Below are 55906 nucleotides of genomic sequence, written 5' to 3'. Positions count from 1 at the left end.
TCGGCCATGCCGACCGCCACCGCGTGATTCAGCATCACCATCGGGTTGCCGGACATCCGCAGAAGCACCTCGTACAGTGCCTTGATCTGCGGCCAGTCCGTCTCCGCGGCGGTCGGCGCCTCGTCGTGGACCGCCGCGATCGCCGCCTGGAGCTGGTAGGGCCCCGGCTTCCCGCGCGGCAGCACCACGCTGATCAGCGCCACACCCTCGGCGATGAAGGCGGCGTTCCAGCGTAAACGGTCCTGCTCGGCCATCGGGATCAGCGCGCCGTCCGGCCCGGTCCGTGCGGGCCGGCGCGCGTCGGTGAGCAACATCAGGGCGAGCAGCCCGGCCACCTCGCCGTCATCGGGCAGGAGGCGGTGGACCATGCGGGCCAGCCGGATCGCCTCGGTCGACAGCTCGGTGCGGAACAGCGCTGGACCGGACGTGCTCGCGTACCCCTCGTTGAAGATCAGGTAGAGCACGTGCAGGACCGCGCCGAGCCGCTCGGCGCGGTCGACCGGCATGCCGAACGGGATGCCGCTGCTCTTGATGCTCTGCTTGGCCCGGCTGATGCGCCGGGTCATGGTCGCCTCCGGCACCATGAACGCGCGCGCGATCTCGGTGGTGGTCAGGCCGCCGACGGCCCGCAACGTCAGCGCGATCTGCGACGCCGGCGACAGCGACGGGTGGCAGCACATGAACAGCAGGATGAGCGTGTCGTCGGACGCGGTCACCGGCTGGTCGGCGGGCGCCATCCACTGGCCGGGCAGCTCCCACTGGGCGACCGTGTCCTCGCGGCGCCGCCGGGCCTGCTCGCTGCGCAGCAGATCGGTGAGGCGCCGCGCGGCGACAGTGATCAGCCAGCCTCGCGGATTGTCCGGGACGCCGTCCACCGGCCACTGCGTCGCGGCTGCGAGAAGGGCCTCCTGAACGGCGTCCTCGGCGCTGTCGAAGTTCCCGTACCGCCGGACGAGCGCGCCGAGGACCTGCGGCGCCAGCGTGCGCAGCAGATCCTCGTCCGCCGTCTCAGTCCTGCTCACGCCGGCGGCTACAGGTCGTAGTCACCGGGGCCCCCGGCGACCGGCCGCACGTCCACGTACCAGTCACGGCCCAGGTCGGCGTCCGGAGGATGCGGGGTGTTCGCCAACTGCGCGGCGATCTCGGTCGCCCGGTCGAAGCTCGCGCATTCGACGATCGTGAACCCGGCGAGGACCTCCTGGGTCTCGGCGTACGGCCCGTCGGTCACCACCGGGATCCCGTCGTCCCGCACACCGATCCGGCGGGCGTGCACCGGCGCGGTAAGGCCGTGGCCCTCGACGAACTCCCCGGACTCGACGAGTGCGTTGTTCCAGTCCGCCATGAACTCGTGCATGGCGGCGGCGTCCTTCTCGTCCCAGGCGGGCTTGGCCCCCTCCTTGCCCGTCAGGACGTCATAGTCCTGCTGCGACCCGTACATCATGATCATGTATTTCATGACGACTCCTCTCTGGCGGTGCCTCCCTGGCGCCTTCACCAGAGACGTCGGAGCCGGGGCCCCCGGCCGGACACGGTTGCCGACATTCTTTCCTGCGTTCTCGTCGTGATACCCCTGGAGCCCCTGGAAGGCTGCCTCAGCGCCTTCCGAAGTCCTTCTTGGTCGCGTACCGGCGAAGCTGGTCCCAGTCGTCGCCGTAGTGCACGTGGCCAGGGGCTATGCAGCCCAGAGTGATCGGGCGCGGTGCCTTGTAGCGGGGTGCGCGGAGGTCCGGCTCGCCTTCAAAGTCGAGTGTCTCGGCGATGTTGCGGGCGGCGGCGTCGCGCACGGACAGCGGCTCCAGCCGCCAGCGCCATTCGATCGCCTTGAGGATCGAGGTGTGGTCGTACACCTCGTGTGCGATCGCGCCACGGCGGGCGCGCGGGGAGACCAGCAGGCACGGCACCCGGAAACCGCGCAGCCCGGTGCCGAGGTCGGGCCGCGGGTCGGGTCCCTCCGGTGGCACGACGTGGTCGAAGAAGCCGCCCCACTCGTCGTAGTTGATGACCAGAAGCGTGCGGCCCCAGTTCGGGCTGTTGGTGATCGCCTCGTACACCTTGTTGAGGAAGTGCTGGCCGAAGCGGATGTCGGCGAGGGGATGCTCGTCCTCCGCCAGGCCGGGGACCAGCTCCCCGACGAACCCCGGCTCCACGAACGAGACCGCTGGCAGCCTGCCCCTCGCCGCGTCGCCGTAGAACTCCGTGATGTGCCGGCTGATACCGAGGTGCTTGAGTCCCCACAGTGCCGTGAACGGGACATCGCTGAAGTAGTACCTGTGGGGCACCCTCTTGGCCGCGAGCCGGTCCCAGATCGTGGTCAGCTCGGACAACTCGAACGCGTTGTTGATCCGGTCGGTCTGCCCCGCGTGCTGGAAGATCCGGTTGGGGAACGTGGAGGACATGATCGCCGGGAAGTACCGGTCGCACACCGTCCAGTCCCGGGCGGCGCCGCCGTAGAAGTTGAGGTCCGGACCCTCGAAGTACCCGATGGCGAAGACGTCGCTGTCACCTGACCGCAGCCACCCGTCGCATTTGCCCCCGTTCAGCTGGACGCGGCCACCGGCGTAACCGTGGTCGGGGTCCTGGAACCCGCAGCCGTGCGGGACCTTGAGATGGTGGGTCGAATGCTCCTTGCCCTCCTTGTCGGTGAACGTGAGCCCCGCCTGCTTCCCGTCGGCGCCGGGGAGCCAGCCGAGGTAGTGGTCGAACGACCGGTTCTCCATCATCACCACGACGATGTGGTCGATGCCCGACTCGTCCGGCCGCGGGAGCTCGGACACCGGCGCCCGCCGGGAGACCGCCTCCGCCGAACCGCCCGTCACCGTGACCGCCGCCGTGGCCGCGGAGCCAGCGATGAACCCACGCCTGGTCAGATCGTCCATGCCACCGGTCCTCTCACGCAGGGGATGCGTGGGGAGCATGACGACATCTGGGACCGGGGGATAGAACAAGAACCGACAAATCAGGACGCAGAAGATGAAGTTTCCTCATGAACTCCCGGGACACCCACGAGGCCCCCAAGATCGGCTGTCCATGACCGGCCAGCGCAGCTCAAAGGCGAGATGACTCCATCGCAGTTCCGGACGTCCCAAAAGGTCTCACCGCGGCCCGTGAGGCCTGCCCCTTGAGCATCGGCGACCGCCTCTTCGCGGGCCGGTGTTGCATGACCATGCATAACAGTGCATACTCTTGCTCATGTCCAAGGTGCTCTCCTCCCTCCCTGTCGGCGAACGCGTCGGGATTGCCTTCTCCGGCGGTCTCGACACCTCGGTAGCGGTCGCGTGGATGCGCGAGAAGGGTGCTGTGCCCTGCACCTACACCGCTGACCTCGGCCAGTACGACGAGCCCGACATCGCCTCGGTCCCCGGGCGCGCCACCGCGTACGGCGCGGAGGTCGCCCGGCTGGTCGACTGCCGGGCCGCCCTCGTGGAGGAGGGCCTGGCCGCGCTGGCCTGCGGCGCGTTCCACATCCGTTCAGGCGGCCGCGTCTACTTCAACACCACGCCCCTGGGCCGGGCCGTCACCGGCACCCTGCTCGTCCGCGCGATGCTCGAAGACAGCGTGCAGATCTGGGGGGACGGCTCCACCTTCAAGGGCAACGACATCGAGCGGTTCTACCGCTACGGCCTGCTCGCCAACCCCTCCCTGCGGGTCTACAAGCCGTGGCTGGACGCCGACTTCGTCACCGAGCTCGGCGGGCGCACGGAGATGTCCGAGTGGCTGCTCACCCGCGGCCTCCCGTACCGGGACAGCGCCGAGAAGGCCTACTCCACCGACGCGAACATCTGGGGCGCGACCCACGAGGCCAAGGCGCTGGAGCACCTCGACGCGGGCATCGAGACCGTCGAACCGATCATGGGCGTGCGGTTCTGGGACACCTCCATCGAGATCCCCGCCGAGGACGTCACGATCGCCTTCGAGCAGGGCCGCCCCGTGTCGATCAACGGCAAGGAGTTCCCCTCCCCCGTCGACCTGGTGCTGGAGGCCAACGCGATCGGCGGCCGGCACGGCATGGGCATGTCCGACCAGATCGAGAACCGCGTCATCGAGGCCAAGAGCCGCGGCATCTACGAGGCCCCGGGCATGGCGCTGCTACACGCCGCCTACGAACGGCTCGTCAACGCGATCCACAACGAGGACACCCTCGCCTCGTACCACAACGAGGGTCGCCGCCTCGGCCGCCTCATGTACGAGGGCCGCTGGCTGGACCCCCAGGCCCTCATGCTCCGCGAATCCCTCCAGCGCTGGATCGGTTCGGCCGTCACCGGCGAAGTGACCCTCCGCCTCCGGCGCGGCGAGGACTACTCCCTCCTCAACACCTCCGGGCCGGCGTTCAGCTACCACCCCGACAAGCTGTCCATGGAACGGACCGTGGATTCCGCCTTCGGCCCCGTCGACCGCATCGGCCAGCTCACCATGCGCAACCTCGACATCGCCGACTCCCGCGCCAAGCTGGAGCTGTACGCCCAGCACGGCATCGTCGGCAACCAGCAAATGATCGGCACAGCCCAGACCGCCCTCATCGGCGCAATGCCCGAAGGCGGCGCCGAAGCCATCGCCTCCCGCGGCGAGGTCCCCGCCGACGAACTCCTGGACAACGCCGCCATGGAATCCGGCACCGACTAACCCAAGGCCACCCGCTTACTCGGGACCATCCTCATTCGGAGAGCCGGCCAATTGAGGTCGGTCGCGAGAATTCCTCCGGCGGGGCGGATCCGGTCAGCTCGTCCGCGGTGCCGTGGCGTTCCGCCGGTCACACGCTGAGCGGCACCATGTGGATCTCATCGGCGCGATGACCCGCCCGCTCATGGATGCGCTGTACCGCGTCGGCGGACGGCGCTTCGGACAGGCAGTAGACCAGGCCCGATTCGGGGTCGGCCCACGCTTGCTCGAAGGTCACGCCCTCCTCTGACTGGATCGCCACATCGGCGTCGTGCGCCTGCTGGAGCTGCTCGGCGGTGATGTTCTGGAATCCGTGGTGTACGTCCATGAACTTCGCCATGGCGCATGCCTCCCCTCTGCGGTCACGCAGACCCGATCAGGTCCACGAGCATCCAGTCCACCACCCAACAAACCACCAAAAAGGGATCAGTACGCAATAAGCCGGGAAAACATCGAGGCAGGGCCACCGTCGGGACAGGGCTGCCTTCGCCCGCGGATTCCCGCCGAGCGCCATCTGATCCCCGCAGGACCACGCCTGTCATTTTGCCGCGTTGTTGCCCAAGTGGGCGGCATGAGTGGTGGCGTTGGAAGCGAGGGTGCGCAAGACTTCCTGCAGATCGGCGATCGCGCCGTCGTCGAGGCCTATGGCGTCGCTGATGGCCTTGGGGACGTCGCGGGTCTTCTCGCGCATGGCCCGGCCCTCGTCGGTGAGGAGAACCGTGACGGAACGTTCGTCGTCCGGGCGGCGCCGTCGTTCTACCAGGCCACGTGCTTCCAACCGCTTGAGCAGCGGCGACAGCGTGTTGTAGTCGAGCCGGAGTCCGTCCACCAGATCACGGACCGTGCGTTCACCGTGCCGCCACAGCATCAGCATCACCAGGTACTGCGGATAGGTCAGCCCGAGCGGGTCGAGAAGCACGCGGTACACGGACGTGACGCTGCGGGAGGCCGCGTACAGATCGAAGCAGAGCAGCTCCGACAGCGGTGACTCGGAATCCATGCGACCAGTGTAATCCAAACAACATCGCTAGCGACTAACTCGCACACGATTTAATCGTGTACTATCCATCTCAGAGCGGGAGACACCCGCCACGGAGCAGAGGGGCAGGACGATGCCGTACATCACCGTGGGCACCGAGAACACGACGCCGATCGAGCTCTACTACGAGGACCATGGCTCCGGCCGTCCCGTGGTGCTCATCCACGGCTATCCGCTGGACGGGCATTCCTGGGAGAAGCAGGTCCCGGCGCTCCTGGAGTCCGGACACCGGGTCATCACCTACGACCGGCGTGGTTTCGGCCAGTCCAGCCAGCCGACCAAGGGCTACGACTACGACACCTTCGCCGCGGACCTCGACATCCTGATGCGCACGCTCGACCTGCACGACGCCGTGCTGGTCGGATTCTCGATGGGCACCGGTGAGGTCGCCCGCTACATCTCCACCTACGGGACCAAACGGGTCGGGAAGGCCGCGTTCCTCGGCATGCTCCAGCCGTTCCTGCTCAAGACCGACGACAACCCCGGCGGGGTCGACCAGGGCGTGTTCGACGGCATCCTCACCGCCGTCAAGGCCGATCGGTACGCCTACTTCGACGCCTTCTACGCCGACTTCTACAACACCGACGAGAACCTCGGCACCCGACTCAGCGAGGCCGCGCTCCGTTCCAGCTGGAATGTCGCGGCCGGCGCGTCCGCCTACGCCTCGGTGGCCGCCGTCCCGACGTGGATCACCGATTTCCGTGCCGACAGCGCCGCCGTCGCAGCCTCGGGTGTCCCGACCCTGCTCCTGCACGGCACGGCCGACCGCATCCTGCCGATCGACGTCACCGCCCGCGCGTTCCGCAAGATCCACCCGAGTGCCACCTACGTCGAGATCGACGGAGCACCCCACGGCCTGCTGTGGACGCACGCCGAGGACGTGAACGAGGCGCTCCTGGCGTTCCTCAAGGCCTAAGCGGCCGCAAAGGGAGCCCAAGCCAATCCTGGGTTCCAGTGATCGTCGCAACAGCGGACCAAGCCGCAGGGCCGGAAGAAGACGTCTCTTGCACTCCACGAGGAGCCGTCACCTTCCGGCCCTTCGCGTCATTTGCGTGAAGCCGATGACAGGCCCTCACCGAACAAAAGATCGTTTCGGAGATGCGGCTTCTCGATCAACTTCGACCTAAGGTCAATCCTTAAACTTGTTAACATGCTGACTCTTATGAGGCAATCGCGGTCATTGGTTGTCGCTTCAACTTATGCCCGCACCGCTCTTTGACTGCGACATGCCCGAAGACCAGGGAATTCTGTGCGAGCTGAGATCAAGTAACGCGGGAGTGCGATGCTCAGGACAATGCACGTGCATCTGCATGCACCAAAAAAACTTGCAGCTGCATTGCCCTCCAGGGCATGATGACTGGGCAACAAGTTGATTAGTAATAGTTCTACATCCAGGGCCGTGGAGTCGCTGAGCAATGGAACCAGGACTACTGCTTGCCCGCCGTTATCGGCTGGTCAAGCGCCTTGGATACGGGGGCGCCGGGGAGATCTGGGAAGGCGTCGATCTTCGGCTCAAGCGACCTGTCGCGGTGAAGTTCCTGCACGAACATCACCACGCCAATCCCGTGGCGATGACACGATTCCGCCGCGAAGCGGAGATCACGGCGGCGCTCCAGCATCCCGGAGTCACCTCGGTTTTCGATATCGACGAATACGAGGGGCGCGTATTTCTGATCATGGAGCTCCTGCAAGGCTCCGATTTGAGTCAGTTGCTGGCCGAGCACCCACACGGGCTGCCCATCGAACAAGTGCTCGCACTGGCCGCACAGGTCAGCGATGCCCTGACCGCGGCTCACGCTGCCGGAATCGTGCACCGCGACATCAAGCCCGCGAACCTGTTTCTCCTCAAAGACGGCCGAGTGAAGATCTGTGACTTCGGTATGGCGCACCTTGCCAACGCCACCAGGATCACGCAGACCGACGGTTTCGTCGGAGGCACTCCGCTTTACATGGCCCCAGAACAGATCAACGGCCATCAGACCGATCACCGCACAGACCTCTACGCCTTCGGCTGCGTGCTGTACGCGCTGGTCACCGGCGTTCCGCCCTTTGACACGGACGCGTGTGCGGCTGCGGTCATGTATCAGCACCTCCAACAGAGCCCTCCCGCCCCGCAGACTTTGCGCGCCGATTGCCCCGTCTGGTTGAGCCGCCTGATCACCGAACTCATGGCCAAGGCTCCCGACGACCGCCCTGCCACCGCGTCCGCCGTCGCCTCGCGGCTTCACTCCGCAAACCAAGACCGGTACCAGCCTCGCCACCGCAGGCAATCGCCCTCCCCGTTCGCAACCCTCACGAGTGGCATCATCTGCGTGGCGTTCAGCCGGGACGGACGTACCTTGGCCAGCGGCGGCTTCGACGCGCAGGTCCGCCTATGGGATGTCCCCACCGGCCGCAACATCAGGACGCTCAACGGACACTCCAGCGCGGTCATCTTCCTGGCGTTCAGCCCCGATGGACGAACCCTGGTCAGCGCTGGAGCCGGCGACGACCACACCCTCCGCCTCTGGGACACCCAGACAGGCGAGAACATCAGGACACTCAGCGGCTACAGCAACGAGATCACCTGTGCTGCGATCAGCCGAGACGGCCGGACCATCGCCACAGGTGGATACGACGCCCAGGTCCATATGTCCGACGTCCGCACCGGCCGCAGCACCCTGACGTTCAGCGGACACACCGGCCCGATCACCTGCGTGGCGTTCAGCCGAGACGGACACACCGTGGTCAGTGCCGGAGCCGGCGACGACCACACCCTCCGCCTCTGGGACACCCAGACAGGACGGAACATCACAACGCTCCGCGGCCACACCAGCCCGGTCACCTGCGTGGCGATCAGCCCAGACGGAAACACCGTCGCCGCAAGCGGGAGCGACGATCGCGCCATCCGGCTCTGGTACCTCGACGAACGCCGGCCCACGGCCGTCCTGACGGGCCACACGGGTGAAATCCTCCACCTGGAATTCAGCCCCGACGGACGTCTCCTGGCCAGCAGCAGCCGCGACACCACCGTGCGACTCTGGCCTCTTCACTCCCAGCACCCTGGACAGATCTTCACCGGCCACACCCACACCGCCTACGCAGTAGCCTTCAGCGTCGATGGACGCACCCTCGCCAGCGGCGGACGCGACGGCGCCCTCTGGCTGTGGCAAGTCGACCCCGCGTGATTTCAGCCAACCTTCGGGATAGCTCGGTCGAGCGGAGCCGTCAGAACATCGTGTTGTCATTGGCGGAGGTCTCCGGCACGTCCTGCACGGCGTCCCAGTGCTCGACGATCTTTCCGTCCCTGACCCGGAAGAGGTCGATGACCGCCTGGCCGCGCTCGCCCGGTGTGTTGACGTAGTGGCTGTGGACGGCCACCAGATCGCCCTCGGCGATGATCCGCTTCGGTGCCACGCTCAGCTGCGGGAACTGCTGGAAGTACGCGCTCGCTCCGGCCTTCACGCCTGCCACGCCGTCGGGGAAGTTCGGGTTGTGCTGGTGGTACTCGGGGCCCACGTACGTGTCGATGGCGGCCAGGTCCTTGCGGACCAGGAGCTGGTCGACGAACGCGGTGACCAGCTTCTTGTTGTACGCGGTGAACCACCGCTGCTCGGGCGCCTCGGTCTGCGGCCGGCTGAGGGTGGAGAACATGTCGTTGCCGTTGGCCGTGGTCGCCGGCACCTCCTGGAGGACGTCCCAGTGCTCGGCGATCTTCCCGTCCTGGAAGCGGAAGATGTCGAAGACCGCCATTCCGGGGGTGCCAGGGGTCAGGACGCCACTGGAGTGCAGGAGCACCAGGTCGCCCTCGGACAGGGCCCGCCGGACCTCGAACGTGGAGTCCGGAAACTGCTCTCGCATGGAGGAGCCGAAGGCCTTCATGGCCTCGGGGCCGTCAGGGGCGAGTGGGTTGTGCTGAATGTAGTCCGGCCGTACGTGGCGGTCGATGACGGTCGTGTCGCCCCCATCGAACACGGTCTTGAGGGTTTGGGCGGCGATCTGCGTCTTCACCGTCCCGTCCACGGTCAGCACGATCTTGCCGGTGGTGCGGCCGGTCTCGCCGAGGGCGTGGGCCTTGGCAGCCTCGGCGAGCGGGAAGACGGCCTCGATGTGGGCGCGCAGGGCGCCGGTTTCGACGAGGTCGGCGATGGCTTGCATGCCGGCGCGGTCGGCCTCGACCAAGAGGATCTCGAAGCGGATGCCCCGCTCGGCAATGTCAGCCAGCTCGTCGGGGTCGATGGGTACCGGAAGGATCGAGACGAGGGTGCCGCCCGGGCGCAGCACGGCGAGGGAGCGGGCGCGTGCGGCGGTGTCCAACGAGATCGAGTCCAGGACCACGTCGATGTCCTCGAGGGCCTCGGTGAAGTCGACCGTGCGGTAATCGATGGCCTCGTCCGCTCCCAGGGAACGCAGGAAGTCGTGCTTGGCGGCGCTGGCGGTGCCGATGACGTACGCGCCGCGGGACTTGGCGATCTGGACGGCGAGATGGCCGACTCCGCCGGCCGCCGCGTGGATGAGGACCCGCTGGCCGGGCTGGACATCGGCGGTGTCGACGAGTGCCTGGTAGGCGGTCAGGGCGGCGAGCGGCAGGGCACCGGCCTGGACGTGGTCAATGCCGGCGGGCTTGTGTGTGAAGGAGCGGGCGGGGGCGGTCACGTACTCGGCGTGGGCGCCGACCCCCTCGGGGTAGGGCAGCATGCCGAAGACCTCGTCACCCGGCTTGAACAGGGTGACGCCGGTGCCGACGGCCTCGACGACTCCGGAGACGTCCCAGCCCAGGACGAGTGGCATGCGGTCGATGGTCATGGACAGGGCGCGGTTCCACCAGTCGGTCGGGTTGACGCCGGCCGCGCGGACGGCGACCAAGATCTCGTTCAGGCCCGGCACGGGCCTGGGAAGTTCCATCTCCTTGAGTACCTCAGGGGAACCGTGGGTGTTCTGGCCGATGGCGCGCATGGTGGCGATATTGGAGTTCGTCATACGTCCAGCGTCGCTGCCTGCCACTCCCAGGCACCATGGCAGGAATGCCAACTTTCAACGGGATCACGCCACGGCGTACGTCGTCGATTCGGTGTCGGCCACACCCAGGCTCGCCGCGTTCGGCGACTGCCGGTCTACGTCACCGGGCGATGCCTTTTCATAGCGTGATGCAGGACCTGCGACCTTCTCGTGGACCTGGTGGCAGTGTGCCTGACCTCCGAGCCCGACCGGTCGACCCCCGGCCTGCCTAGCGACGTCCTGACCTTCAGTCTCACGACGTCGTCAGAACATGGTGTTGTCGTTGGCAGAGGTCTCCGGCACCTCCTGCACAGCGTCCCAGTGCTCGACGATCCTTCCGCCCCGCACCCGGAAGAGGTCCACGACGGCCTGGCCACGCGTGCCCGGTGTGGCGACATAGTTGCTGTGAACGGCCACCAGGTCACCCTCGGCGATGATCCGCTTTGGGGTGATCCTCAGCTGCGGGAACTGTGTGAAGTAGGCGCCCAGCCCGGCCTTCACACCTGCCACGCCGTCGGGGATGTTCGGGTTGTGCTGGTGGTACTCGGGGCCCACGTACGCGTCGATGGCGGACATGTCCTTCTTCGCCAGGAGCCGGTCGACGAAGGCGGTGACCAGCTTCTTGTTGTACGCGGTGAGCCACGCGGGACCCGGCGCCTCGGTCCGCGGCCGACTGACCGTGGAGAACATGTCGTTGCCGTTGGCCGTGGTCGCCGGCACCGCCTGCAGCACATCCCAGTGCTCGGCGATCTTCCCGCCCTGGAAACGGAAGATGTCGAACGCGGCAACCCCGCGGGTGCCAGGGGTCAGGACGATGTTGGAGTGCACGAGCACCAGGTCGCCCTCGGAGGTGACCCGCTTGATGCCGTACGCGAGGTCCGGGTACTGCTGGCGCTGTACGGCACCGAAGTACTTGAGGGCGTCAGAGCCGTCGGGGGCCAGCGGGTTGTGCTGGATGTAGTCCGGCCGTACGAAACGGTCGACGACAGATGCGTCGCCCCGCTCGAAGACACCCTTGAGAACCTGGACGGCGACCGCCTTCTGGTAGCCGAGCCGGGCGCTCTCGCCGTTTCCGGCCCTGAGGATGTCCGCCGCTCGATCGTGGCCGGGAGCTTTGGGAGGTGCGGCGGACGCAACGGCGGGCACGGCGGCGGCACCGGTGAGAGCGACGGCCATGAGTGCGGCAGCGAGGGTACGGCGGCGGGCGGATGCGGTGGTCACAAGGCTCTCTTCTCCGGACTCGGGAGGATCGTAGACGCGTTGATCGGTGGACCGCCTGATGGCGGTGTTCGTCATGTGTCGAGCCTGGATGCCACCGCCGCACGCTACAATGGCACGAATGCCAACTTTCGACGGGATCATGCCATGGCATCCATTCACCGCGTCGTCGTTCTGGCCATCGACGGTGTGTACCCCTTCGAACTGGGCATTCCCAGCCGGGTCTTCGAGGCCGCAGACGGCCTCTACGAGGTTCTGACCTGCAGCGTCGACGGCCGCCCGGTACGCACCCACTCCGACTTCTCGATCACCGTCGAGCACGGCCCGGAGGCGCTGAGCACCGCCGACACCGTCGTCATACCGCCCTTCATCCCCACCGCCGTGACCCGGGAAGTGCCGCAAGCCGTGGTCCAGGCACTCGCGTCCGTGGCTCCAGGCGCCCGCCTTGTATCAATCTGCACCGGCGCCTTCGTCCTCGCCGCAGCCGGTCTCCTCGACGACCGGCCGGCCACCACCCACTGGGCGATCGCGGACCTCTTCCGCGCATGGTTCCCGCAGGTCGCACTCGATCCGGACGTTCTGTTCATCGACGACGGGGACATACTGACCTCAGCAGGCGCCGCCTCTGGCATCGACGTCTGCCTGCACCTCATCCGCAAGGACCACGGCAGCGAAGTCGCCAACCAGGTGGCCCGCATGTGCGTCGTCCCTCCATGGCGCGACGGAGGGCAGGCGCAGTACATCCAGCACCCGGTCCCCGAAGCCACCGCCACCGGAACGGCCACCGCCCGCCAGTGGGCCCTGGAGAACCTCCACGAGCCGATGGCCCTGGCCGACCTCGCCGAGCACTCCCACATGAGCCTGCGCACCTTCGCCCGCCGCTTCACCGAAGAGGTGGGCATGAGCCCGGGACGCTGGCTCATCCAGCAGCGAGTCGACCGGGCACGACACCTCCTGGAGACCACCGATCTGCCGGTGGACGAGATCGCCGGCCAAGTCGGCTTCGCCGGCGGCACATCGCTACGGGAACACCTGCATGCCGCCATCGGCGTCTCCCCGCTCGCCTACCGGCGCACCTTCCGTGGTGCCCTGTCCCCCACGCACTGAGCGCCACCGCACCCACCGCTCCTGCGAACGCGGTGATGAACGGGCGCACCGCCACGGTTCACATGTTCTTGGCTCCTCACATGTTCTTGGCTCCTCACATGTTCTTGGCTCCCGACTTGATGGCTTCGCGGATCCGGGAGTACGTGCCGCATCGGCAGATGTTGCGCAGCTCGTCCAGATCGGCGTCGCCGATTTCGTGGCCGGCGGCCCTGGCCTGGCGGACCTTTGCCACGGCGGCCATGATCTGACCGGGCTGGCAGTAGCCGCACTGGGAGACGTCGTGGGCCAGCCACGCCTCCTGCATGGGGTGCAGGTCCTTGCCGACGGTCGCGGGCAGGCCCTCGATCGTGGTGATCTCGTCGGTCGCCTTGATCTTTGACACCGGGACCGAGCAGGGGTTGAAGGCCTTGCCGTTGATATGGCAGGTGCAGGCCTGGCAGACGCCGATGCCGCAGCCGTATTTGGGGCCGGTGACGTCGAGCAGGTCGCGCAGCACCCAGAGCAGCCGCACGTCGTCCTCGGCCTCCACGGTGACTCGCCTGCCATTGAGCTTGAAGGTGTGCTGGGGCAACGGGGGCTCCTCAGTACGCGCGGTCGAGTCCGCCGGTGGGGGACTGCGGGGTGGAAGGCTGGGCCGGGAACGGTTCGAAGGCGAGCTTGCCGTGGTTGATCGGGAACCGGGTCGGCATCGTCCCGGTGGCGCGGGCGTAGGCGCAGGCGACGGCGGCGAAGGCGGGGGCGACACCGAGTTCACCGGCGCCTCCCGGGGTGCCCCCGGTGTTGGGCATGACGATGACGCGCATGTCGAGTGGGGTGTTCCACTGGCGCGTGTAGAAGTAGTTGTCCCAGCTTGCTTCGAGGGGCAGGCCGTCCTTGATGTGGAGGCTGGAGGTCAGTGCCAGCGCGATGGCGTCGTTCATGCAGCCGATCATCTGCGCTTCCAGACCGCGCGGATTGATGGCGAAGCCCACGTCCACCACCATCAGCGCCTTCGTGACGCGCGGGCCGGTCACGGCGTTGCGGACCTTCCGGTTCACCGTCTCGGGACGGCAGTCGATCTCGACCAGCGACGCGACCGCCCCGCGGTACTCGCTGGCCAGGCCGATGCCCTGGGCAACGCCCTCGGGCAGGGATCTGCCCCAGTTTCCCGCTTCGGCCGCCCTGTCCAGGACGGCCCGCAGGCGTTCGTCGTCGAGGAACTTGCGGCGGAACTCCACCGGGTCCTTGCCCATCTCGGCGGCGAGCCGGTCGACGATGAGCTCCCGCGCGCACACCACGTTCGGGGAGTAGATGTTGCGCATGCTGCCGGTGTTGAACTTCAGCGGGATCTCGTTGAGCAGCTGGGTGGTGGCCCCGAAGCCGTAGGGCGACGACTGGGACAGCTGGAAGATCGTCTGGGCGATGGTCAGGTTGCCGGCCACGGGCAGCTTGGCCGCCGTCGAGGTGATCACCTCCCCGAAACCGTGCCCGAAGTCGGTCTCTACGCTGGTGTGCCGCTGTTCGTAGCTGAGGACGTTGCCGAGCCGGTGCGCCACGCGGACCCGCGAGATGCACATCGGATGGGTGCGGCCCTGCCGGGAGCTGTCAGCCCGGGACCACGCGAGCTTGACCGGCTTGCCCATCTTCTGGGAGATCTCGGCCGCTTCGGCGGCCACGTTGTGGAAGAGGTGCCGGCCGAAGGAGCCGCCGCCCTGCCGTACGTGCACCTTGACGGCGTTCTGTGGCAGCCCGAGGCGCTTGGCGATGTCCCGCTGGGCGACGATCGGCACCTTGAGGCTCGCCCAGATCTCGGCGCGGTCCTTCCGGACGTCGGCGATGGCGCTGTCGGGTTCCAGCGGGCTGTTGCTGGCGAAGGCGAAGACGAACTCGGCGTCGATCGTCTTGCCCAGGAGGGACGGCACGGCCATGGGCAGCGCGGCCTTCCTCAGCTTGGCCAGGACGGTGGCGTCGGACTCGCCGTCCACTGTGCCCGGACCCCAGGTCACCTCCAGCGCCCGGAGTGCGTCGATGCACTGGCCGAACGTGTCGCCGCGCACCGCCACACCGTGCTCGATGACCGCCACGTCGGTGATGCCAGGCATCGTCCGGACCGCCGCGGCGTTGCGCACCGCCACCACCGTTCCGTTGATCGTCGGTGGCCTGCGCACCATCGTCGGCTTGGCGCCCGGCACCTGAAGGTCCATCCCGAACGCCTTGCGGCCGGTCACGATGGCGTGCGCGTCGACGCGGTTGCGCGGCGTACCGAGGACCGTGAACTCCGAACGCGGTTTCAGACTGGCCGACATCCTCGTGGTCCGCTTGGCGGCTGCCGCCTTGGCGAGTGAACCGTAGGTGGCCTGCCTTCCGCTGGCGTGCCTGATCAGGCCGTTCTCGGTGGTCAGCTCGGCGGCGGGCAGCCGCCAGAGCTTGGCGGCGGTGGTGACCAGCCGCCGCCGGGCGATCGCCGCCGCGACGCGTACCGGGACGTACATGCTGCGCATCGAGTTCGACCCGCCGGTGAGCTGGTTCATCATGAGCTCGGGGCGGGCGTCGGCCAGGGTGACCCGGACCTTGTCCATCGGCAGGTCCATCTCTTCGGCGATCATCATCGTGACCGCTGTGGTGATGCCCTGGCCCACCTCGGCTCGAGGCAGCGCGAACGACGCGGTGCCGTCCGGGTTCACCCGGACGGAGATCAGTCCCGAGGTCGGCGCGGCAGCGAGGTTCTGCGCGTCGCCGAGGTCGAACAGCTCCGCGGGCTGCGGCGGAGACGGCACCGTGGCCTTGGCGTCCCGTCCATCGGCCATCTCCCAGGCCGACTGCACGACCACCGCCAGCGTCGGCGCCGCGATCAGATACCCCAGGAAGCGGCGGCGGTCGGGACCGCCGGGATCGGAGCCGGAACTTCCGGGATCGGTGTCAGGGCTGCCGGGATCGGTGTCGGAACTTCCGGGCTGATCGTCCGGATCCAGCATGGGGCCGTTCGGTTCCGCCATCGGTGTCCTCCTCCTCGGGGGTGCTGGTTGGGAGGCCCGGGCGACCATGCCACGGGAGGCACAGTGCGTCAGGGAATCCGCTGCCGGCGCCGCGAAGGGAGCGGATGGGGGCACCGGCAGCTAACGCAGAGCGTGCCATACGCTACACAGAGCAGCCATATCCGCCGTATCCACTCTTGCCCCGGTTTGCTTGTGCATGGCGCACAGTCACACGGTGGTCACATGAGTGGTTCGGGAAGGGGCAGGCGCGATGCGCGCAGCGCCAGCGACGCCTCCAGGCGCGCGGCGGAATCGGTGAAGTCGTGCCCCGTGATCGCATGAATGCGGCGCAGCCGGTTGAGAACGGTGTTGCGATGGCAATGCTCCAGCTCGGCGGTGTTCTTGATGGAGCCGCCCGTGGTCACCCAGGTGTCAAGTGTGCTCAGCAACAGCCTCCGTTCGGCGGCCGGCACCGTGATCAACGGTCCGAGCCAGAGCCGGACCAGCTGTTCGGCCAGCTCCGGTGAGCCGAGCAGGATCGCCTCCGGCAGCCTGTCCTCCAGCGCGGCCACCTCGACCGTCTCCGTGGCGATCGTGCGCCGCGCGACCAGTGCCTGCCGGTACGCCACCTCGACTTCGGCGAGCCCGGCCACGACCAGGGACAGCCCGGCGGGCGCCACCAAGGTCTCACGCAGCCCCCGCAGCGCCACTTCCGGCGCGGCCCTGCCCAGGACGAGCAGGCCCACCAGCCCGTCGGCGCTGATCTGCCACGCCGAGTGGATCTCGTCGGCGGCCAGCCGCCGTTCGATCCGCCGGCTGATCCGCTCGTTCTCGGAACGGGCGTCGGCCACGACCACGGCGTACCGGCCCGCGACCGGTACGCCGATGATCCGGGCGGCCTCGTGGGCGAACCCCGGGTGCCTGGCCCGGCCGTCCAGTAGTCCGTCCCACAACGTGGCCCTATGGCGGTCGTCGGCACGCAGCAGCTCGCGTTCGGTGGCGTGATAGGCCGCTGCCACCTGCGCCGACGTCGCGTCCACGACCTCCCAGACGCGGGTCGCCGCCTCCAGCAGGCCTTCGGAGTCGCCCATGCCGTCCTCCCGCGCCTGATCGATCAGCGCTTCCCACAGCAGCCGCCCGCCAAGGCGGAACGAGCGCAACACCGTGTCCAGCGGCACGCGCTGCTCCGCGCGCCGCCTCCCGGTCGCCCGCGCCGCGTCGTAGTACTCGGCCTGGCCTGGGCCGTCCGGATCCCGGTCGGGACTGGAGATCAGCTCCAGCACGCGGGCGATGTTGTCACGACAGGAGCGCCGTAGATCGTCCGTAGAAACGACACCGACCGCCTGGTAGCCGGGGTTCCCCTCCTGGATCGACCGCACCAGGGCGTCGGCGAGCGCCGGCACACGCCGCGCCAGATGCGCGGCCAGCGACTCCGCGGTCTGAGTGTGACCCACGCGGGCACGATCGTTCATGGGGTCGCACCTCGGCCAGATTCATCGCCACCACCATCGCCGGCTCGGGAACCGCCACCACGTGCGGAATGTCGCAGGTCTCCAGCCACAGCCGGAACTGGTGTCCTACCCGTAGGCCTCATCTGCGGTCACCCACCCAAACGGGACATCGTGCCAGCACCGTACGTTCAATCACCTGCCGCCGCTCGCCGGACACCCCGGACGCCCCGTGAGCATGCAGCGGGCAGCCTCGTGGACCCGCTGGTGATCACGCCAGGATGCGGGCCAGGTCGACGATGTCGTCCGCGATGAGGTCGACGTCGGCGGGCGGCGCGGCCGGGGCGGCGTCCGGCCCCCACTCCAGCGGGCGCGGAACGTAAGCGGTGCGCAGGCCGGTCTTGGCCGCCGCCGCGAGATCGTCGGGGTGGCAGGCCACCATGAGGAGCCGTCGCGGTTCGACCTGGAGGAGCTCGGCGGCCATGAGGTAGACACGCGGGTCGGGCTTGTACGATCCGGCGAGCTCGGCCGACAGGACGCAGTCGAACCGAAGCCCCGCCTGCTTGGTGAGCCGGGCGAGCAACCCGACCCCGCCGTTGGACAACGTCGCGGTGATCACCTTGGAACCGTGGAGAAGCTCCAGGCCGTGCGGAGCGTCAGGCCAGGCGCGCAGGCGGTGCCAGGCCCGCACAAGGCCGTCCCGGTCGGTCTCGCCGAGCGCGTCGAGGCCGAATTCCGCGAGCACCTCGTCCAGCATGCTCCTGTGCAATTCGTCCAGGGGCCGGTACGGCGTTTCACCGGAGAGGACGCTGATGAGCGCGGGCCGGTAGGCGCGACGCCATGCGTCAGCCACAGCGGGCCAGTCGGCCTGCAGGCCGGCCCGGCCACCAGCGGCTGCCAACTCACCGGTCACGCTCGACCGCCAGTCCGTCATCGTCCCGAAAACATCGAACACCGCGGCCTCAATGCCCAGCGACATGCCCATTCCTCACTACGCCTCGTTTGCGTGGCCGCCTCGGAGATGCCCACTCCCCCGGCGGGTCAAAGCCTTCAAGGAAGGCGAGGATTCCAGCTCGGCGACGAGATAGTCCAGGTCGTCCTGGCTCAGCCAGCCCGGCAGCTCAGCCTGGGAATGGAGTAGGCGGGCAGGTCGGGCGGGCTCGCTGCGCGGCGGCCTCTCTTGCGTTCGCGAGTCATGTCCGCTTAATATTACGGCCATAATCTAATGGGCTCGGGAGCCGGACAGAGCGCGGATGGCGCGCTTGCCACGACGCACCCGAGCGCCACCTCCCCCTCGAAGGGACTTGATCCGTATGTCTGAGCAGACTTTGCCCACCAGCGCACGCGCATGGCACCTGGACACCCGTCCGGAGGGCTGGCCGGTGGCGTCCGACTTCTCCCTGCGTGAGGTGGATCTCCCCACGCCTGGCCCTGGGCAGCTCCTGGTCGCCAACGAGTACCTCTCGGTCGATCCCTACATGCGTGGCCGGATGAGCGACAAGAAGTCCTATATCGAGCCGTACGAGGTGGACGCGCCGATGGACGGCCCCGCGGTCGGCCGCGTCCTGGCATCCAACGCCGAGGGCTTCGCGCCCGGCGACCATGTGGTGCACGTCCTCGGCTGGCGCGACTACGCGGTCATCGACGCGGTGACCGCCCAGAAGGTGGACCCGAATCTGGCGCCGCTCACCGCCTACCTGGGCGTACTCGGCGTCACCGGCCTCACCGCGTACATCGGGCTTGAGCGGTTCGCGAAAATCAAGGAGGGCGACACGGTCTTCGTCTCCGGCGCGGCGGGCGCGGTCGGCAGCCAGGTCGGTCAGATCGCCAAGCTGAAGGGCGCCGGGCGGGTGATCGGCAGCGCGGGCTCGGACGAGAAGGTCAAGCTGCTGGTCGAGGAGTACGGCTACGACGCGGCGTTCAACTACAAGAACGGGCCGGTCGCCGAGCAGCTGGCCCAGGCGGCACCGGACGGCATCGACGTCTTCTTCGACAACGTCGGGGGCGAGCACCTGGAGGCGGCGATCGGCGCCCTCAAGCTGCACGCACGGATCGTCCTGTGCGGGATGGTCTCCCAGTACAACGACGAGAAGGTCGTGGGGCCGCGCAACCTGTGGAACCTGCTGGTGACGCGCTCGGACATCCTGGCGTTCATGTTCAGTGAAGAGCTGGACCTCCAGCCGGACTTCATCCGCGAAGTCGGCGGCTGGCTCGCCGAGGGCAAGCTCCACTACCGCGAAACCGTGAGGGACGGCCTCGACGACACCCTGGGCGCCTTCCTCGCATTGATGCGGGGCGAGAACGTCGGAAAGATGATCGTCAAACTCTGACTCTGCCTGCAGCGGGCTGCACTTGCGATCACCGAGTCACCCCGCTTAATATTACGATCATAATTTAATGACTCCGCGCCCTCACTGACGCGCTTTTCCTACCTCTCCAGGAGCCATCATGGATCTCTCCACCAGCACAGTCCTTGTCACCGGAGCCAACCGGGGCTTCGGCCGTGCCCTCGCCGCCGAACTGCTCAGCCGCGGCGCCACCGTCTACGCCGGCGCCCGCAACCCCGACCAGGTCGATCTGCCCGGCGTCAAGCCGATCGCGCTCGACATCACCGACCCCGCCTCCGTCGCGGCCGCTGCCGAGGCCACCGGCGATGTGACGGTTCTGATCAACAACGCGGGGTCATCCACCGGCGCCGACCTGCTCGCAGCCGGCCTGGACGACATCCGCCTGGAGATGGACACCCACTACTTCGGCACCCTGTCGGTGGTCCGCGCGTTCGCACCCCAGATCGCGGCCAACGGCGGGGGAACGATCCTGAACATCCTGTCCGGCCTGTCCTGGGTCAGCTTCCCGGAATTCGGTGCCTACAGCGCCGCCAAGTCCGCGGAGTGGTCGCTCACCAACGCCCTTCGCCTCCAGCTCGCCGACCAGGGCATCCGGGTGTCCGGCCTGCACGTCGGCTACATGGACACCGACATGGTCAGGACCGTCGACGCCGCCAAGTCCGACCCGGCCGACATCGCCCGGATCGCCGTCGACGGCATCGCCGCCGACGCCTACGAGATCCTCGCCGACGACGCCTCCCGCCAGGCACAGGCCGCGCTGGCCGGGGGCGTCTCAGTGCTCTACCCGCAGCTGCCCTGAGAGTCAGCCGGCCAGGCATCCACGCCAAGCCCGTGAATGCCATTGCTCGGTATCACCCGCCGCGCCGCCGCGCCGCGTCGGCGCGGCGTGGTGCGGTGCGGCTTCCACATCCATTCACCAATCGCCGAGCACGTCTGGCCAAGGGAACGTCATGAAACAGGACCGCAAGCAACCGGCTCGGCGCGGCAGCGCCGTCTGGGCCGTGATCATCACCAGCGTGGCCGGATTCATCACCGCGCTCGACAACCTGATCGTCACCACCGCCCTGCCCTCGATCCGTGAAGACCTCGGTGGCGGCCTTGAAGACCTCGAGTGGACGGTGAGCGCCTACACCCTCACCTTCGCGGTCCTGCTCATGTTCGGCGCTTCCCTCGGTGACCGCTTCGGCCGCCGAAGGTTGTTCGTCATCGGGCTCGCGATCTTCACCGCCGCCTCGGCTGCGGCCGCGCTCGCCCCCGGGATGGGTGAGCTGATCGCCGCCCGTGCGGCGCAGGGCGTCGGGGCCGCGATCGTGACGCCGCTGACGCTCACCCTGCTGTCGGCGGCGGTCCCCGCCGAACGGCGTGGCGTGGCGTTCGGCATCTGGGGCGCGGCCAGCGGCGTCGCCGTCGCCACCGGACCGCTCATCGGCGGCACGCTCACCGAATATCTGTCCTGGCAGTGGATCTTCTGGGTGAACGTACCGCTCGGCCTGGTGCTGATTCCGCTGGCCCTGCTGCGGCTGGGCGAGTCCCACGGCCAGAATCCGAGCCTTGACCTTGCCGGCACCACCCTCGTCAGCGGCGGCCTGTTCGGCATCATCTACGCCCTGGTGCGCGGCAACGCCGACGGCTGGACCAGCACGACGGTTCTGGGCGGTTTCTTCGCGGGTACGGCCTTGCTCGTCGGCTTCGTCCTCTACGAACTGCGCGCCAAGCACCCGATGTTGCCGATGCGCCTGTTCCGCAACCGATCCTTCAGCGCCATCAACGCGGCCAGCCTGCTGATGTTCCTGGGAATGTTCGGGGCGATCTTCCTGCTCAGCCAGTACCTGCAGACCGTCGGCGGCTACTCACCCATGGAAGCCGGCGTGCGGATGCTGCCCTGGACCGCCATGCCCATGATCGCCGGGCCCCTGGCCGGGGCACTGTCCGACCGCATCGGCGGCGGCCCCGTCGTCACGGTGGGCATGGCCCTGAACGCGGCAGGCCTCGGGCTCTGGGCGCTGGCCGTCGAGCCGCAGGTGTCGTACACCGCCCTGCTGCCGGCGCTGATCGTCTGCGGAATCGGCATGGGGATGTTCTTCGCCCCCAGCGCGAACCTCGTCATGAGCACCGTCCGCCCGGAGGAGCAAGGCATCGCCTCGGGCGCCAACAACGCGATCCGCGAGGTCGGCGGCGCCATCGGTGTCGCGTCGCTGGCGGCGGTCTTCTCCGCCCAGGGCGGCTATGGGTCCGCCTCGCAGTTCGTGGACGGGCTGGTCCCGGCGCTCTGGACCGGGGCCGGCGCCGTCGCCCTGGCGGCGGCCCTGGCGCTCCTGATGCCCCGACGACGCAAGGCCGATGGGGGCCCGGCCGCCGACCTTGCCGCAGGGGGTGCGACCAGTGCCCCGGTCACGATCTGAGGCCGCGCCGAGTCGCCGAAGCGAGACGAGCCTTACCAGACGTCGCGTCCTGACCAGCACATTCGACTCCTGACCAGCACATTCGACCTGATTGCACACGAGCAGTGGCGTGGCACCGACCTGTGAAGGAGCATCACCATGGGAGCAAGTCCAGAAGCACAGCAGTTCGCGCAGTTTCTTGAGAGCGTGAGCGCGAAGGCGGCGACACCGGGCCTCGACCTGGCCATCGTCCGCGCCATCGTCGAGACGAACCATCGAGCGTCGACCGAACCTGAAGGCGTCACCTACGCCGAAGTGGACGCGAACGGCGTCCCCGCCCTCTGGTGCATCCCTGAGGGCGCCGACCCCGACCGGGCGCTGCTCCACTTCCACTTCGGCGGATCGGTCACCGCCTCGATGCACTCGGACCGCAAGGCCGCCGGCCACATCGCGAAGGCGGCCGGCGCCCGCTCCCTCGTCGTGGACTTCCGCCTGGCGCCCGAACACCCCTACCCGGCGCAGCTCGACGACGCCGAGACCGCCTACAGGTGGCTGCTCTCGCAGGGCTATGAGCCGCGGAACATCGGCAGCACGGGCCACTCCATCGGCGGCACCCTCGCGGTGATGCTGCCACTGCGTCTGCTCGCGAAGGGCGAGGCGACCCCGGGCGCGATCGTCAGCGTCTCGCCGTGGACCGACCTCACCGTGCAGAACGCGTCGGTGGACGAGAATGAGAAAACGGACAAAATGCTCAGCCGGGGCACGCTCGAGCTCTTCCGAGGAGCCTGGCTGCAGGACCCCGCAGTGGACTTCGCCGACCCCCAGATCAGCCTCGTGAACGCCGATCTGACCGGACTGCCGCCCACGATCGTCCACTACGGCGAGTACGAGACCCTCGCCGACGACGGCGCCCAGCTCGGCCAGCGGCTCGCGGACTTCAAGGTCACCCACGAGGTCCACCCGATGCCCGAAGGACAACATTCGTTCATCCTGGGCGCGGGGCGCGTGCCCGAGGTGGACCAGGCGATCCGGCAGATGGGTGTGTGGCTCCGCCGCCATCTCGGCGCATGAACGGAGGAAACGGCTCGTAGGCCAGTCCGCCGGCACCACCGCGATACCGGTGACCGGCGGCTGGCCTCACGAGGATGTCTTCAGCGCCGGCACCGAGGGTCACTCTTGCGAGGGAGGCACCGGGAACAGCATGCAGGTACTGGTGGCGTGGGCGAGCAGACGGTCCGTCTCGTCGACCAACTGCGCCTGGGCGAGGGCGGTTTGACGGCCCCTGCTGACCACCGTGCCGATGGCGCGCACCGTGCCCGTGTCCACGGTGATCCGCCGCAGGAACTTCACCGTCAGGTCGAGTGAGGTGTAGGCCATGCCTTGCGGGAGGGTGGATTGGACGGCGCAACCCGCTGCCGAGTCGAGCAGGGTGGCGAAGATGCCGCCGTGCACAGTGCCGATCGGGTTGTAGTGCTCCTCACCCGGCGTCAGGGAGAAGACCGCCCTACCCGGCTCCACCTCATCCAGGGTGAAGTCGACAGTGTGGTTGATGGGCGGCCCCGGCAGGTGTCCCGCATGCACCTCGCGCAGGAAGTCGATGCCGGCCATGCGTCCGGCGGCTTCCGCCAGGATCGCGGGATCTTCCCAGTTGTACGTACGTGTCCGCCCCACGGCGCAGCACCCTCCCACAGCAGTTGCCTGCCGATCATAATATTACATTCGTTAGATCATAGACTAGACTTGGGGCGAGGCAATGGTCATAGGGAGCGATTGGAGGACTTGTGGCTCGCTACACCAAGGAGCACAAGCAGGTGACGCGGCAACGGATCATCGAGAAGGCCGGCCATCGGTTCAAGCAGGACGGCATAGACGGCTCAGGCGTCTCGACGCTGATGTCGGATGCCGGGCTCACCAACGGAGCCTTCTACGCCCACTTCGCGTCCAAGGACGACCTCGTCGCCAATGTCGTGGCCAACGAACTGCGCACGCAGATCACGAGCTACGCCACCCTGTATCCTGGCCGCCAGGGGGTCGAGGACTTCATTCGCGACTACCTGTCACCTGAGCACCGGGACCACCCCAGCGCCGGATGCCCCTCCGCCGCGCTGCTCGACGAGATCGGCCGCTGCGGGGACGCGACCAAACAGGCCTACACCGAGGGCGCGCAGATCATCGTGCAAGAGATCGCCGTCCGCCTGGCACCTGAGGATCCGCAGTCCGCTCGCGGTAAGGCCATCGGGCTTTACACCATGCTGGTGGGGACGTTGCAGCTGTCCCGCGCCCTCTCCGACCGGAAGTTCTCCGACGAGGTCCTTGAGCAGGGAATTGAGAACGCCCTCACATTCATGCGCTAAGGGGATGGCCGATCGGCGGCCTGGCAGCCCTCGGTTCGGCGGCGTGGCGGCCCTCGACATCGCCTTCCCGCACGTCATACCTACTCCCGTTCGAGGAATTCGAGAGCTGTCTTCACGAACTGCTGGTGGAACTGGAAGATGCCGCCGTGGCCGGCGTCGGGGTAGATCACCAGCTTGCTGTTCGGCACTCGCCCGGCCAGGTCGGTCGAGTTCTTCGACGGGACCATCCTGTCGCTCTCACCGTTCGCGACGAGCACAGGCTGGTGGATGACCGAGAGATCGTGGGGCTGCTCCAGGCCCCAGCGGTGAATGGCCTTGAGCTGGTTGTTGTACGAGATAGGAGAAATCGACTTGTCCCGGTCGGCGGTGCGCTCCTTCAGGCGGGCTAGGAACTCCTTCCCCGCCCGACGCCCGTTGGCGGTGCGGGTGAAGAAGAGGAACTGCCTGGGGTCCTGAAGGGTGAGCAGGCCTCGGACGGTGTCGAGATGGGACAACCGGGTCACGTTCTTGATGCCCTCGCCGCCCGCAGGACCGGTACCCGTGAGCATCAGCTTGCGGACGAGTTGCGGTTCGGTCTGCGCGATCACCTGGGCGATCATGCCGCCCATCGAGAAGCCATGGAGATCGACGCGTTCGAACCCGAGCGCCCGGATGAAGGTGACGGCATCCTTCGCCATCGCCTGGATGGTGCGCGGCGTCGAACCGGTGGAGGCGCCGACGCCCCTGTTGTCGAACGTGATGACCCGGCGCCTGGCGGCGATGCCGTCGACGACCCGCGGGTCCCAGTTGTCGAGGACCGCGGCGAGGTGATTCAGAAAGACCACCGGGACGGCGGACTGGGGACCGAGCTCGCGGTAGGCGAAGGTCACTCCCCCGGCGGTGATGGTGTGGGTCGGTGCGTTCTCGTACGACGTCACCACGTCGCCTCGCACCTCTTGTGATTCGTTCATGGTCGCGCCCTTCGGTGTGTACGGGTTGTGCGGCTAATTAAATTATGACCGTAATTCTATGTGATCGCAAGGGGTGAGCCGAATGACTACCCGTTGAGTCTCGTGGTGGTGTCGTTCGCCAATCGTGCAGGCGCCGCCTCACAAGGCTGTGAGGCGGCGCCTGCACGATGGCCGCGCATCGGCCATCGCCCCTGCATCATTAGGGGTCGGCGGCGGGATCTGCGTGGTCAGGCGGCGAGGAAGTCGGCCACCTGCTTGGTGAAGGCCTTGGCGTACTGGAAGAGGAAGGCGTGGCCAGCGCCGCTGTAGAGCACGAGAGTGGCGTTGTCGAGGTGCTGGACCGCGACGTAGGAGTTGTGGGCGGGGATCATCACGTCGTTCAGACCGTTGGCGTAGAGGACGGGATGCTTGATGGACTCCAGTTCCGCCCGCACCTCGTCGAAGGGGACTGCCAGGAGAGTGCCCGCCGCGGTGATCATGCCCTGCGCCGCCGTCTCGGAGACCGCGGGGCCGCCGGCGGCGAGCCTGGTCGAGACGTGGTCGAAGTGCTCGAGCCCAGAGGCGCGGGCCGTGTCCGTCTCCGGATAGAACAGGTACAGCATGTCCTCCAGATCGGCATCGGGCTTGGCCATGATGCCCAGGACCTTCTCGCTGAAGTCCGGAGCACCGGGCACCCAGCCGGCCGGGCCGCTGCCCGCCACGACGAGCTTGCGCACCAGCTCAGGGCGTCGCACGGCCACACGCTGGGCCACGATGCCACCCAGGGACCAGCCGAGCAGGTCGGCCTGCGCAAGGCCGAGTGCGTCGAGGAACTCAATGGCCCCCTCGGCGAATCCTTCGAGGGAGTCACGCGGCTCGCCGTCGGTGTAGCCGACGCCGACGTTGTCGAACACGATCACGTCGTGGTCGGCGGCCAGGTAGTCCAGGAACTCCGGGTCCCACCAGTCGATGGTCCCGCGGAAGCGGTTCAGCAGGACCAGCGGGACGCCGCCCTGCGGGCCCATGCGGCGGTAGGTGAACCGCGCGGAGGGGCCCTCGACGGTGAGGTCCTCGGCCTTGTCTGCCAGATAGGTGCTCATGACGCCCTTCTCTTGTTGGCGGATGCGCGTGACATCTCGCGGGTCTGCTGACGCAGCACGCCGAAGACGTGCTGGGAGTTCCGAATCCGCCTTGCCGAGCGCGAGGGCGGCATCTCCCGGGGCCGGGCAATTAAATTATGCTCATAATACTAAGCACGGGAGGTCACAGAACGCAAGTGAGTCCTTGTGCCACCCCATCGGCCCGCGGCGCACCACGGGCGAGCCCAGGCCAGGCAAACTGGACGGCCCGTCGCGAGAGCGGACACGAGGCCGCCCAGCGGCACATCGCCGTAGACCCAGGGGCACGACAGCGGTCACGGGCAGCCCGAATTATTGGATTACGTTCGCAATACAATACAGTGAAGGGAGTCGGCGGAGGGGGAGCAACTCTTCCGGCGAGTGAAGGAGCACGCGGTGCGATACGGGAACGAGCACAAGCAGGCGACCAGGCAGCGGATCATCGAGACGGCCGGCCGCCGGTTCAAGCGGGACGGCATCGACGGCTCGGGCGTCTCGACACTCATGAAGGACGCGGGGCTGACCAACGGCGCCTTCTACACCCACTTCACGTCCAAGGACGACCTCGTGGCCACCGCGGTCGCCGACCAGTTGCAGGCACAGAACGAGAACATCGTCGAGCAGGCGGCACCTGGCCAAGCCGGACTTGAACAGATCGTGCGGTGGTACCTGTCCACCCAGCACCGCGACAACCCTGACGACGGCTGTCCCTCCGCTGCCCTGCTCGACGAAATCGCGCGCTGCGCAGACCCGACCAAGCAGGCGTACACCGACGGCGTCTTGGTCGTCATCGACGGCATCGCCGCCCGCCTGGCACCCGACGATCCACTCTCGGCCCGCACCAAGACGCTCAGTGCCTACGCCATGATGGCCGGGACGCTGCAGCTATCCCGAGCCCTCGCCGACACACAACTCGCCGATGAACTCCTCGAGCAGGGCATCCGCAACGCCCTTGCACTGCTGGGCGTCGAGCACGCCGGGACGTCGAACTGACATACCTGCAGAAGCGCCTTCACAAGGCAGACCTACTTGCCATCCGCCTGCCGACGACTTAACATTACGAACATAATTCAATGCGCCTCGTCGCCCGGCACACCCACCGACGTCGGCATCCATGACGAGAGACGCGGCAACCCCAGAGGTCCTACCGACCGAGGTAGAGGCGGGCACTACACACTCAGGGCACTCGACCTCCACCACAAATGACCACCCAACACCCGGGATCAACAGCACCCCCGTCCGCACTCGGGGACGAGATATGGAGACGACGATGAGGGCCTTCACGGTAGAGCGCTACGGCGACAAGGCCGGCGTGCGCGCCGCCGACGTGCCGGACCCGGAGGTGGGCGCGGACGACGTGCTGGTCCGGATCCAGGCCGCAAGCATCAACCCGCTCGACCGCATGATCCGGGACGGGGAGATGAAGGCGATCCTGCCGTACCGGGTCCCGTTCGTCTTGGGCAACGACCTGGCTGGGGTGGTGGTCGAAGTAGGTGCGGCCGTTACGCGGTTCGCGGTGGGCGACGAGGTCTTCGCGCGGCCCGCCAAGGACCGGATCGGCACGTTCGCCGAACTCATCGCGATCCACCAGGACGACGTGGCGATCAAGCCGGCCACGCTGACCATGGAGGAGGCCGCGTCCCTTCCCCTGGTGGCCCTGACCTCATGGCAGGTACTGGTCGAACGGGCGCGCCTTCAGCCAGGCCAGAAAGTCCTCATCCACGCAGGCTCCGGCGGCCTAGGCACCATCGCCATCCAGTTGGCCAAACAGCTCGGTGCGCACGTGGCGACCACCACGAGCACCGCCAACCTCGACCTGGTCAAGCGCCTGGGCGCGGACGTTGTCATCGACTACCAGACGCAGGCGTTCGAGACGATCCTGCACGACTATGACCTCGTCCTGGACTCGCTCGGCGGAGAGACGCTCAACAAGTCCCTGGACGTGCTCAAACCTGGCGGGAAGGTCATCAGTGTCGCGGGCCCTCCCGACGCCGCTCTCGCCAAGGAGCTGGGCGCGAACCCGATCATCCGGCTGGTGATGTCCGCGCTGAGTTTCCGGATCCGACGACGCGCCCGGCGCCGCAACGTGACGTACTCGTTCCTGTTCATGAAGGCCAGCGGGGACCAGCTGCGCGAGCTCACCCCTCTCATCAAGGCCGGCAAGATCCGACCCGTCGTCGACACCGTGTTCCCGTTCGAGTCGACCCCAGAAGCGCTGGAGTACCTCGAAGCAGGGCACGCCAAAGCCGGCAAGGTCGTCGTCAGGATGACGTGAGGGAACAGTCCTGCCGTGCGATCAACGCCCTCCACGAGGACGGCACCGCCTGCGGCAACGAGTAGTGCCCTGAAACCCACCAACACCGACGGGCTAACCCCCGCACCTGGTTCCGCGCTCACCACCAAAGGTGACTCCAGCATGAACGGCGGCGTCGACTCTAGGGTCGGCGTGGACGGCAAAGGTGAAGGTCATGCTCGGTTCGACGTCGGGGTATCGGTCTGCCTGGCGAGGACGGGCGCGCCATCCCAACCAGGCGCGGGCGCGAAGATTGCGGGCACGATCGCGAGCCCTGACGCAGCGAGCAGCTTCCGCACTGCTGTAGCCCTGACGCATGAGCCGGAAGTATGCCTCCCGCTCCCGCGTCAGCTTCCGGGGCCCCTGCCGCTCCCTGCTCTTACGGATCTCGAAGTCCATCGCACCCCTTCAGATGGGGTGTTGCAACGACTCCTAGAACTCAAGCACAGGCTCGGGGGCTCAAGGCTCAAGCCAGGTCGTATTCGCCGTCCTTGATACTGGCGAGCAGGGAACGCCAGGTGGACACGTCGAGTGCGGTCTTGGGCCCGTCCGGGTTCTTCGAGTCGCGTACTCCGATGTTTCCAGCGAGGTCCGCAACCTCGACGCAGTTTGAGTTCTCTGCGCTGGTGCTCCGGCGGGACTTACGCCACTCCGTCATTGGCAGGTCTCCATCGTTCTTTCGATCACAGTCCGCGAGGGGCCGAGTGTGGCAGCGATGTCGCCCATGCGGTCGAACCCTATGGAGAGGTACTGCACGTCCGGAGGGTCCAGGATCAAACGGCCTCGGGTGGGGGCATCCGTGTACCCCAGACACACCGCCCCCTCCCTCAACGACCCCAACACCCAACCCCGCGCTGGCGTCGTCATTCCCATCCGCCGGCCGCGCTCCTGAACTGCATGGTCGCGGCGTTCCAGCGCGATCGCGGGCGGGCTCGGGTTCTGGTGGAATGAGCGGCATGCGCACGCATGGGTGGCGAGGAAATCCGCCGGCGACAGACGCCGAGGCGCGGGCGTGGATCATCGACGCTACGCGGCGTTGCGTGGAACGATACGGGCCACGCAAGACCGGCCTCACGGACGTCGCTGAGGATCTCGGGGTGACGCGCGCGACGATCTATCGGTACTTCCGGAACATCGACGACATGCTGAAGGCCAGCTCACTGGCCGCCGCGGGTGAGTTCCTGGACCGGATGCGCGCCCATATGGAGGGAATCGAGGACGCGAGGGAGATTCTCGTTGAGGTCGTCGCCTACACCGTCGAGCAACTTCCGCGCGAACCGCACGTCGGCGCCCTGATCGCCGCCGGTCGGTCGGCGACGCTGGCCGCCGACCTGTTGTCTCCGCTGACCCGGTCGTTCACGAAGGACATGCTCCTGGGCTTCGCGATCGACTGGCCGGCGTGGGGGTATGAGGACGAGGACCTCGACGGCCTGGCGGAGTTCCTGCTTCGGCTGCTGCACTCCTACCTGCGGGAAACTACGTCCGAGGCGAACTCCGAGACTGACGACGTGCGCCCTTTCCTGCGACGCTGGCTGGTTCCCGGATTCCTCGCCCAGCCTGCTGGCCCTCCGCTGGACGCCCGGACTTGAGCAGCCGCCGAACATGCAGCGCGAGCTGCATCTCGAGCCGCCACTCAGGATCGTTGAGGTTCTCCCCGAGGATCTCCTTCAGCTTGCCCATGCGGTACCGGACGGTCTGGGCGTGCACATTCAGCAGCTGGGCGATCTCGGGCGCGGATCGGCCGGTGTCCAGGAACGCCAGAAGCGTCTCCACGAACCGTTCGCGCTGGCCTGAATTGAGCTTGGCCATCCATTCGACGGACCGCCGCGTCATGATTTTCGCCACGCCCTCGTCGGCGAGCATCATGAGGCTGGGCAGATGGTCGACGCTGCGAGCGCCAGGGCCAGCGACGATACCCCGCTGACAGAGCGCGAGCGTCTGCCGTGCCAGGCGCAGCGAAAGCGCCGCTTCGCCCAGTGGCACGACTGGTCCTACCGCGTAGATCGAATCGCGGAGGGCACGGGCGAGCATTTCCTGCCTTCCCGGCCCGTCTGCGTCGGGGACGAGCAGGTACGGATCAGGCCGTTCAATGTCCATCAGGACGTCCGAGCTGACCGCTGGCGAGACAAGGTGCAGATCCTGCCACGGCCCCTCGAGTGCGACACAGGCGACCTCGCCGGGCAGTCTCCACTGGGCTTCGGCCGCCTGCTGGCTGACCCGGTTCCGGGAGACGGGCGGGTCGGCGATGACGAGCTCGAGGAGCCGTTGCCGACGCCGCTGAAACGTGCCGGTGGTCTTGGCGCGCAACTCCGCGTAACCCTGGACCGACAGAGCCGCGACCTCGTCGCTGTAAACGAAGATCGCTTCCGTGAGCGCACACATCGTCTCAGGCGGGAACCCGGCGCGTAGCCCTCTGATCGCGAAGCATCGCCAGGAGACGCGTGCGCCGACCCGGTAGGCGGCCTGCAACGAATCGATGCTGCGGCCTTCGCGGAACTCCCCCCGGCCCAGATCAAGCAAAACCTTGACGTCGTGGCCTGGCCAGGCGTACGGATCGCCGATCCTGTCCACGAACTGCCGCAGCCCCTGCTCGACGGTCAGCCGGAAGCCCGCTGCGAAGACCCCCTGCAGCGGCCGGGCGAACTCCGGGACGCATCGTCGGATCTCCTCGACGATCTCATCGGCCAGCTGTGGCAGATCGGGTCTCAACGCCTCTGCCAGCGCTGGCAGAAGTGCCTGCCAGGGGGAACGGGTCATGGCGTGAACTGCTGCGTTGGTCATGACTGCCCTCCGGGCCCACAAGAGCCCTCGTGACGTGACCGCGCCCTGTCCGCCGAGATCGCACCTCTAAGCGAGTGGCGTCACGGTAACCCCAAGGATCCACCGGGTCAACGCCTGCCCGGCTATTGACAGAACGACAATATGTGAAATGTTCAGTCGTACGCGCCGAGCCCGGCTCGCCGCCCTACCCGCGCCCGGGAGAGCGAGCCGACTCCTCCGCTCGCGCCCGCAAGCAGACCCGAGGGGTGAACCAATGCGACCCAGAATCGGCCCCCGAGACTGGCAGGAGCCGTTGATTGAGTGATTAACCGGTGTCGTTGAGCGGACCGCCGCTGGCCACCACCTCTGCCTTGACGGCCGTCAAGATTAATCCGGACACTCGTCAAGTATTTCTTGGTCAGCTGTCAAAATCAAGTTGGCGGCGTCTATCATGCGGGTCGTGGGAAGAACAACGGGAGCGTCCCGCCGCAGCGCGGTGCGGCCGGTCGACAAGTTCGACCAGCGCCGCGACCAGCTTGCCGAGTCGGCGCTGCTGACCCTCGGTGAGCTCGGCTACGCCCGGACCAGCTTGCGCGAGATCGCGAACAACTCGCCGTTCAGCCACGGGGTGGTGCACTACTACTTCAAGGACAAGCTCGAGCTGGTGATCTACAGCGTCCGCTACTACAAGGCGCGCTGCGTGACCCGGTACGACCACGTCGTCGAGAGCTCGACCACGCCGGAGGAATTGCTCAGCGGGTTCGCCGCCAAGCTCGGTCAGACCATCCGCGACGAGGCGGCTATGCACCGCCTCTGGTACGACCTGCGGACCCAGAGCATGTTCGAACCCGATCTCCGTGAGGCCGTCGACATGATCGATGAGACTCTCGCGCAGATGATCTGGCGCGTCGTGACCCGGTATGCGGAGCTCTCCGGTCGCGAGCTCGCTCTGGAGCCCGGCACGGCGTACGGCATGCTGGACGGCCTGTTCCAGCAGGCCCTCCTGGCCTACCCGGGCGCATCGGGCGTCCTGGACCAATTGAGCGATCAGGTTCGCTGCGTCGTGCCCCGCATGCTCGCGTGACGTTTCATCCGCCACAGGAGGCGCCCGAGCCGATGGTGACGGTGGAGCGGGGCGCCCAGAGCCTGGGCACCGGAGCCTGGCGAGCTCATCGCGGACGCCGACGCGGCCGGTGAGCTGGATTGAAGCCGGCGGTCATGGCGTCCTTGTCAGGGACTGTCGCTGAGTGCCTTCTTGATCTCCTGCTTGAGCACCTTTCCCAGCTTGGAGCGGGGGAGGTCGGGCCAGATGTCCACCTGCTTGGGCGTCTTCACGCTGCCCAGCCGGGCCTTGACGAACGCCTGGAGTTCGGCAGGGTCCACGGTGACGCCGGGGCGCGTCTGGATCACGGCCGTGACCCGTTCTCCCCATTTGTCGTCGGGCAGCCCGATGACGGCACAGTCCTGGACGGAGGGGTGCTGCATGACTGCCTGCTCGACCTCGGTGGAGTACACGTTGAAGCCGCCGGTGATCACCATGTCCTTGGCCCGGTCGACGATGAAGAGGAAGCCTTCGTCGTCGAGGTAGCCGACGTCCCCGGTGTGGTGCCACCCGTATCGGCCGGCTTCGGCGCTGGCGGCCGGATCCCGGTGATAGCCGCGCATCACCAGCGAACCACGAACGACGATCTCACCGGTTTCGCCGGGCGGGAGAAGGGCGCCGTCGGCACCCATGATCGCCAGAGTGACCAGTGGCGACGGGCGGCCGGCCGACGAAAGCCGTTGCGTCGCGACGGATCCGTCGGCGTGGAAATGGTCGGCCGGAGCCATCGTTGCGATCATCATGGGGGCCTCGGTCTGGCCGAACAGTTGCGCCATGACCGGCCCGATCCGCTCCAGCGCTTCCTGCAGGCGGGCGGACGACATCGGCGCCGCGCCGTACCAGAAGCACTGCAGGGAGCCGAGGTCCGTGCCGTCGAGCCCTTCGTGGGCCAGCACCATGTAAATCAGGGTCGGTGGCAGGAAGGCGTGCGTGACCCGATGGCGCTCGATGGAGGAGAGAAAGCCGCCGACGTCCGGCGCCGGCATGATGACGATCTCACCGCCGAGAGCCAGGATCGGGAAGGTGAGGACGCCGGCCGCATGCGTGAGCGGCGCCAGCGCCAGGTAGACGGGCCGGCCGGCGAAGGGGTAGCTCATCAGGGTGATGGCCGTCATCGTCTCGAGGTTCCGGCCGGTGAGCTCGACCCCCTTGGGGCGTCCCGTCGTCCCGCCGGTGCCGACGATCATGGCCAGATCGTCGGCCCTGGCGGAGTCGAAGGCCCTGGCGGACTCGACGGCCCCGGCGGACTCGACGGCGCCGTCCCCCAGAGCGAGGAACTCCGGCCAGCTCAGGGCCCCGCCCACGGCGGCGTCCAGGCACACCAAAGTGGTCAGGCCGGGCAGCTCGCCGCGGATCCGCTCCACCAACGGTGCGAAGGACCCCTGGAAGATCAGGGCCGTACAGCCGATGAGGTCCAGCAGCTCACGGTTCTCGGCGGCCTCGTTCCGGGGGTTGATCGGGCACCACACCGCTCCGGCCCGGCTGATCCCAAAGACACAGGTGAAGGCCGTCGGGTCGTTGGCCGAGAGCACCGCCACCCGGTCGCCGGGGCCGATGCCGCGTGCGGTCAGGGCCGCCGAGACGCGGAAGCTCATCTCCCGCACCTCGGCGTACGACCGGACCTCGTCCCCCACGGTAAGGCAGGGTGCAGATGGCCCGATCGAGAAGCCCTTGTCCAGGTAGTCGGCGAGCCTCATCAGTTCTCTACCGTCACCGCAGGCGGGCGCACGAGTCCGAACGCAGTCAGCTGCCCGAGCAGCGTGTGATACCCGAACGCCTGACAGCCCGAGGCGAAGCCGGTCCGCCGGGGTTCGGCTTGCAGCAGGGAGTAGGCCGCATAGGCCTGCAGGAGACCGGTCTGCTTGTAGTTGGAGTTCCCGTGGATCACACAGTGTGCGCGACCGAGCGGTCCCGAGGCGTGGACGGAGTCCAGCGACTTGTTGATCCGAGGGTTCTCGCGTGGTGGCATCTGGTTCATCACCTGCGCCGCGGTCGCGGTCAGCGCCTGGTACTGCTCTTCGGGCGGCATGTCCTTGGTGGCCTCGACGGCGGCCGCCACGATCTGGGGCACACCCTGCATCAGCGGCTTGTTGAAGACTCCGCCGAGCACCTTCACGTTGGCGACCCGTGGATCGCGCCGGTACCAGACCGGGTGCGAGGTGCCTCCCCAGGGCAGCGCCAGCGCCAGCTCGTGCTGGCCCGGGATGGCCAGCTGGTAGAGCCCGGCATCGGGGTCCCACGGCTGGTAGGTGTTCTGCTCCAGGTAATAGGCGCCGGCCAGGGCCGCGTTCACCAGGATGGTCAGCGTTGAGGCGATCGTCGGGCTGCCACCCCAGAACACGGCGATGTCGAGCGTGTCCAGGCCGGGCGTCTCCAGGCACAGCTCGGCCGCGATCTCCCCGGTGGTGTACATCTGGGCGATCCCGGGCGCGAGAAGCCTTCCGGCAGCGGCGAAGTCGGCGCCGTACTTCTCATCACAGGTGATCAGCCAGTCCTGCTCCCCGGTGGTGTCGAGATAGTGGGTGCCGGTGGCCAGGCACGCCTCGACAACCTCGGGCCCGTACGTGCTGAACGGGCCGACGGTGTTGCACACCACCGAAGCGCCGGCGAACAGCTCGCTCAACGCCTCGACCGAATGCGGGACCTCGATCACCTCGTAGTCGGCGGTTTCGATGCCGGCGACGTGAGAGTCCATCGACGCCTTGAGCTTGGACGAGTCGCGGCCGGCGGCGACGAACGGGACGTTGAACTCGCGGAGGTACTCGCAGATCAGCCGTCCGGTGTAGCCGGAGGCGCCGTACACGACGACAGGCTTGGTCATGGTCACATCCCCATTCCGCCGTCGACCGGCAGGCCGGCACCGTTGATGAACCGGGCGGCGTCCGAGGCCAGGAACACCACGGCGTCGGCCATGTCCGTCACCTCGCCCAGACGGCCGGACGGCGTCTGACCGACAACGGCGGCCACGGCGTCCTCCGCGGAGGGGAACAGTCCGATCGCGGCGACGTCGTTGGCCAAGCCGGCACCCATCGCGGTCGGGACGAGCCCCGGGTAGATGCAGTTGACGCGGACGCCGTACCCCAGCTGACCCGACTCCATGGCCGCGACACGGGTGAGCCGGTCGACGCCGGACTTCGTCGCCGAGTAGACGCCGATGCCGGGGAAGGCGATCGTCGCCGCCACCGAGGCGACGTTGATGACCACGCCGCCGTTGCCGGCGGCGCCACCGGGGCGCATCGTCCGGAAGGCGTGTTTGATCCCGAGGGCCGTGCCGAGCAGGTTGACCTCGAGCTGCTTGCGCGCCGCGCCGGGGTCGAGATCGGCGAACAGGCTGGTGATCTCGACGCCGGCGTTGTTCACCACGATGTCGAGGCCACCGAGCTGGTCGACTGCCGTCTGAACCGCACCCGCCCAGCCCGCGTCATCGGTGACGTCCAGGTGCGTGAACGCATGCCCGTCGCCGAGCGACTCGACGACCTTGGCTCCCAGGTCATCCTGCAGGTCGCCCACCAGCACCTTCGCGCCTGCGGCGGCCAGTGCCACCGCCATGCCTTCACCCAGGCCCTGGGCACCGCCGGTGACCAGGGCCCGCCGGCCGGACAGATCAAGATTTGCCATGACAGCTCCATCGCTCAGAGACCACCACCCCGGTGATTCGGGTGAGCCCCATCACAGCCGCCGTCTTGACATATGTCAAGATAAATCCGGACACTCGTCAAGCATTTCTTGGTCAAGTGTCAAAGCCAGATGAGCTCGGCAACCTTGCTGGTCACGGGGAGGGGCAGCGGAGCGCGATCCCGAGTCCACCCGGTGCTCTGTGATGGCGACGGCGTCAATCGTGAGGCCGGCGATTGGCTGCGCATCGAGCAGGACGAACAGCCTGGCGACACGGTGGCCTTTGACCTGCGTTCCTGGGTGGGGTGTTCACGAGTTGGCTCTGCCAGCACTGATAGGACGGCTGCGATGATCGCTTCCTGCGGGAAGGTTGATCGTTTCCCGGTTACGGCCGGGAAAACCGTCTTCGCTGTGGAAGCGCATCGGTCTGCACAACGGTCTCAGGTGCGTTGGAGGTAGGCTTCGACTTCTTCCAGCGCCTCGTGGAAGTCGGTGCGGATGCGCTGCCCGTTGAGTACTCCGGCGTAGGCGCGAAGCGAGTCAGGCGATACCACCACCAGAACGGGACTGTCCGAGACGAGGAGCCACCATGCCCCGTGGATGCTCAGGTCGTCGCCCCACTGGTAGTCAAGTTCGCGGAAGTCGATGACCAGACTGTCGAGCCTGGGGTCGTCGATGCCGCAGAATTGCTGGATTTCCACTTGATATTCGTGGCGTCGTCGGTTCCGGACGCCCCGTACCGGTACTCACCGCGGAAGGTGACGGGTGCGGCTCCTCCGCAGTGAGGGTGCTTGGATCGTTAGTTGGCGACCGAGACGACATGACCGGCCGAGGCCGGGTCGCTGGAGGCGTCCAGGATCGCGGTCGCGAAGTTGGTTCGTGTGATCTGGAATCCGCCGAGGACGTTTCTGTCGACCATGCTGCGGTAGGTGCCCTTGCCCGGACGGTCAGTGAGCCGTCCGGCCCGGACGATTGTCCAGGCGAGGTCGGAGGCGCGCACCAACTGTTCGGCCTGCCGCATGTCGTTGATCATGTGCCTGAGGAGCCGGGCCAGGATCACCGGCTTGACGAGATAGCGGGTGAAGGGGTCGTCGCCTCGACCGGGGGCCATGGCGCTGTTGCTGGCGATCACCAGTCGGCCGCTGCCGCTGGTGGCCCGCAGCGCGGCGATGATGCTGCGGGTGCTGTCGGTGCACACACTGGTCGGGCTGCGCAGGTCGCGCGTGCCGATCGTGCTGATGACGGCGTCTCGGCCCTTGACGGTCTCCTCGACAGCGTCGGGGTCCATCACGTTGGCCTCGACGATCTCGGCGCGTGTGCGCAGTTCGGCGGGCAGGCGGGAGGTGTCACGGACCACCGCGGTCACGCCGTGCCCGGCGTCAAGGGCCTGACGCACGACCTCGACACCGGTGCCGCCGGTCGCTCCGAAAACCGTGATCTTCATGGCGCTTCCCTGGGGTTAGTGAAAATTTACTCACCCCTAGAGTGGTCAGTGTTCACTCACCTGTCAAGGGAGATCATGAGCGCACGAGAGCGGATCTTGGACGCGGCTGCCGCGGTCATGCGCGAGCGGGGCGTCGCGCACGCCACGACCAAGGAGATCGCACGTGCCGCCGGCTACTCCGAGGCGCTGCTCTACAAGCACTTCCGTGACAAGGAGGAGATCCTCCTGCATGTGCTGCGGGAGCGGACGCCGCAGTTCTCGGCGGCCCCCGTCCCCGGCGAGGAGACCGTGGAGGCCAACCTGGTGGCGGTGGCCCATGCCGGGCTGCGGTTCTACCGGCATGCCTTCCCGATGATGGCATCGCTGGTGGCCCAGCCCCGCCTCATGGCCGCCGCCCGCGAGTCTTTGAGCAAGTACGGCGCGGGCCCGCAGCACCCGGTCACCACGCTTGCCGGATATGTGCGCGCCGAACAGGACCTTGGCCGCGTGTCGGCTGGCACCGACCCGGACGCGATCGCGGCGCTGCTGATGGGCGCCTGCTTCCAGCAGGGATTCCTGCGTTACTTCACCCAAGGGCCCGACTTTCTCGAGACCGAGGCCGCCGACCTTGTGCGCGGTCTTCTCCCCGCGCTCCAGCCCTGACCCACGATCACCACTCAGGGGTAGGGGCCTCAAGTGATCTTCTACGATCATCGGCTCTGCCCGGGAGTTCTCACCTTCGAACCGCTGCCCCATCCATGATCCATTAGGGGGTGCCGGTAGCAATCGCCGAGCGCGACGGCGCCCATGCGGATGGCAGCCGCGCGGTGGAGCGCCTTGCTCGTCGTCGGCGGGGTTTCGGCGCTGGGTGACCGTCCGGCAGCCGGGACCGGATTGCCCTCGGAGCGGCGGTCAGCGACCTGACCTGACCTCACCAGGACGCCCATCGCCACAGGCCAGGCCCATATCCGTTGGATTTTCGGCGATTGCTACCGGGACCCCGATCAGCGGCGGGTACGCGCTGCGCGCCCTGCAGCGCGTCCTCACCCCGATCCTGGACACCCAGGGCGAGCGGGCCCGAAAAGCCGGGCGGACCGGCAGCCTGTACTCCCCGGCCACCGGGAAGGGCTCTGCCCCGGCCGGCAAGCCGGTTGAGCGTGCGCCGCTGCGCGTCATCGAGCTCGACGCCGGCGACATCGCGGTCCTGGACTCGCTGGCCACCACGCTGGAGGAGAGTGGCCGCGGGCATGAGGCGGTGGTGGAGGCGGCCGAGCAGCACTTCGACGCCGAAACGTGGGAGACCAGAGGCGACCGCAGCCCCTTGGAGCGGCTGACGACGGCCGCCCGCCGCCTGGCCGACCTGCTCACCACACCCGCCCGGTTCACCCCGGCCGAGGCCGCGCTGATCGAGACGATCGCCGCCGTCCCCGACGACCAGGACATCACCCTGACCGCCGACCAGCACACCGCCTACCGGTCGGTGGTCACCACGCTGAACCAGGCCGCCCTCGGGCTGTTCGGCAGCGGCCTGGCCCAGTACGTCGCACTCGGCGAATGAGCCCCGACGACATCCCCACGGAGAACGCCCCCGGCCAGATCGCCCGCGCCCTCATCGACTTCTTCACGGGGTAGAGGTCTTGCTGGAACGGTCTGGCCCTCCTCAGAGGATTGATAGGTCGGTCAGTTGCTCGGACAGTTCCCACAGGCGGCGGCCGGTCTCGGGGTCGGTGGCGGTGGGGGCCAGTTGGAGCTTTTTGGGCGCGCCGCGCAGCTCGGCGATGCCGTCGGGGCCGATGAGGTCCCCGCTGTGCGCGTCCGGAGCGGTGGCCGCGTACAGCTGGGGTAGCGCGCCCTGGTCAGGGGACTGGGCGAGCGAGCTGAGGACGCGGCCGTACAAGATCTTCACCATGCGGGTCGGCGTGCCGGTCTGCAGGTTGGTGGACGTGTAGCCGGGGTGGGCGAGCACGCTGCGCACCGGGCTGCCGGCGGTGGTGAGCCGTGCGTGGAGTTCCCAGCCGAAGACGGCGTTGGCGAGCTTGGACTGGTTGTAGAACTTCATGGGCGAGTAGGCGCGTTCGCCGGTGAGGTCGTCGAAGAAGATCCGCGCTTTCCGGTGGTTGGCCGAGGTGACCGTGACGACGCGGGGGTCGTTCCCCTTGGCCAGCAGGTCGAGCAGCAGGCCGGTGAGCGCGAAGTGGCCAAGGTGGTTGGCGGCGAACTGCACTTCGTGGCCTCGCCGGGTGAGCGTCCGGGGCGGCGCCATCATGCCGGCGTTGTTGATCAGCACGTCCAGGCGTCCGAGGTCGGAGCGCAGCCGGTCGGCGAAGGCGCGCACCGAGTGCGGATTGGCCAGGTCGAGATGGCGCACCTCGAGATGGGCGTCCGGCAGGGCGGCGGTGATGTCCGCGACGGCGCAGCGGCCTTTGGCCTGATCGCGTACGGCGAGGATCACGTGGGCGCCTTTGCCGGCGAGCGCCCGGGTGGTCGCCAGGCCGAGGCCGCTGTTGGCGCCAGTGACGACGAAGGTCCTGCCGGTCTGGTCGGAAATCTGTTCGGCCGTCCAGTTCATCGTCGGGACTTCCTCTCAACGGGGGGTGCAGCAGGATACGACAATGACCGTTGTCGCACGTACGACAATGATCGTTGTCGTATGCTGGTGTCAAACGCGCCCCCGCGGAGAGGCCCATGCGAAGCTGGTCGGACGACAACCCCAAGGCGCAGCTCATGCAGCGCAAACGGACGGCGATCGTGAACGCCGCGCGCGAGGCGTTCCTCGACACGGGATACGCCGAGACGTCGGTGCACCGCATCGCCGCGGCCGCGGGCGTCTCGATCAAGACTGTCTACCGGCATTTCGACGGCAAGGACGACCTGTTCAGCGCCGTCATGCAGGACGCCTGCGCGACGCCCGAGGGCCTGGATCCCGAGAGCCTGGATGGCGAGCATGCGGACCTGCCGTGGTTCACCGAGCCGCCGGACGTGGCGTTGCCGCTGGCGGGCGTGGACTATCTGCGGCGGGTGCTGTCGCCGACCGAGCTGGCGCTCTACCGGGTGGTGACGCGGGACGCCCCTCGCTTCCCTGAGCTGGGGCATCGCTACCGGCAGGTCATGGAAGTGCGGGTGCACGTCCTGGGTCAGTACCTCGGCCACTGGACTGCGAGTCAGGGCTGGAAGGTCGGAGATCCGCGGTCGGCGGCGGCGACGTTCGTGGCGATGCTGGGCAGGGACTTCTTCGAGGACGCGTTGCACGGCGTCCGGGAGCCGTCCGACCAGGAGATCACCGACCGGGCCCGCGCCGCGGCGGATCAGCTGATGACGCTGCTGAGGAGCGGGGTCATCGCGTGAGCGCACCAGTGAACGAGGACTGATCGCATCGCGGCACGAAGTGCACATCCACACGTTCGGCTACCTGCACGGCGCTCCGCCGCCCGCGCACATCACGATCGACCTGCGCGACCAGCACATCTCCCCCGACCTTCGCCACCTCACCGCACTGGACGAGCCGGTGCGCGCCGCAGTGCTGGCCACCCCCAGCATCCCGGTCCTGACCGAGGCCCTCACCGTGATGGTGCTGGCCTACCTGGCGGGCCCCATGGCCGGACCGGTCACCGTCGCGGTCGGCTGCCAGGGCGGCCGGCGCCGGCCTGTTGACCGGACTAATTTTCCGGGATCTGGCCCACATTTCTGATGCTGTTGGTGATCTTCAGGGGTCATTCGAGGGCCGGGGTTGAGAGCCGTCGGCAGAGCTGCTGGAACGGGCTGATCGGACGGGGTGGCCGGTCCGGGGTGGTGCCGGGTGGGTAGCAGTCGGCGAGGCGGATGATGTTGGTTCCGGCGGCGGTGAGGACATGCTGGACGTGGGTCTTGGCGAGGCCGCGGTAGCGGCAGTGTCGCAGGCCGTGGGCGTGGACGGTTTCGGAGACGGTGGCCTCGCATCCGACGCGGAGGGCGTAGCGGGTCTGCCATTGCGGGGTTTGCTGTTCGGCTCGTGCCTGGGTCTGGATCTCTTGGAGTGGGCGCGGGAGCAGGGCGATGTGGCGGCCCTTGCCGCTGGTGTTGCCGGTGCAGGCGAGTCGGTCGGGGCATTCCCGGCATGCCTTGCGGGGGAACAGCACTGACACGTGTGGCTGGCCGTCCAGGGCGGTGGGTTTCCAGGGTGGGCTGGTGATCCCGCGGGGGCAGGTGAGGGTGCGGGCTTGCCAGTCGATCTGGAAATCAGCCTTGGTGAAGCCGGGGCGTTCGGCGGCGCGTGGATCGATCCGGACCGGGCCGATCAGGGTGATGCCCCAGGTGAGGGCTGCGTGGTGGATGGTGGCCGGGGTGACGTAGCCGGCGTCGACCAAGTGTTCGCACGGGGCCAGACCGCAGGCGGCCAGGCCGGCGTGGATGTCGTCCAGGGCGTCGATGTCCTGCACCGGGGCCGGCCGGGTGGCCACGTGCACGATGACGTTGGGGCCGTCCCCGTCGCAGGTCTCGCTCTGGTGGTCGCGGTAGCCGATCCACTCGGCCTTGTTCGCCGAGCTGGCGGTGGGGCCGGTCTTGCGGCAGTAGCGGGCCTCAGGATCGTGGGGGGTGACGATCTCCATGCCCGACCACGGCACCCGGGCCGAGACGGGATCAGGCCGGCCGTCGGACGCGGTGGTCGGTGCCCGGCGGGGCATGTTCCGGCGGCTTTGCCGGTCCCGCGTGGACTTGGGACCTCGCCAGGCCAGGTCGCCGTTCTCCTGGGTCCAGTACTGCTGGACCCACACCTGCCGCAACACCTGGACCTGCGGCAGCTCGCGCAGCCGTGGCGGTGCCCCGGCGGTGTAGATCGCGCACAGCAAACGCATGCCGTCCTTGCCGGTCCGCAGTGCCCAGGCCACCAGTTCGTCCCCGCCGCGGGGCAGCCGGTCATAGCGGATCGGACGGCCGTAGCGGTCCGCCCACTCTGGTGTGATCAGCCCGGCCAGCCACTCAGGAGCGGCGCCGGCCAACTCCTCCAGCGCGGCGCGTAGCGTCTCACCCACCAGCTCGACCCGGTTCAAGCGCCGCACCGCGGCCAGCACATGGGTGGAATCGGTGCGCACCCGCCCTCGCCGTTTCACCAGCCCGGCCGCCACCAGGCGATCCACCATCACCGCCAGCAGCTCATCGGCCCGGTCACCTTCGGCCATGCGGTCCCGGAACTCACTCAGCACCGAGTGATCGAACCCCGGGTCGGTCAGCGCCAGCCCCAAGGCGTACTTCCAGTCGATCCGGCACCGCACCGCCAGCGCGGCCTGCCGATCGGTCAGGTTCTCGGCGTACTGCAACACCGACACCAGCGCCAGCATCACCGGCGACAGGCCCCGCCGCCCATCGACCGGATACCAACCGGCAAAGTCGTCGTCGGTGAACAGCCCCGCCAACCGATCACGAATCCACATCGCCGCAGTCCCGGCCGGATTGGCCGCCCACGCCGTCCGCACCGTCTCCGCCGGAATCCCCGATCCCGGCCCACGTCCCATCGCCACTGCCATCACCTGACACTCGTCGATGACACAGCTTCCCCGGCCCTACCAACCCACCAGCCCACGCCCCTGTTGCACCAGCCCCCGACACAGGGGGACCCACGTCACCGACCAGCCAGCAACGCCGCACCGTACCGACACACATCAAAGATCACCAACAGCATCCATTTCGTGACGGAAACTGGCCTGAGGGAGCGTGGGTCAGGGGCATGGGTCTGGGTCGGTGTAGACGTAGCGGGGTTCGTCTGAGAGCCCGTGGTCTCCCCACAGCTGTATCCCGTAGGTGAGGAGGTTGTCTGGGTGGAAGGCCAGCAATTGGCTGCCGGTGAAGTCTTTTCGGGCGTTCTGAAGCTGGAGTTCCTCGCCGTGGTGCAGAGGCGGACCTTGCAGTGTGGCGGGGACTGCGGCGTCGAAGGCGTTCCAGTCGATCTCGCAGTCATCGCTGTTGGAGTCGGGGATGTGGATGAGGGGCTGCAGGTCGATGTGCCGGGTTCGCCTGCCATGTTCGATGACCCAGAGCTGATGGGTCTCATAGCCCTGTGAGCACTGGGAGCGGTGCATTTCCACCGTGTCGGGGTCGTGGTTGTCGAAGAACATGTCGCGGAGCAGGGCCCGGATGTGGTCGCGCTGGTTGTAGACGAAGAAGAGGTCCCAGCTGACTTGCCCGGCGAAGTTCACCTCCAGCACGTAACAACTGCTGCCGGTGGTGGGCGCCAGGGAGGTTGGGTCGCTCATCGTCGCTCCTTCCGCATGCGGTCGTCGGTCATGGTCCGGGCTTTGCTATCACGGCCGGTCGTGGTGGGCGAGTGTCGTTGTGCAGGCCGACGAGGCCGCTGTGAGGAGCACCCGTTTGCGGAGGAGTGGTAGCCCGGCTCGTCCGAACATCTGCCTCTTGATCATTTTGATGTGGTTCACGCGGCCTTCGACCGGGCCGGAGTTCCAGCGGCTGGTCAGGCCTTGGATGACGGCGTCGAGGTCCTGCTCGAGCCCGCCCGCGAAAGACGACAGGCCGGGCAGCTCGGCGGCCCGGACATCATTGATCCACTTCGGGAGGTGCTGGCCGGTGAGGTGGGTGAGCATTGTGGCGAACGTTCGAACATGATGCGGCCTGCAGTTGGGGGCAGCGTTTCAGCATGGCCTTCAGCTGGGGCTGCTCGTCTTCGGTGAGGGAGTCGGGGTGGCGGGTGAGCCAGCCGGTGACCTGGCGGAGCTCGTCCTTGACCTGTGCCAGGGCCTCGGCCGCGCCCGGCGGTCTGGGGACCAGCTGGCAGAACTCCGCCCACCGGCTCCCAGGTAGAGCGGCGGCGAAGAGAAGGAAAGGTTTCCCTCGGCTGTCGGCGTGAGGACAGCCGACCACAGCGCCATCATGATCACACTGGCGCCATGACGGTTAATGTGACGGTGCGGGCCTTGCAGCGCGCGAGCCTGACCCGCTCGATGGAACGGCGATTCGGCGAATGCGGACGCTGGCCACTGAAGCTCCGCGCAGCCTGCATACAGCTCAACCTGTTGCATGACCTCATCGGGCGGGGCGCCTACGCCGAGATCATCAGCTGCGCGAAGGAGGCCGTCCAGGAACGGTCCCGCAACACCCGGCCTGTGCTGCGACTTCATCGTGACTATCTGAGCAGGGCGTTGTGCCGCAGATTCGGCATCGACGACATCGACGAAGCCCGCCAGGTCGCCTGGGCCATGCTGCTGGGCCTTGAGGTCGCGCTGTCCAACGAGGAATACGGGCGCGTCATGCTCGCCGCCGCGGAGACCCTCGCCGAGCGGAAGTAAACCTCCCTCAACAAGGGGCGACACCACCGACCCTCGGAAGTCACCGATCTGCGGAAGGCGCCGACGCTGTCCGCCGCGTGGTCAGGCCCAAGCTCTTCAGTTCCTGCCGAGCGCCGGTCGTGGCCAGGAGATATCGCACACCACTGACTAACTCCAGGGAAAGCAGATGCCTGGTGCCCATCCTCGCAAGTGAACGCGGGCGCAGGATGGACAGGTGTACGGCCTGTTGCGCCATGTTGGTCAACAGGTGCGCGGCGAGCTGACAGCACGGGGGTGTTGCCCGCGCTGGGCAACGCCCAGGCAACACCCCCCGTCCGCGTTTGGCGAGTGAACGATGCCTCACCCGAGCCTGGCGGAATCGACTGCTGGATGCCGGCGAGGGCCTATTGGCCGGCCGAGGTGGCGCCCGGCCTGGCGAGCTGGGCCAGGTCGAGATGGCCTTGCTTGATCCGGTGCCGAAAACTGAAGCCAGCTGTCGGACGGGGAGGATCACCACGCTTGTGGCCGGGGCTTTGCTGTCACGCACGCCGATCATCTGGATCGAGGGCAGGAAGGCCGCTTCGACGCATTCACCGGCGGCGAGGGAACGTCGGCTCTTGCGCCAGACTGCCTCGTGGAAGACCCCTTGGGTGGGGTGTTCACGAGTGGCGCTGACCTGGTCTTAATGGCTGCCTTGGAGATCGCTTCCCGTCGTAGGATTGATCGTCTCCCGGCAGGTGAGGTCACCGAGTAGGTTCAGGCTCACGCGGGCGAACGAGCAGGACACCAGTCGTTTTCGTGATCCTTCGAGCTGGTCGCATGAGTTCACAGATGAGGTGCTGGTGCGGTGTCCTGGTTGTGATGGGTACGCGGTGGTGCTCGCCCAGCTCGGGGAGCCCGAACACGTGAAAGCCGACGACGGGTCGGTCAGATCCCGGCGCCGTCTGCGCTGCCCGTCATGCGGGCTGTTCAGGGACGGTTATCCGGCGAGCACATTGATCGGGGCGTCGGTGGACCCCTACTTCAGGCTTCCGCTTTGGCTTCGAGCTGACAGCTGCGGACAGGTGCTGTGGGCCTACAACATGCGTCACCTCGATCTGCTGGAGGCCTACGTCGCGGCCCGCCTTCGCGAGCGCGGCTCAGACACCAACAGCATGCTGACCAAACTGCCAGCCTGGCTGAAGTCGGCTAAGCATCGCCAAGAGGTACTGCGCGTCATCGGCCGGCTGCGTGCTTCGGTTCCTGCTGTCGCTCAGCACGAGGACGGTGTGGGATCTGGTCCTTTGCACCGTGGGCCCTCATAGCCTGCATCCAGCGGCATGCGCCTGCATGGTCAGCGCGACACGGCCTACTACGGTTGGTTCTGGTGTCCAGCCGGTCACGGAGCAAGTTCTCGGGGGAATCGGTGGTGGTGGGTCTTCTCTCCAGGGCGGATATGCCCGAGGGCTTCAGTTATCCGGCGGAGTTTGTCCCGGGTGGTTGAACTCGGGGCTCACTAGGTTGGAGCCCTGGAAGATTGTTGCAGGTGAGCGGCTTCGCTGGAGGTCAGCGGGGCTCGCGGGTCGCTATCGGGAACGTCGTCTGGTGCCCTTCGCCGAACGTCAGGACAACGATGATGTTGCGGCCTGGGATCTGGACCGGAGAGACGTGGCGGTGATCCACGACTTCGCGAGTCCTGACTGGGAGCAGCGAGTGTGTTTCCCCGACTTCAATGACCCCATTTCATCCTCGGCTGGCTTGAGCAACGCGGTGGTTCTGCCCCGAATCAGACATAACGCGAGAACGCCGGAGCCCTGGGGGCGCCGCCGGGCGCGCCGCCCCAGGCGTCCGGGTCGGCGGTCCCGGGGCCACTGATCCTCTGGGCCATCGTCGATCGTGAAGAGTTCCGGCGGCAGTCAAAGGCATGCAATGGGAACATGGTCGTAGAACCTGACTATTGGAGATGTCGAGCCCCATGACAGGTGAAGGGGAAGATGATCCCGTTTGAGGGTTGGTTCGATCACTCTCCACCGTGAGCGATCCACAAGAGGGCACCATGCGGCTGTTTCGCCTTCGTCGTCGTCCGTACAAGAAAGAGCATGCCGTCATCTTGATCATCGGCTATACCATGACCTTTATCCCCCTCTTGATAGCTGGCCTGCAGTACATTAAGATCGATCAGCCTTATCGGGTGGAGTATGGAGACTCGGGAAACTCATGCAGCTCCGTCAACGATACGCTAACCATTGATCGGCAATCGGGCGGTCAATTGGCCTGCGGAGGGACAAGTTCTGCCGTGGCCCCCGGGCCATGGGAGAAGCACGAGGTCGATCAGATAACAGATCTAGCCCATTCGCTGGCATCGGACGGCCTGAGCGACGTAGACGAGCAGGCGATCAAGAAAAAATCCGAGCAGATCGGTGCCACTCACGGATATCCCAAGAGGGAAATCCCTGTGGACGAACTCGGCGGAATACTTTCGCTTCCTTTGCTAGGTATAGTCCTGATAATGTTTGGCCCGCGGCTGGAGGAGAAGTCTCGAGCCTCGATTAAGAAAAATCAGGCGGAGCGGCGGGAGGGGCCATTTCAATAAAGGCCCTGATAGGGGGTGACGGTGCGGTTCGCAGCATGAAGCAAAGCCCGCGGCGTCGTTTGCTCAGCCTGCCCCTTGCCTGACTCTGTCGGGAATCTTGGGAACGACCGGCATGTCGCGACGGGCGACTGATCGGTAACTGTGAGGCTTCTGGGGTCAGTGAAGTCGGTCGTTCCCCCGAGGTGGTTGAACGAGGACGCCGGGGTATTGCTGCATCTGGAGTGGGACCACGCCTGGCCCGGGCCCGCTGGGGAAGGCAGCTGGACGCTGTACTGCCCAGGCCTGACGATGGCTCCACTCGGCTTCCGCGCGCCGGTAGTTGACGTGCATGGTGAAGCGCGCGCCGCCGGGACGGGTCAAGGCGGTGCCCGGTGGAAGGTGTCGAGTTGGAAGGCCACCATGGTGCCAGCGGGACCTGCGGCGGACACCTCACGCTCGTAGAGCTCTGGGCAGGCAGGAGCGCGAAAGCCTGCTGGCGTGCCGGGGCTGGCGTCTAGGCTGCCAGGCACAGGCCGTCCGACCGCGACCACCAGCCGGGTTCGGCGTCCCATTGACGCCGAGGACGACCTGCATGTTCACCCAGTACCGGTAGTTCTTGGACGGCGCAGTGACGGTCCGGTCGTGGGTGGGCACCAAAGCGCCGTCCACGATCAGCACCGTGTCCGGACCGTGCTGCCCGGCCACCGGGGCCAGTTGCCAGCAGCGGCGCGAGGTGGTCGACCACCCGGTGCGCGGCTGACCTCGACACTCCCAACAGCAGCGCGACCTGCCGCAACGTCAGGTTGGTCCGGTAGTACACTGCGCCGCCGGCCCGTCCCGGTCTGCTCTCCACCCCGGCGTGCGACGATCCGGACCAGCTTGCGGAACTGCCGCACCGTCAGACCGGTGAAACACCGGCACCCACTCAACCTGGTCTGCGCTGATCACCCGCTCCCCGCGGTGGTCAACGATCAAGATCACCCGTAGTTACGGGACAGCCTTTAGTATCCGACCATGCCCCTTCTCGAGCCTCGGCCGGGCTGGTGTGAATGGCGCGCCACCCTTGCGGCTTTGTCCGCAGCGCCGGTCCTACTCGCTGGTTGCGACTCAGATCTCGCTACCGAACCTGCGACAAGCCCTACGTCTCCGGCTCAGCCGACATCCGCGGCGACCTCTGTCTCGACTGCCCCGAGTCCGTCGTCGAACGCTACGACCACCACGGCGACAAGCACGCCGGAAACTCCAGGTAGGTGTGCGTTCGCCATCCACCTGGGTACTGGCGCCTCCACGACCCAAGGCGATAACCCGCAAATTCCGGAAAATTCAGACGGGCTCTTCGTAAGCTGCGCTGGTGCAGCTCTAGTGCAGATCCGGGGTGATCGGGAGCAGTCGGCGTTGGTCTTCACGTTTAACGGCATAAATACCCGACTTGTACAAGGAAAAAGTGCAGTCGTAGGGCCATACAGGGTCACGTTGATCAAACAGTCCGGCTCCGGCGGTAGACAGGTGAACTTTAAGCTTGCCCTGTCTGGTTGATGACACAGCGTGTTTTCCTTCAGTGCTCGTGAGGTGCGGCGCAGGAGCGCGCTCGATTATCCATGCAGTCGGCTTTGATGTCGGCGTCGACGGGGTCGGGTGGCACTCTTAACAAAGGCAAGAACAAGCCCGGCCCGCGGTGCAAAAGCAGGCCACCCGGGCCCACGCCCGCCTCCGCGGCCCCGGCGAGCGGGCCAACGCGCAGCTCAAGTCATGGCGCACCCTGCCCAAACTCCGCTGCAGCCCTAGCAAGGCCAGCCACCTGGTCAAAGCCATCGCCGTCCTCCAGAACCACCCGGCCACTCAAGCCACCCGAGGATGAAATGGATTCAATGCTTGGCTGCGGCAGGCGGTGGACGACCTGATCGAGTTTGGTCAGGGGTAGTCGACGACCTCTGGCGAAGTCACCCAGGCTGTCCAGGGGCTGCTGTTGCAGGGGCCAAAAGGCTTGCAGTGTGCTGCAGGGCTGGGTGGTTGCTGCATTGTCTCTGCGAGGCTATCCCCAGTTGCGACTTACAGTAGCTGCATCAGCATGCAGGGTGAGATCTGATTGGGCAGGGCCTGCACAGGCTGGCTGATGTTGGTCGGATCAGGGTGATCGGAGGCGTGAAATGTCTTCATGGCTGGAGCACCTGGGTGGGCTGCTGAAGGACCTTGACGAGGAGGCAGCTGCAGTCCAGCAGCAGCGGGTGTCAACGGCCTTTCAGTACTCCCCGTGTGTGGTCCGGGGAGATGCTTGACGCAGTGTTCCTAGGAGCTGCTTGACGGTGTCTCGCGGGATGCTTGTCGGTCCCAGGTGAGGGCTGGCGGTTAATGCCTGTGTCTGAACCTGGGATCGTCCCCGTGACGGGTGGTTCACCCGAAAAGGACAATGCGTTTTCGACATCACCTGTGTCGCAGTCGTTGGCAGGAGGGGAAGCTATGTGTTGCCCAACAGGAGGGGGACGTAGACGAGGTTGGTGATGGTGTGGATGAGGATGATCGCCCAGATGTTTCGGTAGCGGGACCACAGGTAGCCGACCATGAGGCCGAAGACGCCCTGGAAGGCGATGACTGTGGCCAGGCCCAGGAGGGGCGCGTCGGCTTCTATCCGGGCGGAGTGCATCAGGGCGAAAAGCAGGGATGAGGCCATGATGGCCGGCCATCTGCCGTACAGCACCTCCAGCCGGGTCTGCAGCCAGGCCCGGTAGAAGATCTCCTCCAGCACGCTGGCGGTCAGCAGGGTGAGCAGAGAGCCGATGGCGAGGGTGACCGGGTCGGGCAGGTCCTGGGTCAGGGGGACCGCCAGCGGGCTCACCTGGGACAGCAGGAACCAAGCCAGGACGGCGGGCAGCGGTGCCAGCCAGGTCACTGGCGCAGGGACGGCCCTGGCCTTCGGGCCGCCCCGCCGGGTCATCCGGAAGATCATCAGCGATACGGGCAGCAGCAGAAACCCTTTGACCAGCGGAGACGCGCCGCCGGCCACGGGGAGGGCCACCACCGTCAGCACAGCCAGCGACACCAGTGCCCAGGCCTCCCGTCGCAGGCGCGTCCCCGGCAACTCGGCGAGCGGCACCAAAGCCTCCCGGGCGGGAGGCACGAGCCGGGCCAAGGCCACGGCGGCGAGCGGGGGCAGCACCGCCGCCCACAGGGAGGCCTTGGTGGCGCCGGGGTCGGCGGACTGTGCGATCTCGGTGTGGCCGGTGACCAGCAACCAAATGAAAGCCAGCACGAACACGGTCATGCCGGTGCTCGTCATCAGCACCGTGGACGGCGTCCGGCGGGATTCGATGCGGACCATGACCATCATGCTCTCGCCGCGCCGGTCCCGGTCCCTCCTCCAAATGCATGATCATGCCGTCGATCGTTCGATGTATCAGGTCGGTGCGATGCACGTCTGAGGATGCTGTTCCGCCGACGGCGATCTGGGGAAGGCGAGCTGCCCTCGCACAACCAACCGTTCAATGCAAAGGCAGCTGCGCCCGTCTGGCTTTAGCGGGAGTCGGTGATGTAGCGGGTGACGGGGCCGCCTTTGCGGGGGTGGGTGGAGATCTCGACGTCTCCATCGAGGACGCGGAAGCAGGTTTCCTCGATGATGACGGTGACGGTCTTGCCGGCGTGGGCGATCCCTGGCCGGAGTTTCTGGCGGGCGATGGAGAAGGTTCCGTCGGCTCCGATGCGCCGGATGGCCTGCCGGGGTTGGGACGGGGGTGGAGGCAGCGGCGTGGTTGAGGTGCGTGCTCCGGTGAGCTTGGCGCGTAGCTCGTGCGGGATCGGGGCGGGCAGGGTCTTGACCAGGAGCCCGGCGTGAATGACATACATGATGCTGCCGTCCATGCGCAGGGTGACGTGCTGGCTTGATCTTCGTTCGGAATCGTGGACGATCTTGGCTTGTGTCCGATCTTCGTGCGGTGAACGCTCGTCTGCGCCAGGTGGTGGCGGACAAGGATGAGCTGATCGCTTCGCAGGACACGCTGATTCGGTTGCAGCGGGATCAGTTGGCTGGTCAGGACGAGTTGCTGGTTGAGCAGGGCCAGGTTGATCGCCCTGGTGGAGGAGCAGAACGCGGCGTTGCGGCGCCAGGTGGGGCTGGACTCGACGAATTCCTCCACGCCGCCCTCGGCTGATTCGATCGGGGCGAAGGCCAAGCGGCATAAGGCGAACTCGCAGCGAGAACGGTCCAAGGACCGCAAGCCCGGTGGGCAGCGGGGACACCCGGGCTCGGGCCTGGAGTTCGCGCCGGTCTCGGAGTTGGCTGACACAGTGCCAGTCGAGCCCGCCGAGTGCTCGACCTGCGGCGAGTGTCTGGATTCGAACGCCCCTGGTGAGGGGTTCACCCCGGTCCAGCAGTGGGACGTCCCGCCGGTGACGCTGCGCAAGGTCCAGTTCGATCTGATGCGGCGGCGGTGCTCGGCCGGGCACCTCACCCAGGCGCCGGCTCCGGCGGGGGTGTCCGGGCCGGTCTGTTACGGCCCGAACGTGCGGGCGTTCGCCGCTAGGCAGCTGCCGGTTCGGGGGCAATACTCCGTAGGACGTGGGCTTGGATTTCAAGCGGGTCACCTGCTCGGGAATAGATGCCCTTTCGGCCATACTTTGCCGCGAGTAGTTTCCACATCAGCATTGGCTGTTCCGCATGGACAGTTGCGGGCTCGGACTTCCTCCAGCCTCGTGCCGACAGTTGCTTGAATAGTGACAACTTACGTCGGTCGTCTATCAAACCCAAATGTGCGCCGCGCATGATAAGAGCCTGAATAGAAACCTTCAAGCATTTCCCGTATACGGTGTCGAAATAAGTGAAGTGGCGCTCTTTGTCGAGCGAGGCACCCACCCACAGCTTCGGTGAACCGGACATCTCCCTCACCGCAACAGGCGCCGTCTCTTTCTCATCGCCCAGCACGAGGTAGAGGGCCCGAGGATGGCACAGACGACCACGATGGCAGCAAGGAGGGGGATTCTGTGCCTACGCAGTGTGGCGCGATTCATGACTTGTGAACCTCCCTTCCCATCGCTCATCGAAGTGTTTTCCAAAGGGCGAAGGGTGGCCGGTTGGAGACCTCTGGATCCATAATCTCTAGCGAGGGCGAAGCTGTTGGCCAGCTCATTCAGCATCCGCCGTACGGTCTCCAAAGGCAGGTGATGGACGATGTCAAGGTCGATCCATCTCGCCGCGGCATCAGTGCACGAGATACTCAGGATGTCACCAGACCGCTCAAAGACCAGTGTTGCTGCGACACCCTGAGCCGACATGTCGAGAGTCGCCGGACCACCTCCGGCCAGGTCGTCGAGGAGATCTGGCAGATCCTCAATGATCATAGAGACGTCATAGGACATCTTCAGGGGCCAGCGAGGATTACCGAACCCGCTCATCACGAACTCAGCACCAGCGGCTTCAAGGATTTGACTGGCCGTAATCACAATCGGGTAGTAATCGTCGTCGAACTGGAGGAATGATGGATCGCCGCCGGCTCGCTTCTCCGCGTCGAGGGCAACCATGGCCGACCGCACCCCCGCAGCAGGGGGCACGGTGAGATTCAGGCCGAACTTCACTTCTTCAGGCAAGACAACTCATTAGACTTGGACCGACAATTGCTTCCATGAAAGGAACGGCTCGGCATTTGACGCGTCAACGTCGAGCACCTCCAGTGCGATCGCGAATGCGCGGGCCACCTCGCCGAACATTCTCCGCGTGACATCCAACCGCTCGAGGTGCACGACTCCATAGTCAATGCTGGTATCCGTACCTGGACTGCAAGATATTTCCACAGAATCTCCCCTCGGGACGAAACGCATTTCCGTCTCCAGTCCGGGGGCATAGAAGTCGAGAACGGCGGGGCGGGACTCTGACAGTCCTATGAGGAGTTTCCACAACCCTTCAAAGAAGGTAGACATATCATATCCATCCACTCCCCAAGAAGGATTGCCGAATCCGCTGACACCGAACTCGCAGCCCGCCTCTTCGAGGACTCGACTGGCAGTCATCACTGTTGATCGGTAGTCGGGGCCGCACTCGACCGGGACGCCATTGTCAGCTTGAGCCTCCGCCCGAAGTCCCGCCAGCGCCGCGGTCAGCCTCGCCACAGGAGGGCAAGCAAAGCTGACCCCGAACTGTACGGCCTTGGACATCAACTCTCCCTAAGCACCACGACTTCTAGCGTGCTCGAATGTCAGTATATCGCAGCGCAAGACATTCCTCTTTGAACCTCTCCGCGATCACCACCAATTATCTTTCTGTTGATTCTTCTTCTCAGGAAACTTCACCGGGTAAGCCGTATCTATTGCCCCGTTCGGATAGAAGATTATTCTAGCCCGGTCACGTTAGTGATCTTTGATCCATCCCTCCTGATCACCTGTCCAAGTCCGCGGGGAATCGAGATGTGAATCACCTTCTTCTTGCCCTTGCCAGGGTTGCACGGAGATAGGCGTATAGGATGGCAGCGGTGCTCGGATTATCTAGCCATTGACCCTGTGGCCCCTTCGCACCGGGCGCGATCAATCAGTTTTTGCCCGATCTTTCGACCCGAACCATGGCGCGTGAAAGCGTGGCCGAAAGCTGGTCCGCTGCGCCAGTCACGGTTCCATTTACTGCCCTTCTCAGGTTTGCATTTCGGGAGATTCTCCTTGTCGCCCTTGCGCCATTCCTTGCGAGCCCTGGCGCGAGCCCTTTCTCTTAGTGCTTCCAGCCGTGCACGGCGAGCCGCCTCTGCCGCAGCCGCCCCAACTTGCGGCTCCCGCTCCGTCTCCACCAGAGCCGCCCTTCGCACCGGACGACCCCGTACCGCCTCCGCCCGACCCGCTGCCTCCGCCAGAGAGTCGCCTCCCTTGTCACCGGAGATCATCTTCAGGCCCGCGGCGACTGTGCCGGCGCCAAAGACTGCGATGAGCGCCTGCATGAGATCCTTGCCCGTCCAACGGATCAGCCACTGGACTATCCGGGGCAAGGCGATGCGGCCTATAAGGATCCCCGCGACGACGGCGGCGTTCTCACCGCTCGCGTCGGTGTAGCCCAACGGGTTGTTGTTCCCGTAGTGGTAGGTCTGGACGAAGGCGCTGCCGGGGTCCTGCTTGACAGGATCAGTGCCGCTGAACCGTCCGGTCGCGGCATCGTAGTCGCGTGCTCGAACGTCGTACAGGCCGGTGACCGAGTCGAGGTACTGGCCGTGGAAGCGGAGCGGGTTCGCTGTGTACGTGCCTGTGGCTCCCTTGTCCTCTCCGAACGGGTCGAAGTCGGCGCTTCCGGTCAGGGCGATGTCGCTTCCGGACAAGGCGGCGGTGTCGCTGATAGTGCCTTGCGGATCGTCCAGGAGCCAGGTCAGTTCTCCGGTCTTACTGGTATCGGCCAGCGCGCTTCCGAGATTTCCCTGCGGGTCCTCCCACCATCGGTGCGTGGTCTCTCCTCCCGCGTTCTTCTCGTCCACGCGGATGGGAAGGTCCCCCAGCCCATCCCACGACCAAGAAGCGTTAGTAGCTCCTGACGACGGCGGACGAATACTGACCCTCTGAGGACGCGCGAAAACGGACCCACCTCGAGCCCGTTCGGGTGAGAGCGTGAGGAGTGCTGAGCGTGGAGGATTGGGCAGAGATCCGCAGGTTGCACCGGTCGGAGGGGATGCCGATCCGGGCGATCGTCCGCAAGATGGGTGTCGGGCGGAACACGGTGCGGCGGGCGCTGGCATCCGATGCACCGCCCAAGTACGTGCGCGAACGCAAGGGCTCGATCGTGGACGCGGTCGAGCCGCAGATCCGCGAGCTGCTGGCCACCTGGCCGGATATGCCGACCACGGTGATCGCCGAGCGGATCGGCTGGAGCAGGTCGATGACGGTGCTCAAGGACCGGGTCCGGGAACTGCGGCCGCTGTTCGCGCCGCCCGATCCGGCCTCGCGGACGCAGTATCGGCCGGGAGAGCTGACCCAGTGCGATCTGTGGTTCCCGCCGGTCGACGTCCCGCTGGGGGTTGGGCAGGCCGGTCGTCCGCCGGTGCTGGTGATGGTGGCCGGCTATTCGCGCTGGATCAGCGCTCGGATGATCCCGACCCGCCAGTTCCCGGACCTGCTGGCTGGGCACTGGGTGCTGCTGGCCCAGCTCGGGGCGGTGCCCAAGGCGCTGGTCTGGGACAACGAGTCCGCGGTCGGGCAGTGGCGGGGCGGCCGTCCGAGGTTGACCGAGGCGATGAATGCCTTCCGCGGAGCGCTGGGCATCCAGGTGATCCAGTGCCGCCCCGGCGATCCGGAGGCCAAGGGGCTGGTGGAGCGGGCCAACGGATATCTGGAGACCTCGTTCCTGCCCGGCCGCACCTTCACCTCACCAGTCGACTTCAATACCCAGCTCAGCGACTGGCTGGGCAAGGCCAACCGGCGGCACCACCGC

The 55906-nt window shown here is 66.8% G+C and carries 53 protein-coding genes and 5 pseudogenes (2 of these 58 only partly in view); 25 read left to right on the top strand and 33 right to left on the bottom strand.

Translation table 11 applies throughout. The annotated features are described in order from the left end of the window. The 3 genes from ACH34W_RS38205 to ACH34W_RS38195 all read right to left on the bottom strand — a co-directional run. On the bottom strand, nt 1–1022 hold the 5' portion of the coding sequence (locus ACH34W_RS38205) for an RNA polymerase sigma factor (RefSeq protein ID WP_395966052.1). 232 nt of this gene lie to the left of the window's left edge; the window shows 1022 of its 1254 coding nt (coding positions 1–1022); the start codon lies at nt 1020–1022; the stop codon falls past the left edge of the window. Nucleotides 1023–1030: 8 nt separating this feature from the next. Continuing rightward, nucleotides 1031–1456 (bottom strand): YciI family protein, encoded by a 426-nt coding sequence (locus tag ACH34W_RS38200; RefSeq protein WP_395966051.1) that lies wholly within the window; start codon nt 1454–1456, stop codon nt 1031–1033. A 136-nt stretch (nt 1457–1592) separates the two neighbouring features. Continuing rightward, the gene (locus ACH34W_RS38195; protein WP_395966050.1) at nt 1593–2876 is read right to left on the bottom strand and encodes an alkaline phosphatase family protein; all 1284 of its coding nucleotides are present in this window, start codon (nt 2874–2876) and stop codon (nt 1593–1595) included. A 313-nt stretch (nt 2877–3189) separates the two neighbouring features. Here ACH34W_RS38195 and argG point away from each other — a divergent pair, with 313 nt between their 5' ends. Next, nucleotides 3190–4620 (top strand): argininosuccinate synthase, encoded by a 1431-nt coding sequence (gene argG, locus ACH34W_RS38190; protein ID WP_395966049.1) that lies wholly within the window; start codon nt 3190–3192, stop codon nt 4618–4620. A 127-nt stretch (nt 4621–4747) separates the two neighbouring features. Here the strand turns inward: argG and ACH34W_RS38185 are convergent, their stop codons facing one another. Both ACH34W_RS38185 and ACH34W_RS38180 read right to left on the bottom strand, forming a co-directional pair. After that, on the bottom strand, nt 4748–4996 hold the full coding sequence (locus tag ACH34W_RS38185) for an SCO4226 family nickel-binding protein (RefSeq protein ID WP_395966048.1): 249 nt from the start codon (nt 4994–4996) through the stop codon (nt 4748–4750). 198 nt (nt 4997–5194) lie between these two features. After that, nucleotides 5195–5656, bottom strand: a complete 462-nt coding sequence (locus ACH34W_RS38180; protein WP_395966047.1) for a MarR family winged helix-turn-helix transcriptional regulator — start codon at nt 5654–5656, stop codon at nt 5195–5197. A gap of 112 nt (nt 5657–5768) precedes the next feature. Between ACH34W_RS38180 and ACH34W_RS38175 the strand changes: the two genes are divergently transcribed. Then, complete coding sequence (locus ACH34W_RS38175; protein WP_395966046.1) at nt 5769–6611, top strand: alpha/beta fold hydrolase; 843 nt, start codon at nt 5769–5771, stop codon at nt 6609–6611. A gap of 499 nt (nt 6612–7110) precedes the next feature. Beyond that, complete coding sequence (locus ACH34W_RS38170; RefSeq protein ID WP_395966045.1) at nt 7111–8862, top strand: WD40 repeat domain-containing serine/threonine protein kinase; 1752 nt, start codon at nt 7111–7113, stop codon at nt 8860–8862. Between the two features lie 40 nt (nt 8863–8902). Here the strand turns inward: ACH34W_RS38170 and ACH34W_RS38165 are convergent. From ACH34W_RS38165 to ACH34W_RS38155, 3 genes and pseudogenes are all read right to left on the bottom strand, one after another. After that, a pseudogene (locus ACH34W_RS38165) lies at nt 8903–9658 on the bottom strand (nuclear transport factor 2 family protein); the annotation flags it as partial. A gap of 36 nt (nt 9659–9694) precedes the next feature. Beyond that, nucleotides 9695–10630 (bottom strand): annotated as a pseudogene (locus ACH34W_RS38160) (NADP-dependent oxidoreductase); the annotation flags it as partial. Between the two features lie 306 nt (nt 10631–10936). Then, nucleotides 10937–11968 (bottom strand): nuclear transport factor 2 family protein, encoded by a 1032-nt coding sequence (locus tag ACH34W_RS38155; protein ID WP_395966044.1) that lies wholly within the window; start codon nt 11966–11968, stop codon nt 10937–10939. 69 nt (nt 11969–12037) lie between these two features. Between ACH34W_RS38155 and ACH34W_RS38150 the strand changes: the two genes are divergently transcribed. Continuing rightward, nucleotides 12038–12997, top strand: coding sequence for a GlxA family transcriptional regulator (locus ACH34W_RS38150; RefSeq protein ID WP_395966043.1), 960 nt, complete (start codon nt 12038–12040; stop codon nt 12995–12997). Nucleotides 12998–13091: 94 nt separating this feature from the next. Here the strand turns inward: ACH34W_RS38150 and ACH34W_RS38145 are convergent, their stop codons facing one another. The 4 genes from ACH34W_RS38145 to ACH34W_RS38130 form a co-directional block, all read right to left on the bottom strand. After that, complete coding sequence (locus tag ACH34W_RS38145) at nt 13092–13568, bottom strand: (2Fe-2S)-binding protein (RefSeq protein ID WP_395966042.1); 477 nt, start codon at nt 13566–13568, stop codon at nt 13092–13094. Nucleotides 13569–13578: 10 nt separating this feature from the next. Then, on the bottom strand, nt 13579–15972 hold the full coding sequence (locus tag ACH34W_RS38140) for a molybdopterin cofactor-binding domain-containing protein (protein ID WP_395966041.1): 2394 nt from the start codon (nt 15970–15972) through the stop codon (nt 13579–13581). A gap of 218 nt (nt 15973–16190) precedes the next feature. Continuing rightward, the gene (locus ACH34W_RS38135; RefSeq protein WP_395966040.1) at nt 16191–17423 is read right to left on the bottom strand and encodes a PucR family transcriptional regulator; all 1233 of its coding nucleotides are present in this window, start codon (nt 17421–17423) and stop codon (nt 16191–16193) included. 247 nt (nt 17424–17670) lie between these two features. Further along, complete coding sequence (locus ACH34W_RS38130; RefSeq protein ID WP_395966039.1) at nt 17671–18378, bottom strand: haloacid dehalogenase type II; 708 nt, start codon at nt 18376–18378, stop codon at nt 17671–17673. A 334-nt stretch (nt 18379–18712) separates the two neighbouring features. Between ACH34W_RS38130 and ACH34W_RS38125 the strand changes: the two genes are divergently transcribed. The 4 genes from ACH34W_RS38125 to ACH34W_RS38110 all read left to right on the top strand — a co-directional run bounded on the left by ACH34W_RS38125 (nt 18713) and on the right by ACH34W_RS38110 (nt 23199). Next, on the top strand, nt 18713–19729 hold the full coding sequence (locus ACH34W_RS38125; protein WP_395966038.1) for an NADP-dependent oxidoreductase: 1017 nt from the start codon (nt 18713–18715) through the stop codon (nt 19727–19729). A 118-nt stretch (nt 19730–19847) separates the two neighbouring features. Further along, entirely contained in the window at nt 19848–20546 is a 699-nt protein-coding gene (locus ACH34W_RS38120) for an SDR family oxidoreductase (protein ID WP_395966037.1), read from the top strand. 151 nt (nt 20547–20697) lie between these two features. After that, nucleotides 20698–22149: a DHA2 family efflux MFS transporter permease subunit gene (locus ACH34W_RS38115; protein ID WP_395966036.1), complete on the top strand. Its 1452-nt coding sequence runs from the start codon at nt 20698–20700 to the stop codon at nt 22147–22149. 138 nt (nt 22150–22287) lie between these two features. Continuing rightward, nucleotides 22288–23199 carry an alpha/beta hydrolase gene (locus ACH34W_RS38110; protein ID WP_395966035.1) on the top strand — a complete coding sequence of 304 codons (912 nt, stop codon included), beginning with the start codon at nt 22288–22290 and terminating at the stop codon, nt 23197–23199. A gap of 99 nt (nt 23200–23298) precedes the next feature. On the opposite strand, the gene ACH34W_RS38105 is transcribed toward ACH34W_RS38110, so the two are convergent. After that, nucleotides 23299–23799, bottom strand: coding sequence for a PaaI family thioesterase (locus ACH34W_RS38105; RefSeq protein ID WP_395966034.1), 501 nt, complete (start codon nt 23797–23799; stop codon nt 23299–23301). 110 nt (nt 23800–23909) lie between these two features. On the opposite strand from ACH34W_RS38105, the gene ACH34W_RS38100 reads away from it, so the two are divergent. After that, nucleotides 23910–24482, top strand: coding sequence for a TetR/AcrR family transcriptional regulator (locus ACH34W_RS38100; RefSeq protein WP_395966033.1), 573 nt, complete (start codon nt 23910–23912; stop codon nt 24480–24482). A gap of 80 nt (nt 24483–24562) precedes the next feature. Here the strand turns inward: ACH34W_RS38100 and ACH34W_RS38095 are convergent, their stop codons facing one another. Both ACH34W_RS38095 and ACH34W_RS38090 read right to left on the bottom strand, forming a co-directional pair. Beyond that, a complete protein-coding gene (locus tag ACH34W_RS38095) occupies nt 24563–25432 on the bottom strand; it encodes an alpha/beta fold hydrolase (protein ID WP_395966032.1) in 870 nt (289 codons plus the stop codon). A 227-nt stretch (nt 25433–25659) separates the two neighbouring features. After that, entirely contained in the window at nt 25660–26511 is an 852-nt protein-coding gene (locus ACH34W_RS38090) for an alpha/beta fold hydrolase (protein ID WP_395966031.1), read from the bottom strand. A 414-nt stretch (nt 26512–26925) separates the two neighbouring features. Between ACH34W_RS38090 and ACH34W_RS38085 the strand changes: the two genes are divergently transcribed. Both ACH34W_RS38085 and ACH34W_RS38080 read left to right on the top strand, forming a co-directional pair. Beyond that, the gene (locus ACH34W_RS38085) at nt 26926–27522 is read left to right on the top strand and encodes a TetR/AcrR family transcriptional regulator (RefSeq protein WP_395966030.1); all 597 of its coding nucleotides are present in this window, start codon (nt 26926–26928) and stop codon (nt 27520–27522) included. A 277-nt stretch (nt 27523–27799) separates the two neighbouring features. Further along, a complete protein-coding gene (locus ACH34W_RS38080) occupies nt 27800–28804 on the top strand; it encodes an NADP-dependent oxidoreductase (protein ID WP_395966029.1) in 1005 nt (334 codons plus the stop codon). 484 nt (nt 28805–29288) lie between these two features. Here the strand turns inward: ACH34W_RS38080 and ACH34W_RS38075 are convergent, their stop codons facing one another. Beyond that, the gene (locus ACH34W_RS38075) at nt 29289–29480 is read right to left on the bottom strand and encodes a DUF397 domain-containing protein (RefSeq protein WP_395966028.1); all 192 of its coding nucleotides are present in this window, start codon (nt 29478–29480) and stop codon (nt 29289–29291) included. On the opposite strand from ACH34W_RS38075, the gene ACH34W_RS38070 reads away from it, so the two are divergent. Continuing rightward, nucleotides 29398–30411, top strand: a complete 1014-nt coding sequence (locus tag ACH34W_RS38070; protein ID WP_395966027.1) for a TetR/AcrR family transcriptional regulator — start codon at nt 29398–29400, stop codon at nt 30409–30411. The genes ACH34W_RS38075 and ACH34W_RS38070 overlap by 83 nt on opposite strands. Here ACH34W_RS38070 and ACH34W_RS38065 read toward each other — a convergent pair. Then, entirely contained in the window at nt 30299–31603 is a 1305-nt protein-coding gene (locus ACH34W_RS38065; protein WP_395966026.1) for a PucR family transcriptional regulator, read from the bottom strand. The two genes, ACH34W_RS38070 and ACH34W_RS38065, sit on opposite strands and share 113 nt — an antisense overlap. 439 nt (nt 31604–32042) lie before the next feature. On the opposite strand from ACH34W_RS38065, the gene ACH34W_RS38060 reads away from it, so the two are divergent. After that, nucleotides 32043–32666 (top strand): TetR/AcrR family transcriptional regulator, encoded by a 624-nt coding sequence (locus ACH34W_RS38060; protein ID WP_395966025.1) that lies wholly within the window; start codon nt 32043–32045, stop codon nt 32664–32666. A 146-nt stretch (nt 32667–32812) separates the two neighbouring features. On the opposite strand, the gene ACH34W_RS38055 is transcribed toward ACH34W_RS38060, so the two are convergent. From ACH34W_RS38055 to ACH34W_RS38035, 5 genes are all read right to left on the bottom strand, one after another. Further along, nucleotides 32813–34381 carry an AMP-binding protein gene (locus ACH34W_RS38055; protein WP_395966024.1) on the bottom strand — a complete coding sequence of 523 codons (1569 nt, stop codon included), beginning with the start codon at nt 34379–34381 and terminating at the stop codon, nt 32813–32815. After that, on the bottom strand, nt 34381–35505 hold the full coding sequence (locus ACH34W_RS38050; RefSeq protein ID WP_395966023.1) for a DUF5938 domain-containing protein: 1125 nt from the start codon (nt 35503–35505) through the stop codon (nt 34381–34383). The genes ACH34W_RS38055 and ACH34W_RS38050 overlap by 1 nt, the downstream gene beginning before the upstream one ends. 2 nt (nt 35506–35507) lie before the next feature. Next, nucleotides 35508–36302, bottom strand: coding sequence for an SDR family NAD(P)-dependent oxidoreductase (locus tag ACH34W_RS38045; protein ID WP_395966022.1), 795 nt, complete (start codon nt 36300–36302; stop codon nt 35508–35510). A gap of 437 nt (nt 36303–36739) precedes the next feature. Next, nucleotides 36740–37000 (bottom strand): hypothetical protein, encoded by a 261-nt coding sequence (locus tag ACH34W_RS38040; protein ID WP_395966021.1) that lies wholly within the window; start codon nt 36998–37000, stop codon nt 36740–36742. 98 nt (nt 37001–37098) lie between these two features. Further along, on the bottom strand, nt 37099–37743 hold the full coding sequence (locus ACH34W_RS38035) for an NAD(P)-dependent oxidoreductase (protein WP_395966020.1): 645 nt from the start codon (nt 37741–37743) through the stop codon (nt 37099–37101). A gap of 75 nt (nt 37744–37818) precedes the next feature. Here ACH34W_RS38035 and ACH34W_RS38030 point away from each other — a divergent pair, with 75 nt between their 5' ends. Together ACH34W_RS38030 and ACH34W_RS38025 are read left to right on the top strand one after the other, a co-directional pair. After that, nucleotides 37819–38385, top strand: a complete 567-nt coding sequence (locus ACH34W_RS38030; RefSeq protein ID WP_395966019.1) for a TetR/AcrR family transcriptional regulator — start codon at nt 37819–37821, stop codon at nt 38383–38385. 205 nt (nt 38386–38590) lie between these two features. Beyond that, nucleotides 38591–39280, top strand: a complete 690-nt coding sequence (locus ACH34W_RS38025) for a hypothetical protein (RefSeq protein WP_395966018.1) — start codon at nt 38591–38593, stop codon at nt 39278–39280. 102 nt (nt 39281–39382) lie between these two features. On the opposite strand, the gene ACH34W_RS38020 is transcribed toward ACH34W_RS38025, so the two are convergent. Continuing rightward, entirely contained in the window at nt 39383–40291 is a 909-nt protein-coding gene (locus tag ACH34W_RS38020; RefSeq protein ID WP_395966017.1) for an oxidoreductase, read from the bottom strand. Between the two features lie 116 nt (nt 40292–40407). Between ACH34W_RS38020 and ACH34W_RS38015 the strand changes: the two genes are divergently transcribed. Both ACH34W_RS38015 and ACH34W_RS38010 read left to right on the top strand, forming a co-directional pair. Next, nucleotides 40408–41067 (top strand): TetR/AcrR family transcriptional regulator, encoded by a 660-nt coding sequence (locus tag ACH34W_RS38015; RefSeq protein WP_395966016.1) that lies wholly within the window; start codon nt 40408–40410, stop codon nt 41065–41067. A gap of 40 nt (nt 41068–41107) precedes the next feature. Next, nucleotides 41108–41410 carry a hypothetical protein gene (locus ACH34W_RS38010; RefSeq protein ID WP_395966015.1) on the top strand — a complete coding sequence of 101 codons (303 nt, stop codon included), beginning with the start codon at nt 41108–41110 and terminating at the stop codon, nt 41408–41410. Between the two features lie 22 nt (nt 41411–41432). Here the strand turns inward: ACH34W_RS38010 and ACH34W_RS38005 are convergent, their stop codons facing one another. The 3 genes from ACH34W_RS38005 to ACH34W_RS37995 all read right to left on the bottom strand — a co-directional run bounded on the left by ACH34W_RS38005 (nt 41433) and on the right by ACH34W_RS37995 (nt 44294). Next, the gene (locus ACH34W_RS38005; protein WP_395966109.1) at nt 41433–43211 is read right to left on the bottom strand and encodes an IS1182 family transposase; all 1779 of its coding nucleotides are present in this window, start codon (nt 43209–43211) and stop codon (nt 41433–41435) included. 204 nt (nt 43212–43415) lie between these two features. Continuing rightward, nucleotides 43416–43949: a hypothetical protein gene (locus ACH34W_RS38000; RefSeq protein ID WP_395966014.1), complete on the bottom strand. Its 534-nt coding sequence runs from the start codon at nt 43947–43949 to the stop codon at nt 43416–43418. A gap of 48 nt (nt 43950–43997) precedes the next feature. Then, entirely contained in the window at nt 43998–44294 is a 297-nt protein-coding gene (locus ACH34W_RS37995; protein WP_395966013.1) for a transposase, read from the bottom strand. Nucleotides 44295–44597: 303 nt separating this feature from the next. Here ACH34W_RS37995 and ACH34W_RS37990 point away from each other — a divergent pair, with 303 nt between their 5' ends. Then, entirely contained in the window at nt 44598–44996 is a 399-nt protein-coding gene (locus ACH34W_RS37990) for a hypothetical protein (protein ID WP_395966012.1), read from the top strand. Nucleotides 44997–45036: 40 nt separating this feature from the next. On the opposite strand, the pseudogene ACH34W_RS37985 reads toward ACH34W_RS37990, so the two are convergent. After that, nucleotides 45037–45594 (bottom strand): annotated as a pseudogene (locus ACH34W_RS37985) (DUF397 domain-containing protein); the annotation flags it as partial. Nucleotides 45595–45880: 286 nt separating this feature from the next. Between ACH34W_RS37985 and ACH34W_RS37980 the strand changes: the two are divergent. Together ACH34W_RS37980 and ACH34W_RS37975 are read left to right on the top strand one after the other, a co-directional pair. Beyond that, the gene (locus ACH34W_RS37980) at nt 45881–46279 is read left to right on the top strand and encodes a hypothetical protein (RefSeq protein WP_395966011.1); all 399 of its coding nucleotides are present in this window, start codon (nt 45881–45883) and stop codon (nt 46277–46279) included. A 707-nt stretch (nt 46280–46986) separates the two neighbouring features. Further along, a complete protein-coding gene (locus tag ACH34W_RS37975; protein ID WP_395966010.1) occupies nt 46987–47547 on the top strand; it encodes a hypothetical protein in 561 nt (186 codons plus the stop codon). A 497-nt stretch (nt 47548–48044) separates the two neighbouring features. Here the strand turns inward: ACH34W_RS37975 and ACH34W_RS37970 are convergent. Beyond that, nucleotides 48045–48474, bottom strand: a pseudogene (locus ACH34W_RS37970) (transposase family protein); the annotation flags it as partial. Between the two features lie 152 nt (nt 48475–48626). Between ACH34W_RS37970 and ACH34W_RS37965 the strand changes: the two are divergent. Both ACH34W_RS37965 and ACH34W_RS37960 read left to right on the top strand, forming a co-directional pair. Further along, nucleotides 48627–48776, top strand: coding sequence for a hypothetical protein (locus ACH34W_RS37965; protein WP_395966009.1), 150 nt, complete (start codon nt 48627–48629; stop codon nt 48774–48776). Nucleotides 48777–49192: 416 nt separating this feature from the next. Further along, nucleotides 49193–49384: pseudogene (locus tag ACH34W_RS37960) on the top strand (transposase family protein); the annotation flags it as partial. A gap of 597 nt (nt 49385–49981) precedes the next feature. Here the strand turns inward: ACH34W_RS37960 and ACH34W_RS37955 are convergent. Together ACH34W_RS37955 and ACH34W_RS37950 are read right to left on the bottom strand one after the other, a co-directional pair. Further along, a complete protein-coding gene (locus tag ACH34W_RS37955) occupies nt 49982–50842 on the bottom strand; it encodes a lysostaphin resistance A-like protein (RefSeq protein ID WP_395966008.1) in 861 nt (286 codons plus the stop codon). Between the two features lie 191 nt (nt 50843–51033). Further along, a complete protein-coding gene (locus tag ACH34W_RS37950; protein ID WP_395966007.1) occupies nt 51034–51363 on the bottom strand; it encodes a hypothetical protein in 330 nt (109 codons plus the stop codon). A gap of 89 nt (nt 51364–51452) precedes the next feature. Here ACH34W_RS37950 and ACH34W_RS37945 point away from each other — a divergent pair, with 89 nt between their 5' ends. Both ACH34W_RS37945 and ACH34W_RS37940 read left to right on the top strand, forming a co-directional pair. After that, nucleotides 51453–51668, top strand: a complete 216-nt coding sequence (locus ACH34W_RS37945; RefSeq protein WP_395966006.1) for a hypothetical protein — start codon at nt 51453–51455, stop codon at nt 51666–51668. Beyond that, nucleotides 51592–52227, top strand: coding sequence for a DUF6444 domain-containing protein (locus ACH34W_RS37940; RefSeq protein WP_395966108.1), 636 nt, complete (start codon nt 51592–51594; stop codon nt 52225–52227). Before ACH34W_RS37945 ends, ACH34W_RS37940 begins: the two co-directional genes overlap by 77 nt. Nucleotides 52228–52398: 171 nt before the next feature. Here ACH34W_RS37940 and ACH34W_RS37935 read toward each other — a convergent pair whose 3' ends face one another. The 3 genes from ACH34W_RS37935 to ACH34W_RS37925 form a co-directional block, all read right to left on the bottom strand. Then, on the bottom strand, nt 52399–53100 hold the full coding sequence (locus ACH34W_RS37935) for a hypothetical protein (RefSeq protein WP_395966005.1): 702 nt from the start codon (nt 53098–53100) through the stop codon (nt 52399–52401). Between the two features lie 9 nt (nt 53101–53109). Further along, complete coding sequence (locus ACH34W_RS37930) at nt 53110–53664, bottom strand: hypothetical protein (RefSeq protein WP_395966004.1); 555 nt, start codon at nt 53662–53664, stop codon at nt 53110–53112. 323 nt (nt 53665–53987) lie between these two features. After that, a complete protein-coding gene (locus ACH34W_RS37925; protein ID WP_395966003.1) occupies nt 53988–54956 on the bottom strand; it encodes an RHS repeat-associated core domain-containing protein in 969 nt (322 codons plus the stop codon). A 137-nt stretch (nt 54957–55093) separates the two neighbouring features. Here ACH34W_RS37925 and istA point away from each other — a divergent pair, with 137 nt between their 5' ends. After that, nucleotides 55094–55906 carry the 5' portion of an IS21 family transposase gene (istA, locus tag ACH34W_RS37920; RefSeq protein WP_395966002.1) on the top strand. Its footprint extends 453 nt past the window's final position, so 813 of the gene's 1266 nt are visible here — the first part of the coding sequence; the start codon lies at nt 55094–55096; the stop codon falls past the right edge of the window.

Source organism: Actinomadura sp. 6N118 (assembly GCF_044326415.1).
GTDB lineage: Bacteria > Actinomycetota > Actinomycetes > Streptosporangiales > Streptosporangiaceae > Spirillospora.
The sequence above is the reverse complement of the archived record's forward strand: the minus strand, read 5'-3'. Positions and strand labels throughout refer to the sequence as shown.

What these genes read in the sequence shown, in the direction of transcription:
- ACH34W_RS38200 (WP_395966051.1), bottom strand. Translation starts at nt 1,456, where the DNA reads ATGAAATACATGATCATGATGTACGGGTCGCAGCAGGACTATGACGTC.
- ACH34W_RS38195 (WP_395966050.1), bottom strand. Translation starts at nt 2,876, where the DNA reads ATGGACGATCTGACCAGGCGTGGGTTCATCGCTGGCTCCGCGGCCACG.
- argG (WP_395966049.1), top strand. Translation starts at nt 3,190, where the DNA reads ATGTCCAAGGTGCTCTCCTCCCTCCCTGTCGGCGAACGCGTCGGGATT.
- ACH34W_RS38185 (WP_395966048.1), bottom strand. Translation starts at nt 4,996, where the DNA reads ATGGCGAAGTTCATGGACGTACACCACGGATTCCAGAACATCACCGCC.
- ACH34W_RS38180 (WP_395966047.1), bottom strand. Translation starts at nt 5,656, where the DNA reads ATGGATTCCGAGTCACCGCTGTCGGAGCTGCTCTGCTTCGATCTGTAC.
- ACH34W_RS38175 (WP_395966046.1), top strand. Translation starts at nt 5,769, where the DNA reads ATGCCGTACATCACCGTGGGCACCGAGAACACGACGCCGATCGAGCTC.
- ACH34W_RS38170 (WP_395966045.1), top strand. Translation starts at nt 7,111, where the DNA reads ATGGAACCAGGACTACTGCTTGCCCGCCGTTATCGGCTGGTCAAGCGC.
- ACH34W_RS38155 (WP_395966044.1), bottom strand. Translation starts at nt 11,968, where the DNA reads ATGACGAACACCGCCATCAGGCGGTCCACCGATCAACGCGTCTACGAT.
- ACH34W_RS38150 (WP_395966043.1), top strand. Translation starts at nt 12,038, where the DNA reads ATGGCATCCATTCACCGCGTCGTCGTTCTGGCCATCGACGGTGTGTAC.
- ACH34W_RS38140 (WP_395966041.1), bottom strand. Translation starts at nt 15,972, where the DNA reads ATGGCGGAACCGAACGGCCCCATGCTGGATCCGGACGATCAGCCCGGA.
- ACH34W_RS38135 (WP_395966040.1), bottom strand. Translation starts at nt 17,423, where the DNA reads ATGAACGATCGTGCCCGCGTGGGTCACACTCAGACCGCGGAGTCGCTG.
- ACH34W_RS38130 (WP_395966039.1), bottom strand. Translation starts at nt 18,378, where the DNA reads ATGTCGCTGGGCATTGAGGCCGCGGTGTTCGATGTTTTCGGGACGATG.
- ACH34W_RS38125 (WP_395966038.1), top strand. Translation starts at nt 18,713, where the DNA reads ATGTCTGAGCAGACTTTGCCCACCAGCGCACGCGCATGGCACCTGGAC.
- ACH34W_RS38120 (WP_395966037.1), top strand. Translation starts at nt 19,848, where the DNA reads ATGGATCTCTCCACCAGCACAGTCCTTGTCACCGGAGCCAACCGGGGC.
- ACH34W_RS38115 (WP_395966036.1), top strand. Translation starts at nt 20,698, where the DNA reads ATGAAACAGGACCGCAAGCAACCGGCTCGGCGCGGCAGCGCCGTCTGG.
- ACH34W_RS38110 (WP_395966035.1), top strand. Translation starts at nt 22,288, where the DNA reads ATGGGAGCAAGTCCAGAAGCACAGCAGTTCGCGCAGTTTCTTGAGAGC.
- ACH34W_RS38095 (WP_395966032.1), bottom strand. Translation starts at nt 25,432, where the DNA reads ATGAACGAATCACAAGAGGTGCGAGGCGACGTGGTGACGTCGTACGAG.
- ACH34W_RS38090 (WP_395966031.1), bottom strand. Translation starts at nt 26,511, where the DNA reads ATGAGCACCTATCTGGCAGACAAGGCCGAGGACCTCACCGTCGAGGGC.
- ACH34W_RS38080 (WP_395966029.1), top strand. Translation starts at nt 27,800, where the DNA reads ATGAGGGCCTTCACGGTAGAGCGCTACGGCGACAAGGCCGGCGTGCGC.
- ACH34W_RS38070 (WP_395966027.1), top strand. Translation starts at nt 29,398, where the DNA reads ATGTTTCCAGCGAGGTCCGCAACCTCGACGCAGTTTGAGTTCTCTGCG.
- ACH34W_RS38075 (WP_395966028.1), bottom strand. Translation starts at nt 29,480, where the DNA reads ATGACGGAGTGGCGTAAGTCCCGCCGGAGCACCAGCGCAGAGAACTCA.
- ACH34W_RS38065 (WP_395966026.1), bottom strand. Translation starts at nt 31,603, where the DNA reads ATGACCAACGCAGCAGTTCACGCCATGACCCGTTCCCCCTGGCAGGCA.
- ACH34W_RS38055 (WP_395966024.1), bottom strand. Translation starts at nt 34,381, where the DNA reads ATGAGGCTCGCCGACTACCTGGACAAGGGCTTCTCGATCGGGCCATCT.
- ACH34W_RS38050 (WP_395966023.1), bottom strand. Translation starts at nt 35,505, where the DNA reads ATGACCAAGCCTGTCGTCGTGTACGGCGCCTCCGGCTACACCGGACGG.
- ACH34W_RS38045 (WP_395966022.1), bottom strand. Translation starts at nt 36,302, where the DNA reads ATGGCAAATCTTGATCTGTCCGGCCGGCGGGCCCTGGTCACCGGCGGT.
- ACH34W_RS38035 (WP_395966020.1), bottom strand. Translation starts at nt 37,743, where the DNA reads ATGAAGATCACGGTTTTCGGAGCGACCGGCGGCACCGGTGTCGAGGTC.
- ACH34W_RS38030 (WP_395966019.1), top strand. Translation starts at nt 37,819, where the DNA reads ATGAGCGCACGAGAGCGGATCTTGGACGCGGCTGCCGCGGTCATGCGC.
- ACH34W_RS38020 (WP_395966017.1), bottom strand. Translation starts at nt 40,291, where the DNA reads ATGAACTGGACGGCCGAACAGATTTCCGACCAGACCGGCAGGACCTTC.
- ACH34W_RS38015 (WP_395966016.1), top strand. Translation starts at nt 40,408, where the DNA reads ATGCGAAGCTGGTCGGACGACAACCCCAAGGCGCAGCTCATGCAGCGC.
- ACH34W_RS38005 (WP_395966109.1), bottom strand. Translation starts at nt 43,211, where the DNA reads ATGGGACGTGGGCCGGGATCGGGGATTCCGGCGGAGACGGTGCGGACG.
- ACH34W_RS38000 (WP_395966014.1), bottom strand. Translation starts at nt 43,949, where the DNA reads ATGAGCGACCCAACCTCCCTGGCGCCCACCACCGGCAGCAGTTGTTAC.
- ACH34W_RS37995 (WP_395966013.1), bottom strand. Translation starts at nt 44,294, where the DNA reads ATGCTCACCCACCTCACCGGCCAGCACCTCCCGAAGTGGATCAATGAT.
- ACH34W_RS37990 (WP_395966012.1), top strand. Translation starts at nt 44,598, where the DNA reads ATGACGGTTAATGTGACGGTGCGGGCCTTGCAGCGCGCGAGCCTGACC.
- ACH34W_RS37955 (WP_395966008.1), bottom strand. Translation starts at nt 50,842, where the DNA reads ATGGTCCGCATCGAATCCCGCCGGACGCCGTCCACGGTGCTGATGACG.
- ACH34W_RS37950 (WP_395966007.1), bottom strand. Translation starts at nt 51,363, where the DNA reads ATGTATGTCATTCACGCCGGGCTCCTGGTCAAGACCCTGCCCGCCCCG.
- ACH34W_RS37930 (WP_395966004.1), bottom strand. Translation starts at nt 53,664, where the DNA reads ATGTCCAAGGCCGTACAGTTCGGGGTCAGCTTTGCTTGCCCTCCTGTG.